General features: G+C 72.2%; 54 protein-coding genes, 1 other RNA gene, 1 pseudogene and 1 riboswitch (2 of these 57 running past the window's edge). Of the genes and pseudogenes, 20 read left to right on the forward strand and 36 right to left on the reverse strand.

Annotated elements, in window-relative coordinates; translation table 11 throughout:
* The 3 genes from ACXJMZ_RS08630 to ACXJMZ_RS08640 all read right to left on the reverse strand — a co-directional run.
* Positions 1-367, reverse strand: partial view of an SCO2322 family protein gene (locus ACXJMZ_RS08630; protein ID WP_457029380.1) — the 5' portion only. 311 nt of this gene lie to the left of the window's left edge; only the first 367 of its 678 coding nucleotides appear in the window; its start codon is at positions 365-367; its stop codon lies beyond the left edge, outside the window.
* A complete protein-coding gene (locus ACXJMZ_RS08635; protein WP_457029381.1) occupies positions 364-1695 on the reverse strand; it encodes a prenyltransferase/squalene oxidase repeat-containing protein in 1332 nt (443 codons plus the stop codon). The genes ACXJMZ_RS08630 and ACXJMZ_RS08635 overlap by 4 nt, the downstream gene beginning before the upstream one ends.
* A 95-nt stretch (positions 1696-1790) precedes the next feature.
* Positions 1791-1864: riboswitch (adenosylcobalamin-variant (AdoCbl-variant) riboswitch) on the reverse strand.
* Positions 1865-2082: 218 nt separating this feature from the next.
* Complete coding sequence (locus ACXJMZ_RS08640) at positions 2083-2673, reverse strand: TetR family transcriptional regulator (protein WP_457029382.1); 591 nt, start codon at positions 2671-2673, stop codon at positions 2083-2085.
* A 341-nt stretch (positions 2674-3014) separates the two neighbouring features.
* Between ACXJMZ_RS08640 and ACXJMZ_RS08645 the strand changes: the two genes are divergently transcribed.
* From ACXJMZ_RS08645 to ACXJMZ_RS08660, 4 genes are read left to right on the forward strand one after another with little or no spacing between them, the layout of a single operon-like run.
* A complete protein-coding gene (locus ACXJMZ_RS08645; RefSeq protein WP_457029383.1) occupies positions 3015-4334 on the forward strand; it encodes a glycosyltransferase family 4 protein in 1320 nt (439 codons plus the stop codon).
* Positions 4335-4390: 56 nt separating this feature from the next.
* On the forward strand, positions 4391-5125 hold the full coding sequence (locus ACXJMZ_RS08650) for a class I SAM-dependent methyltransferase (protein ID WP_457029384.1): 735 nt from the start codon (positions 4391-4393) through the stop codon (positions 5123-5125).
* Positions 5122-6180 (forward strand): prenyltransferase, encoded by a 1059-nt coding sequence (locus ACXJMZ_RS08655; protein WP_457029385.1) that lies wholly within the window; start codon positions 5122-5124, stop codon positions 6178-6180. The genes ACXJMZ_RS08650 and ACXJMZ_RS08655 overlap by 4 nt, the downstream gene beginning before the upstream one ends.
* Positions 6181-6222: 42 nt before the next feature.
* On the forward strand, positions 6223-7116 hold the full coding sequence (locus ACXJMZ_RS08660; protein ID WP_457029386.1) for a hypothetical protein: 894 nt from the start codon (positions 6223-6225) through the stop codon (positions 7114-7116).
* Positions 7117-7255: 139 nt separating this feature from the next.
* Here ACXJMZ_RS08660 and ACXJMZ_RS08665 read toward each other — a convergent pair whose 3' ends face one another.
* The 3 genes from ACXJMZ_RS08665 to ACXJMZ_RS08675 form a co-directional block, all read right to left on the reverse strand.
* Positions 7256-8194, reverse strand: coding sequence for an N-acetylmuramoyl-L-alanine amidase (locus tag ACXJMZ_RS08665; RefSeq protein WP_457029387.1), 939 nt, complete (start codon positions 8192-8194; stop codon positions 7256-7258).
* Positions 8195-8201: 7 nt separating this feature from the next.
* Positions 8202-9443: a hypothetical protein gene (locus ACXJMZ_RS08670; protein ID WP_457029388.1), complete on the reverse strand. Its 1242-nt coding sequence runs from the start codon at positions 9441-9443 to the stop codon at positions 8202-8204.
* 197 nt (positions 9444-9640) lie between these two features.
* Complete coding sequence (locus tag ACXJMZ_RS08675; protein ID WP_457029389.1) at positions 9641-10276, reverse strand: class I SAM-dependent methyltransferase; 636 nt, start codon at positions 10274-10276, stop codon at positions 9641-9643.
* Between the two features lie 182 nt (positions 10277-10458).
* Here ACXJMZ_RS08675 and ACXJMZ_RS08680 point away from each other — a divergent pair, with 182 nt between their 5' ends.
* Positions 10459-11544, forward strand: coding sequence for a Zn-dependent alcohol dehydrogenase (locus ACXJMZ_RS08680; RefSeq protein WP_457029390.1), 1086 nt, complete (start codon positions 10459-10461; stop codon positions 11542-11544).
* A gap of 60 nt (positions 11545-11604) precedes the next feature.
* Here the strand turns inward: ACXJMZ_RS08680 and ACXJMZ_RS08685 are convergent, their stop codons facing one another.
* The 6 genes from ACXJMZ_RS08685 to lanL form a co-directional block, all read right to left on the reverse strand.
* Entirely contained in the window at positions 11605-11760 is a 156-nt protein-coding gene (locus tag ACXJMZ_RS08685; RefSeq protein WP_457029391.1) for a hypothetical protein, read from the reverse strand.
* 88 nt (positions 11761-11848) lie between these two features.
* On the reverse strand, positions 11849-13603 hold the full coding sequence (locus ACXJMZ_RS08690; RefSeq protein WP_457029392.1) for an ATP-binding cassette domain-containing protein: 1755 nt from the start codon (positions 13601-13603) through the stop codon (positions 11849-11851).
* Positions 13600-15213, reverse strand: a complete 1614-nt coding sequence (locus ACXJMZ_RS08695) for an ATP-binding cassette domain-containing protein (RefSeq protein ID WP_457029393.1) — start codon at positions 15211-15213, stop codon at positions 13600-13602. Before ACXJMZ_RS08695 ends, ACXJMZ_RS08690 begins: the two co-directional genes overlap by 4 nt.
* A gap of 58 nt (positions 15214-15271) precedes the next feature.
* Positions 15272-15406 carry a VenA family class IV lanthipeptide gene (locus ACXJMZ_RS08700; RefSeq protein WP_200948492.1) on the reverse strand — a complete coding sequence of 45 codons (135 nt, stop codon included), beginning with the start codon at positions 15404-15406 and terminating at the stop codon, positions 15272-15274.
* Between the two features lie 100 nt (positions 15407-15506).
* Positions 15507-17474 carry an alpha/beta hydrolase family protein gene (locus ACXJMZ_RS08705; protein WP_457029394.1) on the reverse strand — a complete coding sequence of 656 codons (1968 nt, stop codon included), beginning with the start codon at positions 17472-17474 and terminating at the stop codon, positions 15507-15509.
* A 63-nt stretch (positions 17475-17537) separates the two neighbouring features.
* Positions 17538-20234, reverse strand: coding sequence for a class IV lanthionine synthetase LanL (gene lanL / locus ACXJMZ_RS08710; protein ID WP_457029520.1), 2697 nt, complete (start codon positions 20232-20234; stop codon positions 17538-17540).
* A 399-nt stretch (positions 20235-20633) separates the two neighbouring features.
* Here lanL and ACXJMZ_RS08715 point away from each other — a divergent pair, with 399 nt between their 5' ends.
* From ACXJMZ_RS08715 to ACXJMZ_RS08725, 3 genes are read left to right on the forward strand one after another with little or no spacing between them, the layout of a single operon-like run.
* Positions 20634-21464: a Nif3-like dinuclear metal center hexameric protein gene (locus ACXJMZ_RS08715; RefSeq protein ID WP_457029395.1), complete on the forward strand. Its 831-nt coding sequence runs from the start codon at positions 20634-20636 to the stop codon at positions 21462-21464.
* Positions 21465-21524: 60 nt separating this feature from the next.
* The gene (locus ACXJMZ_RS08720; protein WP_457029396.1) at positions 21525-22268 is read left to right on the forward strand and encodes a zinc ribbon domain-containing protein; all 744 of its coding nucleotides are present in this window, start codon (positions 21525-21527) and stop codon (positions 22266-22268) included.
* Positions 22269-22272: 4 nt separating this feature from the next.
* Positions 22273-23412, forward strand: a complete 1140-nt coding sequence (locus ACXJMZ_RS08725) for a bifunctional RNase H/acid phosphatase (RefSeq protein WP_457029397.1) — start codon at positions 22273-22275, stop codon at positions 23410-23412.
* A gap of 33 nt (positions 23413-23445) precedes the next feature.
* Here ACXJMZ_RS08725 and ACXJMZ_RS08730 read toward each other — a convergent pair whose 3' ends face one another.
* Both ACXJMZ_RS08730 and yaaA read right to left on the reverse strand, forming a co-directional pair.
* On the reverse strand, positions 23446-23955 hold the full coding sequence (locus ACXJMZ_RS08730) for a DinB family protein (RefSeq protein ID WP_457029398.1): 510 nt from the start codon (positions 23953-23955) through the stop codon (positions 23446-23448).
* A 56-nt stretch (positions 23956-24011) separates the two neighbouring features.
* Positions 24012-24812: a peroxide stress protein YaaA gene (gene yaaA, locus ACXJMZ_RS08735; protein WP_457029399.1), complete on the reverse strand. Its 801-nt coding sequence runs from the start codon at positions 24810-24812 to the stop codon at positions 24012-24014.
* 105 nt (positions 24813-24917) lie between these two features.
* On the opposite strand from yaaA, the gene ACXJMZ_RS08740 reads away from it, so the two are divergent.
* Positions 24918-26369, forward strand: coding sequence for an RNB domain-containing ribonuclease (locus ACXJMZ_RS08740; protein ID WP_457029400.1), 1452 nt, complete (start codon positions 24918-24920; stop codon positions 26367-26369).
* The gene (locus ACXJMZ_RS08745; protein ID WP_457029401.1) at positions 26369-27871 is read left to right on the forward strand and encodes an MFS transporter; all 1503 of its coding nucleotides are present in this window, start codon (positions 26369-26371) and stop codon (positions 27869-27871) included. Before ACXJMZ_RS08740 ends, ACXJMZ_RS08745 begins: the two co-directional genes overlap by 1 nt.
* Here the strand turns inward: ACXJMZ_RS08745 and ACXJMZ_RS08750 are convergent.
* On the reverse strand, positions 27852-29072 hold the full coding sequence (locus tag ACXJMZ_RS08750) for a cytochrome P450 (protein WP_457029402.1): 1221 nt from the start codon (positions 29070-29072) through the stop codon (positions 27852-27854). The genes ACXJMZ_RS08745 and ACXJMZ_RS08750 overlap by 20 nt on opposite strands.
* 180 nt (positions 29073-29252) lie before the next feature.
* Here ACXJMZ_RS08750 and rnpB point away from each other — a divergent pair.
* An RNA gene (rnpB, locus tag ACXJMZ_RS08755) (RNase P RNA component class A) lies at positions 29253-29655 on the forward strand.
* A gap of 91 nt (positions 29656-29746) precedes the next feature.
* On the opposite strand, the gene ACXJMZ_RS08760 is transcribed toward rnpB, so the two are convergent.
* From ACXJMZ_RS08760 to cutA, 12 genes are all read right to left on the reverse strand, one after another.
* Positions 29747-30295, reverse strand: coding sequence for a GNAT family N-acetyltransferase (locus tag ACXJMZ_RS08760; RefSeq protein ID WP_457029403.1), 549 nt, complete (start codon positions 30293-30295; stop codon positions 29747-29749).
* A gap of 377 nt (positions 30296-30672) precedes the next feature.
* The gene (locus ACXJMZ_RS08765; RefSeq protein WP_457029404.1) at positions 30673-31368 is read right to left on the reverse strand and encodes a class I SAM-dependent methyltransferase; all 696 of its coding nucleotides are present in this window, start codon (positions 31366-31368) and stop codon (positions 30673-30675) included.
* 71 nt (positions 31369-31439) lie between these two features.
* On the reverse strand, positions 31440-31889 hold the full coding sequence (locus ACXJMZ_RS08770) for a glycine-rich domain-containing protein (RefSeq protein WP_457029521.1): 450 nt from the start codon (positions 31887-31889) through the stop codon (positions 31440-31442).
* 252 nt (positions 31890-32141) lie between these two features.
* A complete protein-coding gene (locus ACXJMZ_RS08775; protein WP_457029405.1) occupies positions 32142-32984 on the reverse strand; it encodes a helix-turn-helix domain-containing protein in 843 nt (280 codons plus the stop codon).
* Positions 32981-33484, reverse strand: a complete 504-nt coding sequence (locus ACXJMZ_RS08780; RefSeq protein ID WP_457029406.1) for a DUF6879 family protein — start codon at positions 33482-33484, stop codon at positions 32981-32983. The genes ACXJMZ_RS08775 and ACXJMZ_RS08780 overlap by 4 nt, the downstream gene beginning before the upstream one ends.
* Complete coding sequence (locus tag ACXJMZ_RS08785) at positions 33471-33701, reverse strand: hypothetical protein (protein WP_457029407.1); 231 nt, start codon at positions 33699-33701, stop codon at positions 33471-33473. The genes ACXJMZ_RS08780 and ACXJMZ_RS08785 overlap by 14 nt, the downstream gene beginning before the upstream one ends.
* Positions 33702-33896: 195 nt before the next feature.
* Complete coding sequence (locus ACXJMZ_RS08790) at positions 33897-35795, reverse strand: ABC transporter ATP-binding protein (RefSeq protein ID WP_457029522.1); 1899 nt, start codon at positions 35793-35795, stop codon at positions 33897-33899.
* Between the two features lie 54 nt (positions 35796-35849).
* The gene (locus tag ACXJMZ_RS08795; protein ID WP_457029408.1) at positions 35850-35993 is read right to left on the reverse strand and encodes a hypothetical protein; all 144 of its coding nucleotides are present in this window, start codon (positions 35991-35993) and stop codon (positions 35850-35852) included.
* Between the two features lie 515 nt (positions 35994-36508).
* Positions 36509-37213, reverse strand: a complete 705-nt coding sequence (locus ACXJMZ_RS08800; protein WP_457029409.1) for a tetratricopeptide repeat protein — start codon at positions 37211-37213, stop codon at positions 36509-36511.
* A 483-nt stretch (positions 37214-37696) separates the two neighbouring features.
* On the reverse strand, positions 37697-38032 hold the full coding sequence (locus ACXJMZ_RS08805) for a hypothetical protein (RefSeq protein ID WP_457029410.1): 336 nt from the start codon (positions 38030-38032) through the stop codon (positions 37697-37699).
* A gap of 113 nt (positions 38033-38145) precedes the next feature.
* Positions 38146-38859 (reverse strand): carbon-nitrogen hydrolase family protein, encoded by a 714-nt coding sequence (locus ACXJMZ_RS08810; protein WP_457029411.1) that lies wholly within the window; start codon positions 38857-38859, stop codon positions 38146-38148.
* A 151-nt stretch (positions 38860-39010) separates the two neighbouring features.
* Positions 39011-39334, reverse strand: coding sequence for a divalent-cation tolerance protein CutA (gene cutA, locus ACXJMZ_RS08815; protein WP_457029412.1), 324 nt, complete (start codon positions 39332-39334; stop codon positions 39011-39013).
* Positions 39335-39446: 112 nt separating this feature from the next.
* Here cutA and ACXJMZ_RS08820 point away from each other — a divergent pair, with 112 nt between their 5' ends.
* Positions 39447-40148, forward strand: coding sequence for a VC0807 family protein (locus ACXJMZ_RS08820; protein WP_457029413.1), 702 nt, complete (start codon positions 39447-39449; stop codon positions 40146-40148).
* A 92-nt stretch (positions 40149-40240) separates the two neighbouring features.
* On the opposite strand, the pseudogene ACXJMZ_RS08825 reads toward ACXJMZ_RS08820, so the two are convergent.
* Positions 40241-40324 (reverse strand): annotated as a pseudogene (locus ACXJMZ_RS08825) (TetR/AcrR family transcriptional regulator); the annotation flags it as partial.
* 61 nt (positions 40325-40385) lie between these two features.
* Between ACXJMZ_RS08825 and ACXJMZ_RS08830 the strand changes: the two are divergent.
* The 6 genes from ACXJMZ_RS08830 to ACXJMZ_RS08855 all read left to right on the forward strand — a co-directional run bounded on the left by ACXJMZ_RS08830 (position 40386) and on the right by ACXJMZ_RS08855 (position 49054).
* A complete protein-coding gene (locus ACXJMZ_RS08830) occupies positions 40386-41171 on the forward strand; it encodes a hypothetical protein (RefSeq protein WP_457029414.1) in 786 nt (261 codons plus the stop codon).
* A gap of 122 nt (positions 41172-41293) precedes the next feature.
* Complete coding sequence (locus tag ACXJMZ_RS08835; protein ID WP_457029415.1) at positions 41294-43060, forward strand: immunity 49 family protein; 1767 nt, start codon at positions 41294-41296, stop codon at positions 43058-43060.
* 148 nt (positions 43061-43208) lie between these two features.
* A complete protein-coding gene (locus ACXJMZ_RS08840) occupies positions 43209-44594 on the forward strand; it encodes an MATE family efflux transporter (RefSeq protein WP_457029416.1) in 1386 nt (461 codons plus the stop codon).
* 61 nt (positions 44595-44655) lie between these two features.
* On the forward strand, positions 44656-45108 hold the full coding sequence (locus ACXJMZ_RS08845; protein WP_457029417.1) for a hypothetical protein: 453 nt from the start codon (positions 44656-44658) through the stop codon (positions 45106-45108).
* Positions 45109-45264: 156 nt separating this feature from the next.
* Entirely contained in the window at positions 45265-47577 is a 2313-nt protein-coding gene (locus tag ACXJMZ_RS08850; RefSeq protein WP_457029418.1) for a glycosyl hydrolase family 18 protein, read from the forward strand.
* Positions 47578-47815: 238 nt separating this feature from the next.
* On the forward strand, positions 47816-49054 hold the full coding sequence (locus tag ACXJMZ_RS08855; protein ID WP_457029419.1) for a serine hydrolase domain-containing protein: 1239 nt from the start codon (positions 47816-47818) through the stop codon (positions 49052-49054).
* Here ACXJMZ_RS08855 and ACXJMZ_RS08860 read toward each other — a convergent pair.
* The 6 genes from ACXJMZ_RS08860 to ACXJMZ_RS08885 all read right to left on the reverse strand — a co-directional run bounded on the left by ACXJMZ_RS08860 (position 48937) and on the right by ACXJMZ_RS08885 (position 52076).
* Positions 48937-50148 (reverse strand): glycoside hydrolase family 19 protein, encoded by a 1212-nt coding sequence (locus ACXJMZ_RS08860; protein WP_457029420.1) that lies wholly within the window; start codon positions 50146-50148, stop codon positions 48937-48939. The two genes, ACXJMZ_RS08855 and ACXJMZ_RS08860, sit on opposite strands and share 118 nt — an antisense overlap.
* A 191-nt stretch (positions 50149-50339) precedes the next feature.
* A complete protein-coding gene (locus ACXJMZ_RS08865) occupies positions 50340-50549 on the reverse strand; it encodes a hypothetical protein (RefSeq protein ID WP_457029421.1) in 210 nt (69 codons plus the stop codon).
* Positions 50522-50974, reverse strand: coding sequence for a hypothetical protein (locus ACXJMZ_RS08870; RefSeq protein WP_457029422.1), 453 nt, complete (start codon positions 50972-50974; stop codon positions 50522-50524). Before ACXJMZ_RS08870 ends, ACXJMZ_RS08865 begins: the two co-directional genes overlap by 28 nt.
* Positions 50925-51320: an ACT domain-containing protein gene (locus tag ACXJMZ_RS08875; RefSeq protein WP_457029423.1), complete on the reverse strand. Its 396-nt coding sequence runs from the start codon at positions 51318-51320 to the stop codon at positions 50925-50927. The genes ACXJMZ_RS08870 and ACXJMZ_RS08875 overlap by 50 nt, the downstream gene beginning before the upstream one ends.
* Before the next feature lie 58 nt (positions 51321-51378).
* Positions 51379-51726, reverse strand: coding sequence for a DoxX family protein (locus tag ACXJMZ_RS08880; protein ID WP_457029424.1), 348 nt, complete (start codon positions 51724-51726; stop codon positions 51379-51381).
* Between the two features lie 134 nt (positions 51727-51860).
* Positions 51861-52076, reverse strand: a complete 216-nt coding sequence (locus ACXJMZ_RS08885; RefSeq protein ID WP_457029425.1) for a hypothetical protein — start codon at positions 52074-52076, stop codon at positions 51861-51863.
* Between the two features lie 404 nt (positions 52077-52480).
* Here ACXJMZ_RS08885 and ACXJMZ_RS08890 point away from each other — a divergent pair, with 404 nt between their 5' ends.
* The gene (locus tag ACXJMZ_RS08890) at positions 52481-53185 is read left to right on the forward strand and encodes a bifunctional DNA primase/polymerase (RefSeq protein ID WP_057239090.1); all 705 of its coding nucleotides are present in this window, start codon (positions 52481-52483) and stop codon (positions 53183-53185) included.
* A gap of 21 nt (positions 53186-53206) precedes the next feature.
* Here ACXJMZ_RS08890 and map read toward each other — a convergent pair whose 3' ends face one another.
* Complete coding sequence (gene map / locus ACXJMZ_RS08895; protein ID WP_057239092.1) at positions 53207-54052, reverse strand: type I methionyl aminopeptidase; 846 nt, start codon at positions 54050-54052, stop codon at positions 53207-53209.
* A gap of 64 nt (positions 54053-54116) precedes the next feature.
* Between map and ACXJMZ_RS08900 the strand changes: the two genes are divergently transcribed.
* Positions 54117-54347 carry a hypothetical protein gene (locus ACXJMZ_RS08900; protein ID WP_457029426.1) on the forward strand — a complete coding sequence of 77 codons (231 nt, stop codon included), beginning with the start codon at positions 54117-54119 and terminating at the stop codon, positions 54345-54347.
* Between the two features lie 7 nt (positions 54348-54354).
* Here ACXJMZ_RS08900 and ACXJMZ_RS08905 read toward each other — a convergent pair whose 3' ends face one another.
* Positions 54355-55581 carry the 3' portion of an MFS transporter gene (locus ACXJMZ_RS08905; protein WP_457029427.1) on the reverse strand. The gene runs 84 nt beyond the window's last position, so 1227 of the gene's 1311 nt are visible here — the last part of the coding sequence; the start codon falls outside the window, past its right edge; the stop codon is at positions 54355-54357.

Raw genomic sequence — 55581 nt, forward strand, 5'->3', positions numbered from 1 at the left:
TGGTGCCGAAGTCCAGCACCACGGCGATCCGCTTCTTCCCGGCCTGCGCCGGGGTGGTGGCGCAGACCGTGCCGAAGTCACCGGCGGCGGTGGGCCGGGCGGCGTCCTTGCCACCGTCGGGGCTGACCGCGAACCGCCAGCCGTCCACCGCGCCGTCCGGCGGGACGTACACCGCGGGGCCCTGCTGCTGGTACGCCCAGGCGCTGCCCGACCACTTCCAGAACGACCAGTAGCGGTAGCCGGTGGCGTGCGCGGGTGCGGCGAGCAGGAACGGCAGCAGCAGTGCCAGCAGCAGTGCCAGCAGCAGTGCCAGGACGGCGGCGACGGCCGGGGCCGCCACCGCCGTCCGGGAGTGAGGGGAGGTCACTTCTGCTTGTCACCTTCGGACTTGGTGTCCGCCTTGTCGCCCGCAGCCTTGCTGGGGGCACCGACGGTGTGGGTGCCGCGCTTGCGCTGGAGGCTGAGCAGCAGGCCGCCGCCGATGCCGACCAGCAGGCCGATACCGACCAGCCAGACCGGGGAGAAGCCGTTGTCGTCGTCGGCCTCGGTGCCCGCCGGGCCGGAGGCGGAGGTGGTGGCGGCCGGGAGGGACTTGGGCGCCGGGCCCGAGTCGATCAGCAGCTGGACCACATTGGTACCGCCGAAGTCGTACGGGTCGCGCTCGGCGGCCTGGGCGGTCAGCAGCAGCAGTGCGGCGGCCGAGGCGTCGGTGCCCGAGGCGCCCTTGGCGGCCCACGGGTAGCCGTTGCCGGCCAGCCAGTCGGCGGCCGGGGCGGCCTGCTGCGGGTGCCCGGACTGGACCAGGCCGAGCACCGTCCAGGCGGTCGCGGTGAAGTCGGGAGTGGCGGTGGCACCGGGCATGGTCTGCATCAGGTGCTGCCCGTTGGCGCCCAACTGGGCGACCAGGTAGGCCCCGGCCGCCTCGGCGGAGTCCGCGTGCGGCACGGTGGCCGGGGCGGCGGCGCAGTCCAGGGGCTTGGGCGCGGCGTCCACCCGGTTGGTGTTGACGACCGGCAGCTTGCCGCCGGCCGCGGCCAGCAGGGCCTGCGCGGAGGCCAGGTCGTTGGCCTTGAGCGCGCCGTCCGGGGCCGGCTGGTAGGCGAAGGCGCCGCGCTGCTCGGCGGGGGCGGCGCAGGCGAGCTGGAACAGCGCCAGGCCGTCGTAGCCGTTCTTGCCGCTCTTGGCGACGGCGGCCGGGTCGAGACCGGCGGCGATCAGCGCGTTGACGGCCAGTCCGGTGGAGTTGGCGTCACCCGGGTTGCCGGGGTTGAAGGCCCAGCTGCCGTCCGCGTTCTGAACGGTCTTCAGCCAGTCGGTGCCCCGGGTCACCGCGTCCTGGTGCCCGCCGAGCAGCTTGAGCGACTGGATCGCCATCGCGGTGGCGTTGCTGTCCTCGGTCTTGGCGTCGCAGGCCACGGCGGTGTCGGCCCGGAACGAGGCCCAGCCGCCGTCAGCGCACTGCTGACCGGTCAGCCAGCCCACGGCAGCGTCGGACGGGACGACCTTGACGGCGCCGAGCGCGGTGAGGGCCAGCGACTGCCGCCAGACGCCGTCGTACGTCGGGTCGCCCTTGCCGTAGAGCGCGGCCGGGGCGGCGGCGGGGGAGGGGGTGTCCGCGAGGGCGGGGGCGGCGGCGCCGATCAGCAGAGCGGCGGCGGCCAGCGCGGCGGCGCCCGTGCGGGCGGTGGTGAGCATGAGGGTCGACGTGCCTTTCGGTGAGCGGAGCAGCGGCCCGAGGCGGGCCGCCCGTAGACCTCGACGGAGCCGGGAAACCCGGCACTGCCGCTCGCTCCCCGGCGGGCATCCCGACTGTGACGGTTGCGTGGTCAGCGCCGGAGTCGCACCGGCTTCCCCCGCACGAGGAGCGGATGAAGTTGTTGATCCTGCGTCCAAGACTCTAACCGGCCGACCGGAGTGCCCCGAGCGGACAGGGTACGGACACAGCGGGCACCCCGAGGCTGGAACTGGTACCAGTTCTGTGCCCGCGAAAGGAGGAGGGCCGCCGGCCGAGGTCCTGACGCGGCGGCACCTGAGTGTTCTGGAAGCACCTGGCGGAGAAGGACGAGATCGACGGACGGAGCGTCAGAGGACGAGCAGCCGGGCCGCGGTGTGCAGGTCGCCGCGGACCTCGGCGAGCGAGGCGCGGCCGGAGAGCCAGGCGAGCAGGGTGGCGTGCCAGGTGTGGCCGATCACCCGCAGGGCGGCCTGCTGGGTCGGCGACGGGGTGGGGCCGAGCTGGGCGGCGTCCAGCACGATGGCCGAGGTGACGGCCGACACGGCGTCCACCTCGGCGCCGACCGAGCGGTCCGCGAAGGAGAGCGCGCGGACCATCGCCTCGGCGAGCCGGGGTTCGCGCTGGAGCGCGTGGAAGGCCTGGGTCAGGGTCTCGGCCACCCGTCCGGCCGGGTCGTCGCCGGCGGGCGGGTGGCGGCGGACCTGCTCGTGCAGCTGCTGGAGCTGCTCCTGCATCACCGCGACCAGCAGGTGCACCTTGGACGGGAAGTAGCGGTAGAGGGTGCCGAGCGCGACCTCGGCGCTCTCCGCCACCTCGCGCATCTGGACCGCCTCGTAGCCGCCCCGGGCCGCCAGCGKGGTGGCGGCCCGCAGGATCCGACGGCGGCGTTCGGCCTGCCGGGGGGTGAGGCCGGTACCGAGGGCGGCGGTGGTGGTCAAGGAGGCTCCCAGAGCGCGCGCGTGGGTGACCGGATCAAGGATCGAGGTGATTCAACCATGGGGTGGGAAGTGAGGATATGTCAGCGGCCGGGTGGTCCGAGAGTTATGTCACAGTGAACGCCGGGTGGGCGGGGTGCGCGGACGGGTCAGAATGGATGCCTCCGGTACTGACGTACCCGTCAGTAGCAATCCCCGGGGGCGAACTGCCGCCCTCGGGTGCGGGCCGGTATCGTCAAGGTCTCTCATTGTTCGATCAGCCCAATGACGAGCTCCACCATCATGAAACGTGATCTACTTTCCCGCCGCCGCGCAGGCCGGGGAGTAGGGGACAGGAGCCCCGGATGACCGCGCTGCCGCCGCGACCGCTGCGGATCGCCCTGCTGTCCTACCGGGGCGACCCGTACTGCGGCGGCCAGGGCGTCTACGTCCGGCACCTGTCCCGTGAGCTGGCCGGGCTCGGGCACCACGTGGACGTGATCGGGGCCCAGCCCTTCCCGGTGCTCGACCCGGTCGAGGGGCCCGGCAGTGTCCGGCTGGTGGAGCTGCCCAGCCTGGACCTGTACCGCGCCGACGACCCGTTCCGCACCCCGGCGCTCACCGAGTACCGGGGCCTGGTGGACGTGCTCGAGGTGGCCGGGATGCGGACCGGCGGCTTCCCCGAGCCGCTCACCTTCTCGCTCCGGGCCCGGCAGTACCTGGCCGCGCACAAGGGCCGCTACGACGTGGTGCACGACAACCAGACCCTCGGCTACGGCCTGCTCGGCCTGGAGCGGCACGGCTTCCCGCTGGTCACCACGGTGCACCACCCGATCACCGTGGACCGCCGACTGGAGCTGGCCGCCGCGCCGACCCGGCTGAAGCGGATCTCGCTGCGCCGCTGGTACGCCTTCACCCGGATGCAGCGCCGGGTGGCCGCCCGGCTGGAGCACGTGATCACCGTCTCCGGCAGCTCGAAGACCGAGATCGCCGAGCAGCTCGGCACCCCGCCCGGCAACATCGCGGTGGTCCCGATCGGCGCCGACACCCGGCTCTGGTCGCCCTCGGCAGAGATCGCCCAGGTACCCGGACGGATCGTCACCACCTCCAGCGCGGACGTACCGCTCAAGGGTCTTGTGCACCTGGTCGAGGCGCTGGCCAAGCTGCGCACCGAGCGGGACGCGCACCTGGTGGTGGTCGGCAAGCCGCAGCGGGGCGAGGGTCCGGTGGCCGAGGCGGTCCGCCGGTTCGGGCTGGAGCGCTGGATCGAGTTCCGTACCGGGCTGACCGACCAGGAGCTGGTGGACCTGTACCGCTCCGCCGAGGTGGCCTGCGTGCCCTCGCTGTACGAGGGCTTCTCGCTGCCTGCCGCCGAGGCGATGGCCACCGGCACCCCGCTGGTCGCCACCACCGGCGGCGCGATCCCCGAGGTGGCGGGCCCGGACGGCGAGACCTGCCTGGCGGTGCCGCCCGGCGACGCCGGTGCGCTGGCCGCCGCGCTCGGCCGGCTGCTGGACGACCCCGAGCTGCGGACCGAGCTCGGTGCGGCCGGCCGGGAGCGGGTGCTCGCCCGGTTCACCTGGCAGCGGGCCGCCGAACTGACCGTGGACCGCTACCGGGCGGCGATCGCCACCGGGGCCGGGCAGCGGGCCCGGGCCGGCGCGGGCTGGCGCTACGTCGCCTGACCGGTCTGACGGCCGGTCAACTTTTTTGCCGAGTACCAACGAATGGGAGCCCCGCAGTGCTGACCGTCGATTTCTCCCGCTTCCCGCTCGCCCCTGGCGACCGGGTGCTCGACCTGGGCTGTGGCGGGGGCCGGCACGCCTTCGAGTGTTACCGGCGTGGCGCGAACGTGGTCGCCCTGGACCAGAACGGCGAGGAGATCGCCGAGGTGCGCCGGTGGTTCGCCGCGATGGAGCAGGCCGGGGAGGCCCCGGCCGGCGCCTCGGCGGTCGCGATGGAGGGTGACGCGCTCAACCTGCCGTTCGACGACGACACCTTCGACAAGATCATCATCTCCGAGGTGATGGAGCACATCCCGGACGACAAGGGCGTGCTGGCCGAGATGGTCCGGGTGCTCAAGCCGGGCGGCCTGCTGGCCGTCACCGTGCCGCGCTACCTGCCGGAGAAGATCTGCTGGGCGCTCTCCGACGAGTACCACGAGGTCGAGGGCGGCCACATCCGGATCTACAAGGGCGACGAGCTGGTCGAGAAGGTCCGCGAGTCCGGCCTGGAGCCGTACGGCGAGCACCACGCGCACGCGCTGCACTCGCCGTACTGGTGGATCAAGTGCGCGGTCGGCGTCAACAACGACAAGGCGCTGCCGGTCCGCGCCTACCACCAGCTGCTGGTCTGGGACATCGTCGGCACCCCGGTGATCTCCAGGATCACCAAGGCGGCCGAGAAGGCGCTCAACCCGGTGCTCGGCAAGAGCTTCGTGGTGTACGCCAGCAAGCCCAGGCGGGCAGGCTCATGACGGCCGCCATCCCGGAGGCGCTGCTGCTGGACGGGGTGCTGGACGCCCGTCAGGCCGCCGACACGGTGCAGTCGATCCTGGCCGACCAGCAGCCCGACGGCGCCATCCCGTGGTTCGCCGGCGGCCACCTCGACCCCTGGGACCACACCGAGGCCGCGATGGCCCTGGACACGGCGGGCGAGCACGCGGCCGCCGAGGCGGCCTACCGCTGGTTGGCGGCCAATCAGAACGCCGACGGCTCCTGGTACGCGGCGTATGTGGACGGCGAGGTGACCAACCGCGCCAAGGAGACCAACTTCTGCGCCTACCTGGCGGTCGGCGTCTGGCACCACCACCTCTCCTCGGGCGACGACGCCTTCCTGGACTGGATCTGGCCGACGGTCCGCCGGGCGCTGGACTTCACGGTGGGTCTGCGGCTGCCGGGCGGCCCGATCGCCTGGCGGCAGGACGAGGACGGCAGCGCGCCGCAGGAGGCGCTGCTGACCGGCTCGTCCAGCATCCTGCACGCCCTGCGGTGCGGTCTCGCCATCGCGGACTACCTCGAAGAGCCGCAGCCGGACTGGGAGTTGGCGGCCGGGCGGCTCCGGCACGCGATCGCCCACCACCCGGAGCGGTTCCTCGACAAGGACCGCTACTCGATGGACTGGTACTACCCCGTGCTCGGCACCGCACTGCGCGGCCCCGAGGCGGTGGCCCGGATCGAACGCGACTGGGACCGCTTCGTGGTGCCGGGCCTGGGCGTGCGCTGCGTCAGTGACCGGCCCTGGGTGACCGGTGGGGAGAGCGCCGAACTGGCGCTCGCACTCTGGGCGGTGGGCCAGTCCGACCGCGCGGTGGAGATCCTGCGCTGGATCCAGCACCTGCGGCACCAGGACGGCTCGTACTGGACCGGGTACGTCTTCGAGGACGACGCGATCTGGCCCGAGGAGCGCACCACCTGGACGGCCGGGGCACTGCTGCTCGCGGTGGCGGCGCTGGGCGGCGACCACGCGACGGTGTCGGTCTTCGGCGGGGAGCAGCTGCCGGCCGGACTGGTCGTCAGCGACTGCTGCTGAGCGTACGGGAGCCGAGCGTACGGAAGAGGGCCCGGGGACGTGATGTCCCCGGGCCAGCGAGTTGCCGCGCTGCTCGACCGCCAGGTACCAGGTGCCGGGCACCAGTTCGCCGACCGGCGGGCCGACCGGGTTGTCCCTGGGCGCGAGCTGACGCGGGGACGGGACGGCGAACCAGAACGGCGCGAAGTCCGCGGCCGGAGCGGCCGGGCCCGGCATCGCGACGGCGGGCTGGACCTGGGTCGGCTCCTGGTGCGCGGGGGCGGGCTGGCCGACGGCCTGACCCGGCGTCGGGTAGCCGTAACCGTGCTGCTGCTCCGGCGGGGTGGCGTAGCCGGGCAGGCCGCCCTGGGCGGGCTGGGCCTGGCCCAGGCCCTGGTCGGCCGGGTAGCCGTACTGACCGGGCTGGCCGGGGGCGGGCTGGAAGCCGCCGACCGGGGCGCCGGCGTACGGGGCCTGGGTGACCGGGGGCTTGTCGGTCAGCAGCGGAGCCTTGAGCGCGGGCACCAGCGGACCGGCCGCGGAAGCACCGGCCAGCACCAGCAGGGCGAGCACGCCCAGGTAGGCACCGAAGCCGTGGCCGTAGCCGGTGGCGCTGCCACCGCCGGCCAGCGCCCAGAGGCCGGACCAGAGCGCGGCGACGGCCAGTGCGACGCCCCACTGGTCGAGCCGCAGGCCGAGCACCAGGCGACCGGCGACGGCCTCGCCCTGGAAGCGGTGCAGCAGGATCAGGGCCGCGGCGATCAGGCCGAGCAGGTAGACCGAGGGCAGCACCGGGAAGAGCGCGGTGGACCAGGCGCTCTGCGAGCTGGAGCTGCAGGCCTTCGAGGTGATGCAGTACTCGAAGGAGACGTACGGCAGGAAGGAAGAGATGAACAGCAGGACGGCCGCACCTGCGACGGCGGCGTCTCCCCTGGTGAGAGCGCGCAGATTCACTAACGTTCCCCTCGTCGGTGTATGTCGTGGACGGCAGTGTGGTTCGGACGGTGCAAAAGCCTAGGGCCAAGCGGTTCGGTCCTGCACGGCGGGCTCCCGAAACGGGGAGTGTCGTGGCAAATCACCCGTGTTCGGCCCCCGGTCAGTTCGCGGCTGTGGTGAGGTAGGCGGTCAGCGCGTCTGCAATGCCCTGGGCGGCCTGCTGGCGCCACTGAGGGTCCGTCATCCGCTTGGCATCGCCCGAGTTTCGCATGTTGCCGCACTCGATGAACACCTTCGGCACCTTGGAAAGGTTGAGGCCACCGAGGTCGCTGCGAGTGTCCAGACCCTGTTCACCGATGTAGTCGGCGTACGGTTCGCCGGTGGCCGCCTTGAAGTGCTCGCGCAGCAGCAGACCGAGCCGGCGGGACGGGGCGACGATCGCGCCGGTGTCCGCCTTTCCGGCCTTCACCTGGGCCGGCATGATCACGTGGAACCCCTGGCTGTTGGCCGGCGCTCCGTCACCGTGCACGGAGACCGCAGCGTCCACCTTGCCCTCGTTGCCGATCCCGGCCCGCTCGTCGATGCACGGCCCCCACGGGCGGTCGCCGTCCTGGGTGAACAGCACCTTGGCGCCGCGCTCCTCCAGTACGGTGCGGGCCCGCCGGGAGACGTCCAGCGAGTACTCGGCCTCGCTGTAGCCCGCATTGGTCGAGGTGCCGGTGGTGTCGCACTCCTTGCGGCCGTTGCCGATGTCCACCTGGCGGTTGATCTCGGTGGTGTGCTTGCCGTTGCCGGGGTTGTGCCCGGCGTCCAGCAGCACCGTACGGCCCGTCAGGGGGCGTGCGGCGGCGGCGCTCCCGGGGGTGGCGGACGGCGTGGCAGAGGTGGACGGCGCCGCGGTGGGCCAGAAGCTGGGCAGTACCGGCAGCTCCTCCGCCGAGGAGGCGGCGGCCGGGCGCGCAGCGGCGTCCGCGCCGGAGGATCCCGGCCCCGCGCAGCTCACTGCGCAGAGCGGCAGGGCGGCGCAGGCCAGCGCGGACAGACGGAGCAGCGGGGAGCGACGCGGGGCGCCGGGGCGCCGGTCGATGGTGCCGGTCACGGGTGGTTCAGATCCTGTCCCAGGTACGGGCCGTCAGGCCGAAGGTGTTGGCCAGTGAGTTCCACTTCGCCACGAAGTCCTTCTTCGCCTGGGTCGCCTGCGGGTTGAGCTCGTTGGCCCGCTTCAGGTCGGCGCCGCCGGGGGCGCTGCCGTTGCTGCAGCCCTGACTGCCGACGTTACGGGCCCAGGCCGCGTAGGCCCGGTCGACGTCGCCGGAGGTCTGCCAGGCGGTTTTCAGCAGCGCGACCGCCTCGACACCGGCGGGCAGGTCGCCGAAGTCCAGCTTGGCCAGGTCGGCCACCAGTTGGTCGCGCTGGGTCGCCCCGGTCTCGAAGACCTCGACGGCGCCGGTGATCTCGGCCTTGCCCGGGCAGCTGTTCACCTTCGCCACCGCGTTGCCGATCGGTGCCTTGGCGTCCTCGCCCCGGGCCAGCAGCGCGTCCAGCGCCTTGGCCTGGGCCTCCGCCTGCGGTCCGTTCGACGAACCGGCGGACGGGGAGGGCGAGTTGCCGCCCGAGGGCGGGGCGGCCGGGGTGCTCTGGGTCGGAGCCGGCTGCGGTGCGCCGGAGGGGGAGGCGGTGGCTCCGGTCGTGGCCTGGTTCGACGGTTCGTCACCGTTGCGGACCGCCCAGGCCACCCCGACGCCGACCACCACGACCAGCACCACGCCGATCGCGACCAGCAGCGGGACCCGGCGGCGCGGCTCGTGTTCGGGGACGTCCTCGTACTCGGGGTACGGCCGCTGCGGGGCGGGCGGCTGGTAGCCGGGGAAGGTGCCGGTCGGCTGCGGCTGCTGACCCGGGAAGGCGCCGGTCGGCTGCGGGCCGGGGAACGCGCCGGGCTGCTGATGCGGCAGCGGCGGCTGGGGCGGCTGTGCGCCGGGGAAGCCGCCGACCGGGGCGGGCGGCGGGAATCCGTACCCGGAGGGCGGAGCCGGGGGGCCGCCGAACGGCGGTGGCGGCGGGGCGGCCGGGCCGGGCTGCGGGAGGTACGGGCGGGCGCCGAGCGGCGGGCCGTGGTCGCCGACGGCGCCGGGCTGGGGCGGCTGCGGGTACCCCTGCTGGGCCTGCGGCGGGTACGCCTGCGGGGCCTGTGGCGGGGCGAGCGGGAAGATCTCGGTGTGCTGGTCGTCGCGGGCCGGCTGTGGTGCGGCCGGCTGCGGTGCGGGCGCCGGGCGGACCCAGCCACCGGCGCCCCCGCGCGCGGTCGGGTCCCACACCGCGGGTGCGGTGTTGTCCTGCTCGGTCATGCCTGGCCTCGCCCCCGCTGTGGTGTGGTGCGTCCTGGGTTCACGTCGCCCGGTCGTTCGGCGACACCGTACCGGCAGTTTCCGGGCGCACCAACGGCGGCCACCCGGTCGACCCGGCACGTGGGATGACGTTAGAGCATCCCGGAAGGTGCCCGCAGGACCATGACGATCTTCGGGTGTCGGCCGGGCGGCAGCCCTCAGCGGCGGCGCAGCACCCGCAGCGAGCCGGTGACCGAGACCTCTTCGAAGCCCTCGGCGAGCGCGCGCAGGTAGACCCGGTACGGGGCCTGGCCGCCGTCGGCGGGGTCGGGGAAGACGTCGTGGATCACCAGCAGGCCCTGCTCGGCCAGGTGCGGGGCCCAGCCCTGGTAGTCGCCGGTGGCGTGCTCGTCGGTGTGGCCACCGTCGATGAAGACCAACGCCAGCTGCCCGCCCCAGACGGCGGCGATCTGTGGCGAGCGGCCGACCAGGGCGACCACGTGGTCCTCCAGACCTGCCTGGAAGAGGGTGCGGCGGAAGGTCGGCAGGGTGTCCATCAGCCCGACCGCCGGGTCGACCAGCTCCGGGTCGTGGTACTCCCAGCCGGGCTGCTGCTCCTCGGAGCCGCGGTGGTGATCCACCGTCAGGGCGACCGTCCCGGTGGCCCGGGCCGCGTCGGCCAGCAGGATCGCCGAGCGTCCGCAGTAGCTGCCGATCTCCAGCAGCGGCAGGCCGGTGGCGGTGGCGGCCCGGTGCGCGGCGGCGTACAGGGCGAGACCCTCGTCCACCGGCATGAAGCCGGTTGCCGACTCGAAGGCCGTGAGCACCCCGGGGGCCGGGCGGGCGTCCGTCATCGTGCTGCTCCTGTTCGCGGGGCCGGTCTGTCTCTGGACCCTACTGGACGGTAGGAGGGGTTCCCGCAGGCCGGGGGATGGGGTATATCTGGACGCGTTTCTGGAACCCGTTCTAGATGAAGGCCCGCGGAGTGGTTCAGTAGGCTGCTCCGATCCACAGGCGAACCCCGGGAGCAAGCCACATGCGCGCAGCGATCCTGCACGAGATCGGCCAGGACACACTCGAGGTCCGCGACGACGTCGAGGCGGTCGGCTTCGGTCCCGGCAAGGTCCGGGTCCGGCTCCGGGCCGCCAGCCTGTGCCACTCGGACCTGTCCGCGATGAGCGGCGTGCTGCCGCAGCCCGCGCCGTTCGTGCCCGGCCACGAGGGTGCCGGCGACGTGGTCGAGACCGGCGAGGGCGTCACCGGTGTCGCGGTCGGCGACCGGGTGGTGCTCTGCTGGATGCCGCCCTGCGGCAGCTGCCCGCACTGCCGCCGTGGTCAGGGCCAGCTCTGCGTCGCCAGCCTGCGCCGGCTCGGCTCGGCCGGCTTCCGGCAGGGCGGGACCGACGGGACCGACGTCTTCGGGTTCTACAGCACCGGCACCTTCGCCGAGGAGCTGGTGGTGCCCGCCGACAGCGTGATCGTGCTGCCCGCCGACATGCCGTACGAGCTCGCCGCGCTGATCGGCTGCGGGGTGACCACCGGCCTCGGCGCGGCGATCAACACCGCCCGGGTGGAGCCCGGCAGTTCGGTCGCCGTGATCGGTGCGGGCGGGGTCGGCATCGCGGCCGTCCAGGGCGCCCGGATCTGCGGTGCGGCCCGGATCACCGTGGTCGACCCGGTGGAGTCCCGCCGGACCCGGGCGCTCGGCTTCGGCGCCACCGACGCGGTCGCCCCGGAGGGGCTGAAGGGTGCGGCGAAGAGCGTGGAGGGCGGCGGCTACGACTACGTCTTCGAGGCGGTCGGCCGCTCGGCCACCGTACGGGCGGCGTACGACGCGGCCCGGCGCGGTGGTGCGGTGGTGGTGATCGGCGCCGGTGCGCAGGACGACCTGGTGCAGTTCAGCATGGGCGAGCTGTTCTTCAACGAGAAGCGCCTGCTGCCCTCGATGTACGGCGGCGGGGACGTCCGGCGGACCACCGCCCGGGCGATCGAGCTCTGGCGGGCCGGGCGGCTGGACCTGGCGGGCATGATCACCCACCGGGTCGGGCTGGCCGAGGTGAACGAGGCGATCGCCCAGATGCGCAGCGGCGAGGCGCTGCGCACCGTCATCTCGCTGGGCTGACGGCTGACGGTCCGGTACACCCGCTGCCCGCGGGTGCCGGACCGTCAGCCGACGGACTGCTCAGCGGCGGTGACGGCCGTGCGGGTCCGCGTCCGGCCGGTCGTCGGGGGCGGTGTCGCCCCGGTGGCGGCCGTGCAGGGCGCTCTCGGACCGGTCCGTGTCGGAGGCGGGGCCGGTGCCGTCGTGCCGGGTGGTGTCGGTGCGGGTCTCGGACATGTCGTTACTTCTCCGTGCGAGGGTGCGATTCTCAAGGGATACGCGAGTCACCATATCCAGCGATTCGTGCGCTTACCCCTTGACACGATCACGGCCCGGGCACGATTGACAGTCCGTCCGGCTGCGGCAGTGTCGCGGCGAGCCAGTGGCCGACCAGCTCGCGGTAGAGCGGGGAGAGCACCTGGAGGTCGCCGTGACGGGCGGTCAGCCCCCGGCCCGCGTCGAGCAGGAGTACCCGGTCGGCCCGCAGGGCGGAGCCGATCCGGTGGGCGATCACCACCAGCGTGCCGGGGCGGGCGGCGAAGGCGGCCTCGGCCACCGCCTCGGCCTGGGCGTCCAGATGGCAGGTCGCCTCGTCCAGCACCACCACGGGCGCGGGGGAGAGATAGGTCCGGACCAGGGCGAGCAGTTGGCGCTCCCCGGCCGAGAGCGTGGCCGGGTCGGGTAGCTCGGCCGCCGGGCCGCCGAGCTGATCCAGCAGCTCCGAAGCGCCCAACAGCTCGGCAGTCTCGGTGAGTTGACGGTCGGTGGCGTCCGGGCGGAGCCAGCGCAGGTTCTCCCCGACGGTGCCGGTGAACAGGTACGCCTCCTGCGGGAGCAGTGCCACCAGCCCGGCTCTGGCCTGGTCCGGCAGGGTGTGCGGGGCGGTTCCGCCGACGGTCACGGTGCCCTGCTGGGGCGGGGCCAGCCCGGCCAGCAGGGCGGCCAGGGTGGACTTGCCCGCACCGCTCGGGCCGACCACGGCGAGGTGTTCGCCCGGCGCCAGGGCCAGGTCGAGGGCGCTGAACACGGGCTCGGCGGCCGCGCCGTGGGTGTGGTGCAGCCCGTGCACCCGGACTTGCCCGCCCGAGGGGGGCTCCTGCCCCGAGGCCGGCCGGTCGGGCGGGTCGGGCGGGTCGGGCAGCGAGGCCAGCCGGTCGAGCACCACGGCGAGCTCCAGCAGCCAGCTGCCGACCATGCCCGCCAGGCTGCGGACGGCCGGCTCGAGCTGCTGCACCAAGTAGGCGGCCACACCGAGCAGCTGACCAGTGGTCAGCTGCTGGTGGTCGACCAGCCAGGGTGCGGCCGCGACCACCAGCAGCAGCGGCAGCCGGCCGCCGACCGCCACCGTGAGGGTGCGGAGCGCGGCGGCCCGGCCGAGCGCGCGGACCGCCGCGCCCTGGGCCAGTACGGCGGCACCCACCGAATGCTCCACCCGGGCCTGCGCCCCGCAGGCGGTGATGTCCCGGACTCCCGCGAAGGCGAGCCCCGCCTCGGCGGCCACCCGTTCGTCGGCCAGCACCACCGCGCGCTGACGGTCCACCAGCGGGCCGAGCAGCCGGGCGAACAGCAGACCGCCGAGCAGCAGTGGCGGCAGCACCAGCGGCAGGGTGACCGGGGCGAGCACGGCGAGGCCGAGCACGGCCGCCAGTACGGTGATGCCCACGCTGCGCAGCGTACGCAGCAGGGTGGCCGTCAACTGCCGGGCGGACTCCACCTGTTCGGTCAGCCTGGCGACCTCGGCGGGGCCGTCGCCGGTCGGTTCGGCCCGGCCCAGGGCGCTGCGCACCACCCGGCGGACCAGTGCGTCCCGCAGGGGCTCCACCACCGCCGCCACGTACGGGAAGACGGCCCGGGCCGCGTACGCGCGGACCCCGACGGCGGCGGCGAAGGCGGCCAGCCAGGCGAAGCCGACGGCGGGGCGGCCGGCCAGGAAGCCCCGGTCGGTGGCGGCGGCGATCAGCAGGCCGGAGAGCAGCGAGGGCAGCGCCTCCACCGCCGACCAGACCAGCACCCGGACCAAGGCGGGCCTGGTGGTGGCGAGTTGGTCCCATAGCAGGATCCAGCCGGGCGAGCGGGTCACGAGGCGCTCCTCGGGGCGGGGACGGGAGCGGGGGCGGAGACGGCAGCCAGCGCGGCGCGGTAGTCCGGCTCCTTGACCAGGGTGGCGTGCGGGGCCAGCGCGCGCAGCCGGCCGCCGTCCAGCCAGGCGACCAGGTCGGCGCGGGCGGCGGCACCCGGGCGGTGGGCGACCACCAGCCTGGTCCGGCCCGCGGTGGCGCGGGCCAGGGCCTCGGTCACCTGGTGCTCGGTGGCCAGGTCCAGGCTGGAGGTGGCGTCGTCCAGGATCATTACCCGGGGCCGCTGGGCGAGCAGTCTGGCCAGCCCGAGTCGCTGCAACTCGCCGCCGGACAGTCGGAGTTCGGCGGTCGGAGTGCGCTCGCCGAGCGGCAGCCGGGCCAGGAAGCCGTCGGCCCGGGCCGCCCGGGTCTGCGTGGCGTCCGCACCCTCCAGCGCCTCGCCCACGGTGGCGCCGACCAGCACCGGGCGCTCGAAGGCGTACCCGACGGCCAGTCGCCGCTGCTCGGGGGTGAGTTCGGCGAGCGGAACGCCGTCGACCAGGACCAGTCCGCGGTCGGGAGCGCGGAGCCCGCCCGCGACGGCGGCGAGCAGCGACTTGCCGGAGCCGGACCGGCCGACCAGCGCGACCGTCCGGCCGCCCGGGACGGTGAGGTCCAGCGGGCCGAGCAGGCCCTCGACACTCACCCCGATCAGGGTCAACTCGCCCGGCCCGGCCGGGAGATCGCGACCGCCCGGCGGTGGTGCCGGGAGCGCGAGCAGCTCGGCCACCCGATCCCGCCCGGCCCGGGCGTGCGCCACCCCGGCCAGCGCCTCGACCTGCTCGAAGAAGCCAAGACCGAGCGCGGCCCAGCCGGCTGCAGCGGCCAGTTCGCCGGGGCGCAGCGTCCCGTTCGAGAGTTGCAGGCCCGTGGTGCTCAGCACGCTCAGTTCGACCAGTGCGACCAGCAGGGTGGCCTGCCAGACCGTCCGGCGCTGGGTCTGCCAGAGGGCGTGCCCGGCCTCGGCGAGCCGGGGGAGCGGGGCCAGCACCCGTGTGGTCTCGGCCTCCCGGGCCCCGGCGGCGTGGATGCTGCGCAGCCCGGCCAGTGCGCCGGTCAGCCGGGTCGCCAGCTCGGACTGCACCTGCTGGTAGCGGGTGAACGCCTGGGCCGCGTCGCGCAGGAACAGCCGGATCAGCACCACCCCGGGCAGCACCCCGGCGAAGAACGCGGCGGCCAGCCAGGGCGAGAGCAGCGCCAGGCCGAGCACGGCCCCCAGTGAGGTGAGCAGCGCGGTGGCGGCGGTGATCCGGGACGGCAGTGCGCCACCGGCGTCGGCGGCCGAGCCGACCAGCCGGGCGGTCAGGTCACCGGTGGCCGGTCCGCCAGGGACGGGGCCCCGGTCCAGCACCCGGCGGAGCAGGCGCAGCCGCAGGCCGACCGTGGTGTCGGCGGCCACCGCAGGGCCGGCCAGCGTGGCGAACGCCCCCGCCAGCGCGCCGACCAGCAGCACCGCGGCGAGCGGCAGAGCGGACCCGCCGTCGATCGCGCCGCCCACCGCGCCGGGCAGCGCGAGGGTCGCGGCCGCCTCGACCGGTACGGCCACCGAGAGCACGATCACCCAGCCGCGCATGGCACTGCCACCTCCTGTGGGGGTACGTACGGCCGGAGCCGTGCGAACTGCCGACCTACTAGCTGATGGTGAAGATCAGGCAGGTCAGGATCAGACAGGTGAACTGGCAGCCGCCGCCGTGTCCGCCCAGCTCGACGGCCTCGGTCTCCGGCAGGTCCTGCAGAGCGGCCAGGTCGGTCTCGAAGTTCTCCATGGTGGGTCCTCCCCTTGATGGTCCGTCACCCGCACCGTGCGGGTGACGTCGCCCCTGGCCCGGKCGGGCCAGGGAAGTCTGTGAGTGCCTCAGCGAGGCTCTAGGTGGGCCGGCCGGTGCGCAGGAAGGCGGCCAGCAGCTCGTGCAGCACGGCCGCGCCCTCCTCGGCGAGCACCTCGTGCCCGGCCCCGGCGGCCTCGACGTAGCGGAAGTCCGACCCCTCCGCCCGCCCCAGCCGCAGCAACTCGTGCCGTAGCGCCCGGGACTGACTGACCGGCACCACCTCGTCCCGGTCGCCGTGCAGGATCAGCAGCGGCGTGCCGATCCGGTGCGCCAGCTGGAGCACGTCCCGGGGGCCGCGCTGGTCGTCGATCGGATCGCCGCCGCCCAGCCGGGTGGTGAGCGCCCGGACCGGAGCGGCCGCCTCGGCCAGCAGCCGGGCACCGGACAGGAACGGGGCCACCACCGCACACCGGGTGACCTGCCCGGACGGCGCATGGGCGGCAGCCAGCAGAGCCAGGAAGGCGCCGTAGCTGACCCCGAACAGCGCGGGCGGCTCCAGCCCGAGCGCCGTCCGCTGGCCCGCCACACCCTCCAGCAGGTGCAGCACGTCGGCCAGGTCGGGACCACCCCAGGCACCCCGGACGGCCATCGCGTGCTCGGTCCCGTACCCGGTGGAGCCGCGCTGATTGGGTGCCAGCACCGCCAGGCCCTCGGCCGCCATCCGCTGCAGCGCCGGGTCGAACTCCAGCCGCCAGGCGTCGGCGGGGCCGCCGTGCAGCGCCAGCACCAGGTGCGGAGCGCTCAGCCAGGCGTCGCCGCCGTAGACCACCGCCTCGATCGGCCCGGCGGGACCGGCCAGTTCGAGACTCTGGGCGGAGTGCCAGCGGCCGCCGTCACCGGGGCCGGTGCTGCCGTCCAGCCGCCAGCCGGCCGGGCCACCGGTGGCCCAACTCGGCTGCGCAGGACGGTCGCTGCCACCGCCCAGCGGGGCCAGCTGCAGCGGTAGCGGTACGGCCGCCGCGTGGGCCGGCTGCCCGCGTTCCACCAGGACGTCCACATCGATGGTGGCCAGCGCGGCGGGGTGGTCGGGAGCGGAGTACGGCATCCGCAGGCCCGCCGCCGACCAGTGACCGACCGCGCCGAGTCGCCCGGGCGGTACGGGAAGCGCGGTGAGCCGACTGAGCTCCGGGTGCCAGAGCGTCAGAGCGGAGGAGACGCCGTGGTCGACCTGCAGGACCACCCGTCGGCCGTCAGGCCCCCCGGAGTGCCGGTCGAGCGCGATCGGTCGGAGGAAGACGCCGGGTACGTGCAGGCACTCGGGGAACCGCAGCGGCTCCCGTCCGCCGAGCAGACCCCAGCCGAGCCGGTCGGTGCCGGTGGCATCGCTGCGCACCATCGCGAACCGGGTGTCCGGGTCGTACAGCGCCAGCCGGTCGCTGCTCTGCTCGCCGATCTCCAACAGTGGTGTGACCTGGCCGAGTTCGAGATCGAGGACCACCGTACGGACCTTGCCCCGGTGCACCCGGTCCAGGGCCAGCAGCCGGCCGCTGTGGTCCAGCCAGACCCCGCCACCGTGCAGGCCGGGCAGCTCGGCGACCTCTATCGGCGCCGTGCCGTCGGCCGGGACCAGCCAGACCGTGGTCACCGGCTGGGTGTCGGTGCCGAGCGCGACCGCGACCGGGGCACCGGCCGGCCGGTSCCCGCCGGGCATCGCCAGCAGTCGCAGGCCGGGACGCCGGAGGGTGGCCAACTCCTGCTCGAAAGTGGGGTGTTCGGCGGTCGGTGCGGAGAGCAGCAGCAGGGTGTGCCGGTCCCCGTCGTGGCGGCAGACCAGCACCTGGCCGTTCGGCAGGCTGATCAGCTGTGAGTGCAGGCTCTCCGAGCGGTTCCCCGGCAGCGGGAGCGCGGTCGGCTCGGCCGGGCCCTCGGCGGGCAGGCGCCAGCTCTCGGCGTACCAGCCGCCGTCCGCTCCGGCGGCCAGGCAGGCCGCGTGCGAGCCGTCGAGGGCGAAGGTGAAGCTCAGACGGCGCAGCGCCTGGGCGGTGGTGCGGGTGGCGGTGTTCATCCGGGCTCACCTCCTCGGGTCGGGGTCGGTCGGGGTCGGTCGGTCGGGCCTGGGCGTGGTCGGTCAGTGTTGGGCGGCGAGCGGCAGCGGGTCGAGCCAGAGCCGGGGGCCGCCGTACTGCAGGCGGAGCAGGAAGGCGAGCGGGCCCGAAGTGCCCGTCCCGTACGCGGGGGTGGAGCTCAGCCCGGTCTCGTCGGGCAGCACCAGCCGCCCGTCCTGCCGCACCGCGCGGGCCGCGATCAGAGCGGCCAACTCCTCGGCCCCGGTACGGAACTGCTGTTCGCCGGTGGCCACGGCCAGATCGAGCAGGTACTCGCCGTTCCCGGCCAGGCCGTGACAGGCACTCACCCCGCTGTGCCAGCGGGCGTCCAGCACCGCCTGCCCGGCGGCCAGCGCCAGCCGGTACGCGGTCTCGTCCCCGGTGGCCCGCCAGTACCGGACCAGGAAGCTGCCCACTCCGGAGGACCCGCTGCACCAGTGCGCCAGCCGTACGTGCGGCGGGTCGCCCGCGCTCTGCGGCCACCAGGCGCCGGCGCCGTCCTGACGGACCGTCGCGGCCAGCGTCCGGACCGCCTCCGCCGCACCGTCGAGGGCCTGCCGATCCTCGGCCGCCTCGGCGGTGGCCAGCAGGAAGGCCCCCACCCCGGCCACCCCGTGGGCGTAGCCGAGCTGGCCGGTCCCGGCGAAGACCGAGTCGAAGCCCTTCGGCACCGGCCAGGTCAGCCCGTACGGCTCCCGCTCGGCCGCCGCCAGCAGGGTAGCGGCGCAGTCGGCCGCCCGGTCCAGGTAGGTGTCGTCGCCGGTCGCGCGGTGCAGCCGCAGCTGCAGGAAGCCGGCTCCCGCCGCACCGTGGCAGACATCGGGATTGGGCCAGCGGATCGGCACCTCGCGGGCCAGCCTGACGGCCCGTTCGGCCAGTGCGCCATCGCCCAGCGCCTCGGCGGCGTCGAGCAACGCCCAGGCGGTACCGGACCGCCCGAAGTGCAGCCCCGGCAACACGGTCGGCTCGGCCGCCACCCGCCGCTCGATCCAGCCGGCCGCCAACGCCGCCGTCCCACCCGCAGGCAGCCCGACCGCCGTGGCCCGAGCCAGGAACGCCAGCACCCCGGCGGCCCCGTGCTGCACATTGCACGGATCGGTCAACTGCCCCCCGGGCACCGTCGGCCACAACCGATCCAGCCGCTCCGGTGTCGCGGAAGCTGCCAAATGACCCACGCCATCTACCACCAGGGGCTCGGGGAACTGCGACGCCAACCTCGGAGGCGTTGCACCCTGAGTAGAGGTCAGGAACGGTTCTGTGGGCGGAAGTTGCCTACGCTCCGGATCCTCCGAGCGAAGTTCAAGGATCACCGCCCCCAACCGCCGAGCCGTCTCCCCCTCCCGCCCCGCAGCCGCCAGCCACCCCTCCAACGACCTTTCCCCCGGCGGCAGCAACGGATCGTGCCCCGTCGCCAACAGGAAGAACAGCCCACCCAGCGCGTACAGATCAGCAGCGAACCCGGCCTGACACACCGCCACTTCCTGCTCGGGCGCCCGATACCCCGGCGTCCCGGCCGTCCCCACCGTCGCGCCCGCCGCCGCAGCCAGCTCCAGATCGACCAGCCGCAACGACCCGTCCGGCCGCACCATCACATTCCCCGGCGACAGATCCCGCAGCACCAACCCCCGCGCATGCACCTGCGCCACCAGCGAGACCAGCCCGAGCGCGACCCCCCGCGCCTCGTCCCACGGCACGTCCGGACTCCCGTCCCGCCGTAGCCGCCCCGCCACCCACGCCCCGAGCGCCACCCCGGGCACCCGCTCCTGGACCAGGTAGACCGCGTCCCCCTGCTCGATCAGGTCGATCACCCCCGGGGCCAGCTCCGCCCCGGCCAGCAGGCCGAGCAGCTCGGCCTCGTGCCGCAGCGCCGCCCGGGCGTCCGTACCGGACCGGTCCACCTCGATGTGGGCCCGGGCCTGTTTCACCACCACGTCGCCGCCGCCCTCGGTGTCCCGCCCGAGGAAGACCCCGCCCTTGGTGCCGTGCCGGACCGCCGCCGTCAGCGCGTACCTGCCCCCCAGCAGGACGCCCCCTGCGCGCCGTTCACCCGTGGTCGCTGTCGTCGACCCCCTCCCCTCGACGGGGTCGACCAGCCAGGGCGGACATCGGTAGCTCGCGGCCCGGACGTCCTCGACCCGGGTGCCGTCCGGCGCGTGCAGCATCGAGCGGTAGGCCCCGTCGTTGCCCAGCTCGGCGCGGCGGGTGAAGACCCCGTACCGGTAGTGCACCCGGCTGCCGGGGGCGTACGGACGGTCGGAGAGCACCGAGGGGCCGGGGAATTCGGCCGTGGCCAGGTGTAATTCGGCGGCCAGCCGACGGAACTGCTCGTCGTCCGCCGGATAGACCGTGATGAATTTCCCGGCCGAGCCGCGTTCGCTGTTCCGGGAATTGACCTGGTGGAGCTTTTCCAGGTCGCCGGCGAACTTGAACACACAGGCGTCCCCGGCGATCACCCCGGCCACTGCGGCGAGCACCGCCGAGGCCGCTTCGCCCGCCGCGCTGATGTGCAGCTTCCACCCCTGCTCGGGAGTGGTCACCCCGGCCGGCCGGGCCGTGCACCAGAGCGCCTCGGCGGTGAACTCCCAGTCACCGCCGCCTCCCCGGCGCCCGGTGCCGGCCACGGCGGCCCGGGCCACCTCCGCCAGCGAGCCGTCGACAGCCGGCCCGACGTCGACCGACGTCGTCCCCCCGGCCGTGCGCAGTGGTGTGCCCGCCCCCATCTGCTCCACACCCCTTCTCTCTCGCAGCATCGGTTTTCACGGACGTCCGGAAATTCACCCCGACCGCACCGCCGGTGCAATTCGACGGTGCGCCCACAAGCCCCGGTCGGGGTAACTCCCGTTCGCAACACCGAAGTTACTTTCGGTGGCCGACCGACTCAACGTGGAACGGGTCACTTCACTCGTAAGGGTGATCTCGAATCGTTTTCGAATGCGGGCGACCGGGGCGATGTGACCAGCACCCGCCCGCCGAGGGCGGCTCGTTCCGCTCCCGTTCACCTCGCACTGCCTCCGCACGCCGGTTGACGGGCAGCAGTACGGTCGGCCCGGCCCCGCTCCCACGGTTGGCCCGCAGCGCCCGGGGCCGGGGGAGCCGCCCGCGCGCGGTAGTCTCGACAGGTGCCGAAACTGTCCGACGTCATCAACGCGCTCGAAGAGCTGTACCCACCGAGGTGGGCCGAGTCCTGGGATGCCGTGGGCCTGGTGTGCGGCGATCCCGAGGCCGAGGTCGGCCGGGTGCTGTTCGCCGTCGACCCGGTGCAGACCGTGGTGGACGAGGCCGTCGAGTGGGGTGCGGACCTGGTGGTCACCCACCACCCCCTCTATCTGCGCGGGGTCACCAGCGTCGCGGCCACCGGCTTCAAGGGCCGGGTGGTGCACGAGCTGATCCGGGCCGGGATCGGGCTGCACGTCGCGCACACCAACGCCGACCATGCCGACCCGGGCGTCTCCGACGCCCTCGCCGAGGCCGTCGGCCTGCGGGTGCTCGGGCCGCTGATCGCCGACCCGACCGACCCGGCGGGCCGCCGGGGCACCGGCCGGATCGGCCTGCTCGAACCGCCGCTCACCCTCACCGCCTTCGCCGCCCGGGTGGCCGCCGGGCTGCCCGCCACGGCCACCGGGGTCCGGGTGGCCGGGGACGGCGACCGGGTGATCACCCGGGTCGCGGTCTGCGGCGGCTCGGGCGACAGCTTCCTCGCCGAGGTCCGGGCCGCCGGGGTGGACGCCTACGTCACCGCCGACCTGCGGCACCACCCGGCCTCGGAGGCCACCGAGGCCGGAACGGTCGCGCTGCTGGACGCCGCGCACTGGGCCACCGAGTGGCCCTGGCTGCGGCTGGCCGAGCGCGGCCTGACCGAGGCGGCCGCCGCGCACGGCTGGCAGCTGGAGACCAAGGTCTCGCACCGGGTCACCGACCCGTGGACCGCGCACGCCCCGATGAACCCCTAGCTTCGCCAGAAGCCACCGCCGACCGACTTGCTGACAGACAAAAAAACAGGAGCCCCCGCCTTGAACGCCGCGCCCGCCGACCAGATCCGCCTGCTCGACCTCCAGGCCCTCGACTCCCGCCTCGACCAGCTGGCCCACCGGCGCCGCAGCCTGCCCGAGCACGCCGAGATCGACAAGGCCACCGCCGACCACACCGCCCTCAAGGACCTGGTGATCGCCGCCCAGGCCCAGCTCGGCGACACCGAGCGCGAGCTGACCAAGGCCGAGGGCGACGTCGAGCAGGTCCGTGCCAGGACCGCCCGCAACCAGCAGCGGCTGGACTCCGGCGCCGTCGGCTCGCCGCGTGACCTGGAGAACCTCCAGCACGAGGTCGGCTCGCTGGCGAAGCGTCAGTCCGACCTGGAGGACGTCGTCCTGGAGGTCATGGAGCGGCTCGAGTCCGCGCAGACCCGGGTGACCGAACTGTCGGCCCGTCTCGATCACTCCACCGTGGTGCTCAAGGAGGCCGAGGAGCGCCGGGACGCCTCCTTCGCCGAGATCGACGCCGACGCGGAGAAGGTCAAGCGGGACCGCGAGGCCGTCGCCACCGTGCTGCCGGCCGACCTGATCAAGCTCTACACCCGGCTGCGCGAGCAGCAGGGCGGCGTCGGCGCGGCCCGGCTGTTCCAGCGCCGCTGCGAGGGCTGCCGGGTCGAGTTCGCCGCCGCCGACCTGAACAGCATCAAGGCCGAGGCCAAGGACGCCGTGGTCCGCTGCGAGAACTGCGGCCGGATCCTGGTGCGTACCGCCGAGTCGGGCGTCTGATCCGATGGCCGGGCGGAGGTTCATCGTCGAGGCGGACGGGGGCTCCCGGGGCAACCCGGGCCCGGCCGGCTACGGCGCGGTGGTCCGGGACGGGGACACCGGCCAGATCATCGCCGAGGCGGCCGAGTTCATCGGGCGCGCGACCAACAACGTGGCCGAGTACAAGGGCCTGATCGCGGGCCTGCGGGCGGCGCACGGACTGGACCCCGACGCCCGGGTGGACGTCCGGATGGACTCCAAGCTGGTGGTCGAGCAGATGTCGGGGCGCTGGAAGATCAAGCACCCCGACATGCAGCCGCTGGCCGCCGAGGCGGCCACCGTGCTGCCGCGCTCCCAGGTGAAGTACAGCTGGATCCCGCGCGAGCAGAACAAGGACGCGGACCGGCTGGCCAACGAGGCGATGGACGCGGGCAAGGCCGGCCGCCAGTGGGAGCCCAAGGTCCGTCCGGTCGCCCCGGTGGACGAGCCGCTGCCCGCACCCGCCGCACCGAAGGCGGGCTGGGCGGGCCCGGCCGACCTCGGTACGCCGACCACCTTCGTGCTGCTCCGGCACGGCGAGACCCACCTCACCCCGGAGAAGCGTTTCTCCGGCAGCGGCGGCTCCGACCCTGCGCTCTCCGAGAAGGGCCTCTGGCAGGCCGCCCGGGCCGCCGAGTCACTGGCCGCCCGGGGCACCGTCCAAGCCATCGTCAGTTCGCCGATGCAGCGCACCCGGCAGACCGCCGAAGCGGTCGCCGTCCGGCTCGGCCTGGAGGTCCGGTTCGAGGAGGGCCTGCGCGAGCTGGACTTCGGCGACTGGGAGGGGCTGACCTTCGCCGAGGTGCAGGAGCGCCACCCCGACGACCTGGCGGCCTGGCTCGGCTCGGCCAAGGCCAAGCCGACCGGCAGCACCGAGAGCTTCACCACCCTCACCCACCGGGCGGGGGTGGCCCGGGACAAGATCCTGGCCAGGCACTCGGGCAAGACGGTCCTGGTGGTCTCGCACGTCAGCCCGATCAAGACCCTGGTCCGGCTCGCCCTCGGGGCCCCGCCGGACTCGCTCTACCGGATGGAGCTCTCGGCGGCCTCGTTCTGCGCGGTGCAGTACTACGCGGACGGCAACGCCTCGCTCCGGCTGCTGAACGACACCTCGCACCTGCGCTGACGCCCTCCCGGGTAGCACGCTCCCCGGGAGCCGCTACTCCCCGGTGCTGCCGTCGATCAGCTCCCGGAGCAGGTCGGCGTGGCCGTTGTGCCGGGCGTACTCCTCGATCATGTGGGTGAGCACGTAGCGCAGCGAGTACGGCTGCCCATCCTCGGCGTACGTCGCGGTGTCCAGCGACCCGACCCCGGCCACCACCGCGCGGGCCTGCTCGCAGACCTCCCGCCAGACCGCGAAGGCCCGCTCCGGGTCGGCCTCCGCCACCTCGAACTCGGCGTGCGAGCCGTCCGGCAGGCGCCCCCAGTAACTCCGTACGCCCTGGTCGGCGACCACGTTGAGGAACCAGCTGCGCTCCACGTCGGCCAGGTGCCTGACCAGCCCGAGCAGCGACATCGCCGACGGCGGCACGGCCCGGGTGCGCAGCTGATCGGGTGTCAGACCCGCGCACTTCATCATCAGGGTCTGCCGCTGGTAGTCCAGGAACTCGGTCAGCGAGGCGCGCTCGTCGGCCACCCGGGACGGTTCGGTCCTGCTCTGCTCATCCATCGGATGATCATCCCAGCACCGCCCCGGCCCGGTGCGGGTATTCCGACCTGCGGACTTCAGTGGATCTCGGTTACCACCACGTCGAGCTGCCACGCCTTGCGCGCGGACCCCTCGGCGGAGACCTCGACCCGGTAGCCGAGCCCGGCCAGCGCATCCACCAGCTCGCCCGGCGAGCCGGGCTCGAGACCGGCGTTCAGCAGGTCGCGGACCAGTCGGCCCTTGGTCGCCTTGTTGAAGTGGCTCACCACCGAGCGCTTCAGCTCGCCGTCCACCTCGCGCTCCTGGAGCACCCGCACGGTCGCGGTCCGGGCCGCGGTCTCGCCGGCCGGCTTCCAGGCCGCCGCGTACGCGGCACTCCGCAGGTCCAGCACCAGCCCTCGGCCCGCCACCGCCGGCAGCACCTCGGCCATCTCGCGCCGCCAGTACGCCCCGAGCGCCCCGAGCGGAGGAAGTTTCACGCCCATCGAGCACCGGTACGGCGGGATCCGGTCACCGACCCGCACCGCCCCCCACAGCCCGGAGAAGACCAGCAGCGAGCGTTCGGCCAGCGCGTACGCGGCCTCGTCCAGCTTCGCCAGCCCGAGCGCGTCGAACAGCACCCCGGTGTACACCTCGCCCGCAGGCAGCGCCCCGGCCGTCCGCAGCCCGGCGTTCTTCGCCACCTCGCCGCGCAGCCCCTCGCTCAGCCCGAGCACCCCGCGCGCCGTCTCCGCGTCCCCGGCACAGAGCCCGACCAGCGCCTCGAACACCGCCCGCCGCCCCGCCGTCAGCCCCGGCAGCGACAGCTCCTCCAGCGCCAGCGGCTCCCCGGCCTCCGCAGCAGCCTTCCCCTCCGACGGCGGCAACAGCACCAGCACGACGACACCCCTTCAACTTCAACACTCTGTGGCAACGAACGCTCCCACTGTACGTGCCGCCCGGTCCGACGGGCCGTCAGCTCCCGGCGGCCGTACGCTGCCAGCATGCCGCGTCAACAGCTGAGGATCAGGGCCGCCGACACCGCTCGGATCAACCGCGAGCTGGTGGAGTTGCGGGAGGGGCTCGGGCTTCGGACCGACTGGCCCGCCGAGGTCTCGGCCGAGGCGGAGCGGACGGCCGGGGTGCCGAGACTGCCGGAGTTCGACGCCACCGACCTGGCCCTGTTCACCCTGGACCCGCCAGGTTCGACGGACCTGGACCAGGCGATGAGCCTCAGCCGCCGGGGGAGCGGCTACCGGGTGCACTACGCGATCGCCGACGTGGCCGCCTTCGTCCAGCCGGACGGGGCGATCGACACCGAGGCCCGGCGCCGGGTGCAGACCCTCTACTTCCCCGACACCCGGATCCCGCTGCACCCGCCCCGGCTCTCCGAGGCCGCCGCCAGCCTGCTGCCCGGTGAGCTGCGCCCCTCGCTGCTCTGGCAGCTCGACCTGGACGCCGACGGTTCGGTCCTGCTGGCCGACGTCCGCCGGGCGCTGGTCCGGTCCCGCCGCAGGCTCGACTACGAGGGCGTGCAGGGCGCGATCGACTCCGGCGGGGCCGACGAACAGCTCCGGCTGCTGGCCGAGATCGGCCGACTGCGGGAGGCCAGGGAGGCGGACCGAGGGGGCGTCAGCCTGCCGATCCCCGAGCAGGAGGTGGAACCGGCGGACGGCGGCTACCGGCTGGCGTACCGGGCACCGCGCCCCGCCGACGGCTGGAACGCCCAGATCTCGCTGCTCACCGGCATGGCCGCCGCCGAGCTGATGCTGGACGCCGGGGTCGGCCTGCTGCGCACCCTGCCCGCCGCCCCCTCGGCGGCGTACGACCGCCTCCGGCGCAGCGCGATGGCGCTGGAGGTGGACTGGCCGCAGGGCACCCCGTACCCCGAGCTGATCCGCTCGCTCGACCCGGGCCGCTCCAACCACGCCGCCTTCCTGAAGGAGTGCGCCGGGCTGCTGCGCGGCGCCGGGTACCACGCGTTCGACACCGCCCAGGGGGTCGCGCCGCCGGCCGACCCGGGGCACGCCGCGCTGGCGGCCCCGTACGCGCACTGCACCGCGCCGCTGCGCCGGCTGGCCGACCGGTACGCGCAGGAGATCTGCGTGGCGATCGCGGGCGGCACCGACATCCCGCACTGGGTGAGCGAGCAACTGCTCGGCGTCCCGGCCCTGATGGCGACCGGCGACCGCCGGGCCCACGAGGTGGAACGGGCCTGCGTCGACCTGGTCGAGGCCGAGCTGCTGCGCGGCCGGGAGGGCGAACGGTTCGACGCGGTGGTGATCGACGTCGACGAACGGCGGCCCGCCGCCGGCACCGTCCAGCTCAGGGAGCCGGCCGTGGTCGCCAGGTGCGAGGCGGACGGGGGCGCCCCGCTGCCGCTCGGCGAGCGGATCAAGGTCAGACTCACCCTCGCCGATCCGGGCACCCGGACCGTCCGCTTCGCCCTCGCCTGATGGGCACTCAGGGGGAGCTGGACCGCCGGGGGCGGTTGCTGGTGCTGGGCATCTGCTGCCTGAGCCTGTTCATCGTCGGGCTGGACAACACGGTGGTGAACATCGCGCTGCCCGCCATCCAGAGCGAGTTCGACGCGTCCGCCTCCGGTCTCCAGTGGATCATCGACGCCTACACCCTGGTGCTCGCCTCGCTGCTGATGCTCTCCGGCTCGGTCGCCGACCGGATCGGGCGGCGCCGGGTGTTCCGGGCCGGGCTGCTGGTCTTCGTGCTCGGCTCGCTGCTGTGCAGCCTGGCGCCCTCGCTGGGGTGGCTGGTGGCATTCCGCGCGGTCCAGGCGGTGGGCGGCTCGATGCTCAACCCGGTGGCCATGTCGATCATCACCAACACCTTCACCGACCCGCGCGAACGGGCCCAGGCGATCGGCGTCTGGGGCGGAGTGGTCGGCATCAGCATGGCGCTCGGCCCGCTGATCGGCGGCTTCCTGGTGGACAGCGCGGGCTGGCAGTCGATCTTCCTGATCAACGTCCCGATCGGCCTGATCGCCTGTCTGCTGACCTTCCGTCACGTCCCCGAGTCCCGGGCGCCGAAGCCCCGGCGGCTGGACCCGATCGGGCAGCTGCTGATGGTGCTGCTGCTCGGTGCCGGCACTGCCGTGATCATCGAGGGCCCGGGGCAGGGCTGGACCTCGCCGCTGATCCTCACCCTGGCGGCCGTCGCCCTCGTCGCCCTGCTCGCACTGCCCTGGTGGGAGCGGCGGGTGCCCGAGCCGCTGATCGACCTGCGGTTCTTCCGCAGCGCCCCGTTCACCGGCGCCACCGTCACGGCGGTCTGCGCGTTCGCCGCGCTCGGCGGCTTCCTCTTCGTCAACACCCTCTACCTGCAGAACGTCCGTGGCTACAGCCCGGTCGAGGCCGGGCTCTGGACCCTCCCGATGGCCGGACTGACCCTGGTCGCCGCCCCGTTCTCCGGCCGGATCGTCGGGCGGTACGGGCCCCGGTACCCGCTGCTCGGCGCGGGCGCGGCGCTGGCCGCCAGCGGGCTGCTGCTCACCCGGCTCGAAGCCGACTCGTCCGCCGGTCTGCTGCTCACCGCGTACGCGCTGTTCGGTCTCGGCTTCGGCCTGGTCAACGCCCCGATCACGAACGCCGCCGTCTCCGGCATGCCGCTCGCCCAGGCCGGGGTGGCCGCCGCCGTCGCCTCGACCAGCCGTCAGATCGGGCAGTCGCTCGGCGTCGCGGTGATCGGCACCGTGGTGACCAGCGCCGTCACCGCCACCGTCGGCCTCCCGGCCGCCAGCCACGCGGGCTGGTGGATCGTCACAGGCCTCGGCCTGACCATCCTGCTGCTCGGCTGGGTCACCACCACCCCGTGGGCGGTCGGCACCGCCACCCGGGTGGGGGGGGCGGCAGGACTACGGTGCGGTCGGGGTGAAGCGCACCGGCAGGACTACGGTGCGGTCGGGGTGAAGCGCACCGGCAGGACTACGGTGCCGTCGGCGTGAAGTGCACCGGCAGGGCGGCCGGGCCCCGGGTGAACACGCCCTGCTCGGGCGGGAGTTCGACGTCCCGCAGTTCGAGGTCGGGCAGGGCGTCAAGCAGCAGGTTGGCGCCCACCTCCACCTCGGCCCTGGCCAGCAGTGCCCCGACGCAGAAGTGCCGGCCGAGCGCGAAGGAGAGGTGGTCGGCGGCGGCCGAGAAGGCGGTGGTCGCCGAGAGGTCGGTCCGGAACACGTCGAAGGTGTCGGGGTCGGCGAACCGCCGGTCGTCCCGGTTGGCGGAGGCGAGCAGCGCGGTCACCACACTGCCCGCCGGGATGGTCCCGCCCGCGATGGCCACGTCCTCGGTCGGGGTCCGCATGATCATGTGGACCGGCGGGGTGAACCGCAGCGTCTCCGCGAGGGCCATCGGGATCAGGTCACGGTCCGCCCCGACTGCGGCGAACTGCTCCGGGTGGGCCAGCAGGTTGCGGAACATGCCGCCGATCGCCTTGTCGGTGGTCTCGCCGCCGGCGGTCAGCAGCAGACTGCAGAACGCCTTGACTTCCTCGTCGGTCATCCGGGTGCCGTCGACCTCCGCCTCGCAGAGCGTGGACAGCAGGTCGTCGCCGGGGTGGGCCCGGCGCTCCTGGATGATCGGGATCAGGTAGGCGGCGAGCTCGTCGTGCGCCCGCAGCCCGGCGGCGGCCACCTCCGGGTCCTGGCTCAGATTGGCGGCGAAGGCGACGAAGGTGCTGTACCAGGCGTGGAAGCGGTCGTGCTCCTGCTTGTCCAGGCCGAGCATCTCCACGATGACGTTCACCGGGAAGTGGGTGGCGAAGTCGTGCACCAGATCGGCCGAACCGGCCTGGCGGAACCCGTCGACCAGTTCGCGGGCGTTCCGCTCGATCATCGGCATGAACCTGTCCCGCAGCGAGTTGCCCCGGAAGGCGGGCACCACCAGCGCGCGGTGCACCGCGTGCTCGCGGCCGCTCATCTGGAGGATCGTCCGGCCGTGCACCGGCTCGGCCTGCCAGATGTAGTTGTCACTGCTGAACACCGGTTCGCGGACGGCTCGTTGGACGTCCTGGTGGCGGGAGAGCAGATAGCTCCCGGTGCCCTCGTGCCAGAGCAGCGGGTAGTCGTCGCGCAGGACGCGATAGGTGGCGTACGGGTCCCGAGCGAAGTCGGGCGAGAGTATGTCGGGGGCCTGTCCGGATCTGGTCATGACGCTCCGTCCGTGGCAGTACGGTGACGGGCTGGCTCGGCAGGGTGCCCACGCTAGCGAGGGTGCGCCGCCGGGCGGTCGGCGCCCGGAGGGGAGCACCGGTGCACCCGACGGCGCGTGGACGTACTGAGCCTGTCCCGAGCGCGGTCCCCGACCGGCTACGATGACCAGTACGGCGGACGAGCCGGCCGGGCGGCCGCGTCGGGTCCTTTCGGGGGCTCGCCGAGGAACGTCCGGGCTCCACAGAGCAGGGTGGTGGGTAACGCCCACCCGGGGTGACCCGCGGGACAGTGCCACAGAGAACAGACCGCCTCCGGCCTCGGCCGGAGGTAAGGGTGAAACGGTGGTGTAAGAGACCACCAGCGACCGAGGTGACTCGGCCGGCTTGGTAAACCCCACCTGGAGCAAGGTCAAGATCGGCGCCTTCGGGCGCCGTGCGCGGATGCATGAGGGCTGCTCGCCCGAGTCCGCGGGTAGACCGCACGAGGCTGTCGGCAACGGCAGCCCTAGATGGATGGCCGCCTCCCCGGGCCGCGCAAGCACCCCGGGAGACAGAACCCGGCGTACAGGCCGAGCTCGTCCGTCGCTTGGCCAGGGAAAGCCCCCTGATCAGCATTCTTGCTGGTCGGGGGGCTTTTCGGTGGCCCTGCGGGTCCGCGCTGTCGAGCTCGAGCTCAACGGGACGGCGTGGCCGAGGACCGCACACCCATCCACTGCTCGGCGCCCCACTTCTCGAACAGCTTCACTTCGGTGAACCCCAGCTTCGCCGCGAGTCGCATCGAGCGGTCGTTGGCGGTCTGGGTGTAAAGCACCACCGGCTCGCCGGGAAGCGCCTCGGCGAACCAGTCGAGCGCCGCCGCGCACGCCTCGGCGGCGTACCCGCGTCCCCATGCCTGCGGCAGGAAGAGGTAGCCGAGCTCGGCCTTCCCAGCCTCCGGATCGACCTGACCCCGACGCTCCGGGTCGCGATGGTTGAGCTCGATGGTGCCGATCATCGCCCCGTCGAGCTCGATCACGAACAGGCCGGGGCGCTTCTCGGGTGTCTCAGGCAACGCGCGTTCGAGCTCATCCCGCGCCCGAGGGCCGCCCAGATAGGCGTGCACCTCCGGCGAGGCGAACAGGTCGATGCAGGCCGCTCGGTCCCGAGCCTCGGGCTCGCGGAGCACGAGCCGCTCGGTCCTGATCGGGGCAGGTGGCCAGACGACGGGTCCGAGTTCGGTCACGGCGGGCAGTTCCTCTCGACGGCAGCGACACCAGGAGACGGTGCCGCAGAGAGGGACGCGTCTGACGAGAGATCCAGTTCCGGTGGCACCGGTGACGAGGTCGCGCCGGGCGTCGAGAGCCGGACGAGGAGCGGCCTCAACTGCCTGTCTGTCACATGTTCTTGACGACTGCGGCTGCCCACCCCGGACGGTCCGCAGCACCCGTCTCGCCGACCACGGCGACCCCACCCGGTTGCCACAGTCCTGAAGGCGCGGCCAGTGGTGCGGCCGCTCGAGAGGCCTTCGATTCGCTCCCGGACGGATCTCGCCGAGTCCAGCAGCTCGTACCGCAGATGCGGGTGAGCTTGCTCCGCTTCGGGTCTGTACAGCTAGAGGCTTTAGCTGTACAGACCCGACGGCTGGCGCTTGCCGGTCACGAGTAAAGTACCGATCCGGCGCTTCCCTTGAGGCGGGGCGGGGAGAACGGTGGCTGCCACGTCCTCGAAGCCGTAGCCGGTGAGCATCGCCGTCCACGTCTCCGGCGGGTAGTCCCACCTCTTGACCACCGCAGGGTCCTCGTCAGAACCACGCGGGATGAACGACGCCTGGCAGCCATAGCAGCCTTCCACGGCCGGATGCTGCGACATGGCGAACACCCCGCCCGAAGTAAGCCGAGCGAGGACGGCGGGCAACATCAGATCCGGGTCGGTGAAGTACGCCGCCCCGAACACCGAATACACGGCATCGAACATCCCGGCCGTCTCTGTCAGGAAGGCCAGGGCATCGCCCTGGTGCAGTTCCATCCCCGCCACGTCCTGCCAGCGACCACGGGCCTTGGTGAGCTGAGCAACCGAGAGGTCCACACCGACTGCCCTCATGCCGAGCGTGGCCAGGTGGGCGAGGTTCCCGCCCGAACCGCAACCGAGTTCGAGCACGGTGTCACCAGTGCTGATAGCCAGCAGCTCCGCGCCGGGTCCGTAGTCCGGGTGCTGAGTCCAGTTGAACCACGTGCTCTCACCCTTGGCATTCGTCAGCCGCCGCTGCGGCTTGCTCTCTGAGTACGCGTCCCATGCGGCACTGCGACTGTCCGGCACTGTCTTCCGTCCTTGTCCAAGAGAGGAGCGCAGCGGCCCGACGCAGAGGCCGGGCTGCTGCTCAGGGCTCTCTACCCACCCACGGGGCCGTCGGTGCATCCGGCGTGGCACTGGTTGCAGTCGGCCGCACCCATGCCGGGCCAGAACTCCGGGTCGGTCTGGAACCCGGCCGACTCGATCGCGGCCACAGTCTGCGCCATGGCGGCACGGCCCTTGGCGGGGTCGACCGTTCCGGCCTCGTCGGGCACGTGGTGGATGAACCCGACCCGGAGCGCGGCGCAGAACTCCGCGTACGGCTGCGTGCGGAGGATGAACCGGTGCCAGAACTCATCGACCCGCAGGGGCGGCGTCAGCACCTCCGAGGTGCGGGTGCTGGTGACCAGGAAGGCCACCATCTGGTTCACGCCGCGCTCTCCCAAGTCGTCGGTGAGGTCGGGCCACCCCTTCCGCACGTCCTCGACGAGCTGGGCTCCGAGGCCGGAGCCGATCAAGTCCCGGACCTTCTCCGGGAGTTCGTTCATGGTCTTCACGTCGTTGCCTTCCTGTCGGATGGTGCGTGAATGTCCGGGCCCAAGGTGGGGCCGATCTGACTGCAGGTCTGCCGTACCGCGCGGTCTGGAGTCTGAGCGGTCCACGGGACGTCGCCGGTGCGTCACGCTCTCTCAATCGACACGGTGACGGCTCCGGCCGTCGCCCTGGTCAGCAGGTTCACAAACGCCCCCTCGCCGGTCGGTGGTTGAGCGACCAAACTAGGGCTGGGGCCGGACCGGTTCCTAGGAGCTTTCCTGTTCTCGCAAGTACTCCTCCCGGGTGCTCTCGACCATGGCTCGCATCTCATTCCCGTGGATGGCCACGGCGTCGAACTTCGCGAACGTCGAAAGATAGACCTCGATGTCCCTCGGATCTCGGGTGGTTACCTCTGAGTGGAACGTCTCCACGATCACCAGCCGGTCATCGTGTGCGCTGAAGCAGGTCATCGGAAAGTCCGGCATCCTGCGGTCGAGTGGCACAACTCCGATGGTGACGTTGGGAAGTCGGGACAGAGAGACAAGCCTGTCCATCTGAGTGGCCATCAGTGCCGGTTGCCCGATGCGCCACCGCAGCACGTGCTCACAGACCAGGAAATGGAACGACCGGTCAAGGTCGTACAGCGCAGCCTGCCGCTCAAGTCGCGCGGCAATCGTCTTGGCCCTCGACTCCTCGGACAGCTCTGGGCTGAGAGCGAAGATGGCTGCGACGTACTCGGCGCTCTGGAGTAGGCCGGGGATCAGCTGTCCCTGAAACAGCCTGAGAAGGGCCGTCTGGGATTCGATGGCCCGGATGGCTTGCTGATGCTTCCAGTGGCCCATACGGCGCAGCTCACGCCATGCCGTGGCCTCGGTGACTGCTGCCCGCGCTTGCTCCAGGAACTCAGCCTTGGCGGCCTCGGAGACGCCAAGGGCCGACAGGATCAACTCCACGTCTCGCACTGTCGGCAGGACGTGACCGTTCTCGATCTTCGACAGCTTGCCCGCAGACATGGAAGCCCTACGGGCGACGGTCTCGGCAGTCTTGTCCGAGGCGATCCGAAGCGCCCGCAGGGCGGTGCCCAGTCCGTGGTGCTGACGCTCGCTCAACCGGCCGAGTACTCCGCGAACGACATGGCGTGAGCCAGGGCGATATCCCGATACTGGCGGTACTCGTTCAGCCGGTAGTCCGGCAGCAGTTCACCGCCGATGAACTGTCCGGCTTCTGTGTAGTGCATCCGGTAGACCTTGGCGTCATCGAACAACCAGAAGTCGTGATCCGGCAGTCCTGTGACGTTCTGCCGTGTCGTGTCGATGATGCCGATGGACTCTCCGGCCGCGATGTTGCCGGGGTACCAAGCCAGTTCGTACCGCAGGTAGTCGGAGAGCGGTGAGCTGAGCACGTGGACCCGCGTGACCTGCTTGCCAAGGTCCGTCATGGAACGGACCCATGGGTTGTCTGCGCTCTCCGGCGGCAGCGGTTTGCCGGCGAGGAAGTCGGCGAACTCCTCCTGCTCGTCCTCCACGTCGTACACGGCCAGCGTTTCGAGTCGGAACGCCGTCTGCTCGAACGTCTCGAAGAGTCGGCCGAAGTCCTCATCCTTGAGCACTGACGTACGCCTCCAAGCGTGAGCGGAAGTAGCTCTCCAGCACCTCGGACGGCACCACGACCGCCGACTCGCCAGCAGGCAGGTTCAGCTCCGCCAGCCTCTCGGGGGCGGTGATCATGTACCCCTGCACTACGTAGTCGCCGTTCTCGGTACCCCACAGGGTCGGGCAGGTCCCGTTCTTGCAGGACCCGTCCCCGGACAGCCAGCGCAACATCATGTGCCCCCTTGCGTCACCGGTGGTCGTGTCCCGTTCGATGTTCCAGGGGCGTCCGGACCTTGGTCAAGAACAGAGGCTTTCCAAGACGGGAAAGTCGGGACCGAGTGCCCCGGCGACGCCATCACGGGAGCCGGCACGAATCCAGCAATCCAGGCGCTTCCGGTCCGAGGCGGGACCGTCGGGCCGGCGTTCGAGCTACTCTTCCGCCTCCAGGTATGCCGCTTCGCCGACGCGCTGGGTGGGAACGCCGGCCCGGTCGTTCTGCAACTCCCACAACTCGCGGAGCCGGCCGGGTTGGTTGACCAGCTCGGTGAAGGTGCCGTGCTGGATGATCCGACCGCGTTCGAGGACAACGATTCGGTCGGCGACGGAGACGTTCGCCAGGCGGTGGGTGACCAGGACGACGGCCCGGTCCTGGGCGAGCCGGCGCAGGTTGGCGAAGATGCGGTGCCCGGCGCGGGGGTCGAGGGCGGAGGTGGGTTCGTCCAGGATCAGCAGTCCGGCCGGCCGGTAGAAGGCGCGGGCGAGGGCGATGCGCTGCCACTGGCCCCCGGAGAGCGCCTCACCTCCGGCCCAGTCCCGCGTCAGCAATGTGTCGAGCCCCGACCGCAGGCCGTCCACGACCTCGTCGGCGCCGGATGCTTCGCAGGCGGCCCGGATCGCGTCGTCGCCACCGGCGGCATGTCCCTGGGTGATGTTCTGGCGGGCGGTGAACGGCCAGCGAGCGAACTCCTGCGGGACGACGGCGGTTTGCTTCCACGCAGCGAAGGGGTTCAGCTCGCGGGTGTCGATGCCGTCCCAGGTGACTGCGCCCGAGGTGGGCAGGTAGAGCGCGGCGATGAGCCTGGACAAGGTGGTCTTGCCGGAGCCGTTCTCGCCCACCAGCGCGACCACCTCGCCGCGTCGTACCGACAGCGAGACACCGTCCAGTGCGTTGCGCTCCGCTCCGTCGTACCGGTACGTGAGGTTCTCGACCCGAACCTCGATGACCTCCTTCGGTTCGATGTCCCCCCGGTCGATGCGATACCCGCCGGCTTCCGTGAGGAAGTCGAGCCAGTCCTGGAAGTACAGCCCGTTGCGGAACATCCGGGCGCCGCCGCCGATCAGGCCGTGGGTGCCGGAGGCGACCGTGCGCAGGGCGAAGGCTGCAGCGCCGCCGGACGCCGCCGACATCCGGCCCGTGGCGAGCAGCCACACCAACGCCGCCCACACGATGCCGGAGGCGAGACCGCCGAACGCCGCGCCGACGAGTGCGATCCGTGACCCGGCGTCAGCGGCCTCACGCTGGGAGCGGTTCATCCGATCGGCGACGGAGCGGAAACGGCCCATCAGGAACGGTGCCATCGTGCCGGTACGGATCTGGTCGGCGGTGTCCTTGTCGGCGAGGAACCAGCGCAGCGTGTAGCGCATCCGGCTGTGGCTCATCATCTGGGTCCAGGCCGTACGGCTGATGCGTGCCGCCCGGACCTGGGCCCACCCCTGGGGAAGGCTCGCGAGCACCAGCAGCGGCAGGAGGACGGGATGGAACGAGGCCAGAACCAGGGCGCCGGCCGTCAGTGAAGCCGCCGACGCGATGAGGTTCTGCCCCTCGGCGAACAGGTCACCGGCCCACTCGGCGCCGCGTTCGGCAGCGTCCTTGCGGTCCTTGAACCCGGTGTTGTCGTAGGCCGAGAGCTCGACGTTCACGGCCGCCTCCAGGAACATCACCTCGGCTTCCTGCTTGACCACGGGGAGAAGCCGGGACGACAGCCAGCCCGTCACGATCCCCAGCACGGCGCGCAGTCCGGCCGCGCCCGCGAGGACGAGCACCGACGGCCACGAGGTCGCCAGCCGGTCCAGGACGTCCCCCGAGGAGAACAGCGCGCCGATCGCGCCGGTCAGCGCGAGCAGGCCCAACGCCTCCGCGATTCCGGAGACCAGCTGGCAGCCGAGAAGTCCGAGCATCGACCGGCGGTCCACCTTCCACGCCAGCCGGACCGAGCTGGACGTGAGCTGCGGGAGCCTGCGCGCCATCTGCCGGAACGTCAGCGACTTCAACTGCTCGGTGTACTCGTCGCCTTCCTCGACGATCGCCAGGCCGTCATCCTCCGGCAGCTTCTCCAAGGGGCTTCTCCTTCGCTCAGGTCGGGCTCGCTTGAACGGGGGACGTCAGAGGTGCAGGGAAACGCCGCGACTGGCGGTGAACCCGTCGAAGGTCTCCATCGAGAGGGTGGCGGTCACCGCACCCGGGGTGTGGCCGGAGGGGTTCAGGAAGGACAAGGCGTCCTGCTGATGGTCGGTGACGAGCACCAAGTGGCCTCGCGGTACGGGCGCCGGGTCAGCCGTCGGGGCGTCAGGTCGGTGATCCCCTTCAACTCGACCGGGCCGCAGAGGGATTCCGCCGCCTTCACCGCTTCATCGGGGCAGGCAGTGCACTCGTCCACACTCGAACCTCCTTCGGTAGGCGCGGGGACAGTACCAATCGAGGCGGTATCGGCCGGATTTCCTGCCGCGAAAGCACTCGAACGAGCGACGGCCTCAGCCGGAGTGCGGGGCCGTCGCCGGGGTTCAGGTCTTCCGGCCTCAGCGCGGGACGGGTGGGAGGTGGGTGACCATACGCGGAGCCTGATCACGCGCGCGGAACCCGAAACCGATGAGGATGACGCTCTCTCCGGCACCGGCGTCAGCGCTCCGTCGAACACGGCACAGTCTCCCGGTACGAGATCGCATTCCAGGTAACCGTCGGCGCCGATGAAGACGGTAGAACTCGCAGTAGCGGATGCGGCGAGGCGATCGTGCTTGAGGCACAGGGTGAGGTTGGCCCTGCTCTACTGCGCCGCTTCTGCGGTGCCGGCCGCCGACGCGGCCGGGCCAGAGCTCGCCTGGCCGATCGACAGCTCAACGCGGTCGAGTGCGGCCTGAGTGGATTCGATCAGCCCGGTGTCGCCCTTGGCGAGCCGCAGCTGCTGAGCTTCCCGCAGGTGGGCGCGGGCCGGTGCGAAGTCGCCTTGTTCCATGAGGTGTTTGGCGAGGTGCTGGAGGGCGAAGTCCACGAGTTCCGGGTGCCGGCGTCGGGCGGTGTCCAGGGCCCTGCGGTAGAACGCGTCAGCGGCCCCTACTTCACCGGCGTAGCGGTACGCGTCGCCGAGGTTGAGCTCGGTGGCGATGACGGCCCGAGTGTCGCCGCTGGCTGTGGCCAGATCGAGCGCCTGCCGCAGGAACGCGCGCCCATCGTGGTAGTTGCCCAGGACCACCGAGCCGATGCCGATCCACCGGGCCAGGACCCGCGTCCGGGCGGCGTCCGTACCTGCGGGGAGCGCCCGCAGATCCTCGCGGATTTCCTCGACGGCGATGGTCAACTGGTCGCGGTCGGTGGGGACCATGCGTAGGTCCGCGCCTTGTGTGATGAGGTGCTGGAGCACTCGCCCCTCCCTTGTCCGATTCCCGACCTGGTCGGTCTGGTGCCGTAGGTCGGCCAGCAGTTCCCTGCCGTGCACGGTGAAGTGTTCACCCAGGAGTTCGAGCTGGTCCATGAGGTAGCGGACGGCTGACGTGCCCTCGTCGTAGGTGGCTCAGCAACTCGCACGCTCGTCGGTGGTCAGGAGCTTTGTCAGCAGCGGGAGTGCACGGGGGAGATCCGCGAGCGCGAGCTGTACAAGGCTGAGCACGAGACCTCCGAGGCGTTCGTTCTCACCGAGTGGGGTTCACCCCGGAGCGCGCCAACCAGCAGAGTGCCCCACGGTCGAACGTCGGAGCCGCTGATCATCAGCCCGAAGACCGCTTGCCAGCACAGTGCGAAGACCGCCACCAGTTGGCCGCAGCCGTAGAGGCGAGGGCTGCGGACGTGACGCCGGTTCATGGGGAGTACCCAGCTGCGGGTGACCGCCGCCGCGCCGGATGCAGTGAAGAGCAGCGCCATCAGGACGATCGGTATGCCGGTCCGCCGGGACGGTCTCCGGGTGCCCTGCCCACCCGCGCGGAGCGGCGACCACCATGAACAGCTCGCCGAACGCCCTTCAGCCCTTCGCGCCATTCATCTCAGTGACCTGCTCTTCGGGCCGAAAGCGCATCAGACACCGGGGGCAGTACAACACCTGCGCCCAGCCCGTCCACCGCGCCTGTCGCACCGCCCGCACGGCGCGGACCGCGACCAGCACCGCTCCCGCGAGCAGCAGTGCCCCCACCACGGGTTGTGCCTGGGTCAGCATGGTCGCACCCCAGACCGCGAGGGCGGCGGTGGCGAACATCCGGGCTCCGCCGGCCGGGTGCACCAGGGATCTGCGGTGCTCCTCGAAGACCCCCAGCTGGGTGGTGTCCTCGCACTTTGGGCAGGCCGGTTCCCGGAGTTCCATGCCCACACGGTAGACGATCAACTCCCGCGCCAGGTAGTACGCTTCCAGGCCCGACCGCCCAGCGGGGGAGCAGGGGCGTTCCGACGAACCGGTCATCCGCAACAACCGCCGGTTCAGCCGACCTCGGCGAGCACGTGGCCCGGTACCTCGGTGCCCGCGTCGGCGATCCGTTCGCCGTCCGGGCCCCAGGCGCCGGCGGCGCCGCAGCCCACGCCGTCCTCGTTGTTGCCGAGGACGTTGCCGAGCACCACGTGGAGACCGAACTCCCGGGCCCGCACCGGATAGACCTTCTCGAACGAGTCGTTGTCGGCGGAGAGTACCGAGCTCGCCAGATAGACCGTGCAGCCGTCGGCGGCGGCCCGCTCGGCGAGCTCCGGGAAGCGGTTGTCGTAGCACGTGGCCAGCGCGAACCGGGTGCCCTCCAGCTCGAAGCGGCCGTCCCGGCCGCCCGCTGCGAAGACCTCCTGCTCGATGCCGTACAGGTGCTGCTTGTCGTACCGGGCGAGGAGTCCGCCATCCGGACCGATGACGAGCGAGGTGACCGTGGGCCGGCCCTCCGCCGTGTACACGGGACCGTTGACGACCGCCGCTGCCGAGACGGCGCGGCACGCCTCCCGTACGGGTTCGAGGCGGGCGTCGTCCTCGGTGAGGACGAGGCCGGGGATGTCCCGGATCAGCGTCGGCTCGTAGCCGGTCACGGCGAGCTCGGCGAAGACGACCAGGCGGGCGCCGTCGGCCGCGGCGGCCCGGATCAGCCCGGCGATGGTACGGACGTTGGCGTCGATGTCCCCGGCGACCGGGGCGAACTGGGTGGCTGCAACGATCATGGCCTTCATCATCGCCGCCGACCGGGCCGCGGGAAACCCCGGGGCCCCACAGTGCGGGAACCCGCTGGAGATCGCGGAAAGTCACTACCGTGCTCAGCAGCACCGACAACTCGCGACAGTTGAGTACGCGATCCCACCAGTACCGAGGTCGTCAGTCGGTGGTCTCGGCGTTCACCCAGTCCAGGTACGCCGTGCTGCCGGTGACCACCGGGACGGTGATGACCTCCGGGGTGTCGTAACTGTGGTGTTCGGTGATGAATGCGGCAAGTCGGGTGGAGAGATCGGCGCGGGTCTTGAAGTCGATGCGCCACTCGGCGGTGGACTGTACCTTGCCGTTCCACCAGTAGACCGAGCTGATCGGGTAGACCTGGGCGCAGGCGGCGAGGCGCTCGCGGACCGCTGCGGTGGCCAGCTCACGGGCCTTGGCCTCTTCGTCGTGGGTGGTGGTCACCACGGCGAGGTCACGGTTCGTCATGTGGGGAACGGTACCTGGCTGTTGCAGGGTGGCCTGGTGAATCGCTGGCGTGCCTGACAGCTTGTCAGCTAGGGTCCGTCCGGCACATTGGGAAGATCGTTTGGGGGAGACCGTGTCGGAGCAAGTTCCTGCCCGAAAGGGTGGGTCGGGCGCTGTTGGTTGGGCGCTGACCATCGGGTTCAACATCGTCGCGCCGATCATCACGTACAACCAGCTGGTCGAGCACGGCTACAGCGAGGTGACCGCCGTGCTGCTGTCGGCGCTGTGGCCGGTTGTCGACATGGCGATATACCTGGCCTGGCACCGTCGGGTCGACGAGTTCGCCGCGATCTCGCTGATCTTCCTGGGGCTCACCGCGCTGGTGGCGGTGGTCGGGCCGCAGTCGGCTCAACTGCTGTTGGTGAAGGAGTCGTTGGTCACCGGTCTGTTCGGGGTGGTCTGTCTGGTGACGCTCGCCGCGCCGCGTCCGCTGATGTTCTACTTCGGCCGCAAGTTCGGCACCGACGGGACGACGGAGGGCGTCGAGCGCTGGAACGCGCTCTGGGCCCTGCCCGGCTTCCGGAAGGTCCAGCGCAACCTGACCATCGGCTGGGGTGTCGTCTACGTCGTCGAGGCGGCCGTCCGGGTCGCGCTGTCGTACGTGCTCAGCACCGGCGCGATGGTGACGCTCAACTCCGTGCTCTCCTATGCGGTCACGGCTGCACTGGTCACCTGGACCCTGCTCTACGCCAAGCGCGCCCGGGCCCGTGGCCAGGCAGCGGCAGCGGCGGCAGGCGCGGCGGCTGAAGCCGGAGCGGTGCCGGCCGCGGTGTGACGACAGCCCCTGGGAGGGCCGGGCAGTGGCGGCCCTCCCAGGGGGTTCACGCGCAGTTGCCGATATTCGGGATCGATCCGGATCGGGGTCTGGGTCGCCAGGTCGAGCCCGACCTCGTCCGCCAGTTCGGCGCCTGCGAGCGTCACCCGGTCCGCCGTGAGCCCTGCCCGCGCCATCTGCTCTCCTCGTGAAACCTAGGATCGGATAGCCTCCGGCGGACGGTGGCCGATGGGGAGGGTGCAGGTCGTGAAGGTGGGACGGCGAAGACTGGTTGCCGCAGGCGTGGCGGTGGCGGTGGGCGGGGCCCTGTTGTGCGGATGCGGGCCGCTCGGCGCGAGTGGTGCGAACGGTGTGCGCGGGCGATCGGCCGACTCGGTGTCCGCGGCTGCGAGCGCCCTGATCGCCGAGATGTCGCTGTCCTTCCGCTATGTGGGGCGGTCCGATGAGGAACAGACGATGAATCAGCAGCTGCTGATCACGAACGGATCCCGGGGTTCGCTGGCGCCGGTCCTGGCCTACACGGCTCTGGACAAGAACGGCCGGGCAATGCCTCAGGTCACGGTGGGCACGGTGTACGGAAGCGACCGGGGCAACCTGGTGGTGCCGTACGGAACGAGCGTCGACATCCTGCGGTTCTCCGGCGTCGGCGAGCATGAGGTGGCGGATGTCCGCGTGACGGTGCAGAGTGCGGATGCCGCCCGGATACCGTCCGGAGAGCACGAAGTGAAAACTCAGGCCTTGGACGGCCAGGGCCATGAGATCAGTAAGTACAAGAGCTTCTCGGCAGTCCGGCTCACCAATGAGGATGCCTTCCCGGTCACCGTGCGGATCGCCTACATCCTCTGGGACCAGCCGCCCGACGGCGTGACCCAGCAGGCCGTCGAGGTCACGCCGGTCGGCGGCCTGACGGAGGTGCCGGCGCACGGCACTGCCGTCGTACAGGTGGCCGGGGACGCGGCGGCGGCGGTGGCACGCAATTCCGGCGGCTCGGCGGTGAGTATCAAGGCTTACAACTCGCAGTAGCTGCGAGCCGGAGTGTCCGTCAAGGCAACGGCGGTTGTCCTGGGGCGGGCTGACGTTCAATCAGTTCGTCTGCCTATGCTGGGGGAGGCCCGACCGACGGGGCACGGCATGGGGGTGGGACGGTGCGGATCGAGCGTCACCGGATTGGCGAGGCTGCGGTGAGCAGCGTGGTGGAGAACTTCGCCGAGCGGGTCGGGGGTGAGGTGTACCGGATGCAGAGTGACGAATCTCCGGCCTGGGGCTGGGAGTTGGTGGCCGAATCGTTCCTGGACTACCTCGGCGCGCGATCGGTCGGCAATCCGGACCTGGCAGGCAAGGATGCTCGGATCGCCTGCGAGTCGGCGGCGGCTGCTGCGGTGGGTGCGCTGGCGCTGAGCGCCGGCCGGGCCGGTCATCCGCATGTGTTCATCGAGTACACCGGCACCGGGGTCCCGTACGGCGAGGGCCGGCCGGCGGAGCATCCGGACGGGGTGGCCGCGCAGTCCTGGCTGGGCCCGTTCTACCTGGCCTTCGTGGCCAAACTGTCGGACGAATACGGCGAGTTGTTCGTCGCGACGGCCCCACGGCTGCGGGGCCAGGAGCGGCGGGCGGACGTGGTGCTGGTGCACGCGCTGCTGGCGTACGTCTACGGCGAGGCCGAGCAGCAGGCCGGGAACGGTCGGACGGCGGTGATTGACGCGCTGATAGCGGGCTTGGGAGACGGAACGGACCAGCCCGCCCACCGGGCTGCCCTGGCCACGCTGCGGGCGGTGGCGGCCAACGACCGGGCGGGCTTCGAGCGGGCGCTGGCTGGGCAGTTGGAGCTGCACCGGCAGTGGTACGCGGGACCGGCCGACGGCGATCCGGCGCCGCGCACGCTGCTCCCGTTCGGGGCGATCGCCCTCGCGGCGATGGCCGAGCGGTGGAACAGGTGGCCGGCGGTGGTCGAGTCGGACTATCTGCCGGCAGCGCTGGTGGAGGGGTTCCGGCAGCCCGGTCCGCGGGTGCTCGGGTTCGGGCAGCAGAAGCGGGTCGAGGCGATGGTGGCCCTGGCGGCCGGGCCGGTGGTGGTGGAGCGGCCAGTCCATCCGTACGTCGGTGAGGCCGATCGGCTGGTCCAGGAAGCTTGTGCGGAGCACGAGTTGGCGAAATTCCGGGATCCGGAGCAGAAGCCGTTGCATGTGATGCGGGCGCTGACGAGTCTGATGCGTGAGCAGGTGACGGGCTTTCTGGAACGGTCCGCGCTGGATCCGAGTGGACAGGATCCCCGGCAGTGGGAGGCGCTGCGGATCGGCGCCGAGGCGGGCAGCGCGGCGTTCCGGCTGGCGCGCGGGGTGCCCGGTACGGACTACGAGGTGACGGTGGCCGGTAGCACCCGGGCGCTGCCGGCCTGCGCCGGTACATACGGTCCGGGCGTGGGGCACTGGAAGCAGGCGGTGGCCCTGGCGCTGGTCACGGGGGATCGGCAGCAGCTGGCGGACTGCGTGCTGGTGACGCCCCAATTCTTCACCGTGGGCTGTTACTTCGGGCCGGTCGACGCCTACGGTGCGGCGCTGCACGACTACCTGCGCGGGGTGGATCCGGTGCCTGCCGTGACCAAGGCGTTCACGGTCTGCGCGGAGCACGAGCGCGGCCTGTACCTCGCCCCGCCGGTGGTGCTGCTCTCGCAGCTGGTGGAGGGCGACCGGGAGGGCTTCGCGCTCGCGCTGGCCGATGCGTTGGAGGCGCACCGCGAGCACTACACGGTGGGCGAGTTGCCCGCCGAGCCGGACGCCCTGGTCGATCTCGACATCCTGGCGCTGGCCTGTCACGCGCACCGGATGGGCTGGCCGGTGCCGGTCCGCTCGCCGTACCTGCCGGAGGGCCTGTTCGGCCGACCGGTCAGGTCGAGGGCGACGTGTGACGTGTGACAGGTGCAACGGATTGCCAAGTCCGGCACCCGTGCGCACTTTCGATCTTGTGCTTTCGTACCTTGGTCGCTCCCGCCCGCCACCGATACCTCTAGTGAATGTGCCCTCGTCAGAGGCACATTGACGATGTTTCGGGGGAACAAAAATCGTGCGGGGACATGTGTCGCGGCTGGCCGGGCTCGCCTGGCCGGTCTACGTCGAGCTGCTGTCGGGCGTGATCGCGTCGATCATCACAACGTTCTGGGTGGCCCGCCTCGGCGGTCCTGCGGTGGCCGCGGTCACGCTGGCCACCGGCCTCGAGCACCTGCTGCTCGGACTGGTCCTGGTCGTCAGCTCCGGCACCAGCCTCCAACTGTCCCGGGCCCGCGGCGCGGAGGACACCGCCGAGGCCGGCCGGGTCACCACGACCGCCTGGTGGCTGTGCGGCCTGGGCTCGGCCGTCCTGGCCGTCCCGGGGATGCTGTACCGCGAGCCCGTGGCCCGGCTCTTCCTCGACGGACCGGCGGCCGAACTCGCCGCCGGCTACCTGGCCGTCGCGTTCCCGGGCCTGGTGGTGTTCTTCGCCCAGAAGGTGGCGGACGACCTCTTCAAGGGATCGGGCGACACCCGGACGCCGATGCGGACGGCACTGCTCGGCAACCTGCTGCTGTTCGCGCTCGACCCGTTGCTCATCTTCGGGGTCGGACCACTGCCCGAACTCGGTGTGACGGGCGCCGCGCTGGCGTTGGTCGTCTCGCGCGCCGTGGCACTGGCCGTCGCTCTGGCGCTGCACCGGAAGGTTCGAGCGTCCGGTCGGCTCTCGGTCCGGACGGCGCGTCAGATCCTGGCCGCAGGCGTCTCGTTCGGTGTCGACTTCACGGCCCGGATGGCGGTCGGCATGGTGCAGCTGGGCCTGGTGGCCTCGTTTGGCGTCGCGGCGGTGGCGGGGTACGGCATCGGCTACCGGATCCTGCTGGTGGCGACCATGGCGTTCTACGCCGTCCGGCAGGTCGCCGGGATCGAGGCCGCCCGCCGCGCGGGGGCCGGCCGGGCCGGCCAACTGCCCGCGCTGGCCCAGGACACGGCCATCCTGGCCGCCCTGGCGGGCACGGTGGCCACCGTCCTGTGCGCCGCCGTCGGCGGGCCGCTCACCGAGCTCTTCACCGGGGATGCGGCGGTGGCGGCGCAGTCCCTCGCGTTCCTCCGCCTGATGTGCTGCTACCTGCTCCCGTACGCGCTGGTGGTCGGCCTCGGCGGCGTACTCCAGGCGGCAGGGCGCGGCCGGGCCCTGGTGCTGGCCACCGCACTGGGCTTCGCGGTCCAACTCCCGGCCGGATACGGGCTTTCCCGCCTGATCGGCGTCAACGGCGTGTGGCTGGCGATGGCCGTCGGGGCGCTCACCCAGCTCGCCGCGTACCACCTGCTGCGGATCGTCCCACGCAAGGCCCCGGGCGCCCACCGCCGCCCGCGCTCACCTCAGCCGCGCTCACCCGAAACGGCCCGGCCAGGGGGTGACGACATGTCCATCATGACAGGTCAGACGGCCTTTTCGTAGGACCAAGGGCACAGCTCAACGATCTTGTCTGGCCTGCCCGGTGACCCGCAGACTCGCCGTCATGAATCACAACGGGAACGTCGACCGGGATGCGGTTCTCCGAGCACAGGTGCTGCTGCTCGGGTCCGGCATCGGAATCCACCAGGAGATCGCGGCGTACCGGATACTTGCGGAGATCAGTCCGCTGACCTACCTGGCCCGGCTGGCCAGGGCACTGCTGACGCTCGGTCAGGAACAGCTCGGGGGCCGGCCGGAACTTCACCTGTCGGTCGTGCTGGACGCGGCCGACGCGGTCCGGCGGCTGGCCGAGGTGGAGCCGCACCGGGACCAGCTGCTGATCGACGCGTTGGGCGAGCAGCACCGCCTGCTGGACGTGCTGGGGCGGCTCGATGAGGCGTCGGCGGCGCGGGAGGAACTGGCCGAGGTCGGCCGCAGGGGCTTCGCGGCGGGCCGGCTGGTGAGTCCGACGGGCGATCCGCGTCCCTTCGGGCGCAGGGGTGCGACCGGCCGCTGAGGCAGGGTGCCAGGGGTGGCCGCCGCGAAAGGATGGAAACTTTCTTTACCGCCCAGGTACGACCCCGAGGGCTCCCCATCCCCCACCGGGCGCCCCGTCTCCCCAGCCGGGTCGCTGCACCGCCGGAAACCCCACTCCTCCGGAGGAACGTCACCCATGCTCGAACGAGCCCTGCCCGAGCGCCCTGTCGCGCCCCGGGCCACTTCGCGGCGGAGAGCGGGCGCTCTCGCGCTCGCCGCCGCGCTCTCCACCGGCAGCGTCGCCGTGGTCGCTTCACTGGACTCGGCCGCCGCCGCCACCGTCAACCTGCTGTCCAACGCCGACTTCGAGACCGGCTCGCTGACCGGCTGGAGCTGTGCGGGCGGCAGCGGGTCGGTGATCGGCAACCCCGTGCACGGCGGCTCGTACGCGCTGAGCGCGGCGGCCACCGCCAGTGCCACCGCGCAGTGCCAGCAGACCGTCACCGTCCAGCCCAACACCACGTACACGCTGGCCGGTTGGGTACAGGGCAGCTACGTCTACCTGGGTGCCACCGGCACCGGGGTGAACGCGCAGACCTGGACCCCCTCGGCCACCGGCTGGAGCCAGCTCTCCACCAGCTTCAAGACCGGCGCGAGCACCACCTCGGTGACCGTCTTCACGCACGGCTGGTACGGCCAGGGCACCTACCGGGCCGACGACCTGACGCTGACCGGCCCGGCCGGGTCCAGCCCGTCGCCGAGTGTCAGCGTCACACCGTCCAACAGCACCAGCCCCACCGCGAGTTCAAGCCCGAGCGCGAGCGCGAGCCCGAGTGCCAGTACCAGCCCGAGCGCCAGCGCCAGCCCGAGCCCGTCGGGCAGTCCGACCGGCCCGGTCGGCGACGGCAAGGTGAGCACGCCCACCGGCCTCAAGGTGGAGCGGACCACGCACAACGCGGTGGTGCTCTCCTGGCAGCCCAGCACCGACCAGACCGACAACGTCCCGGCCTACAAGGTGTACCGCCAGGGCCAGTTGGTGGCCACTTCGATGGGCACCAAGGTCACCGTCAGCTCGCTGCTGCCCGCCACCACCGCGAGCTTCAGCGTGCAGGGCTACGACGCGGCGGGCCACGCCTCCGGCCAGTCCGTGCCGGTCACCGTGACCACGGCGGCGGCCCCGGCCACCAGCCCGTACCGCTCGGCCTACTTCGACCAGTGGGGTGTGTACGAGAACACCTACTTCGCGAAGAACGTCGACACCAGCGGCTCGGCCGCCAAGCTGGACGTGATCACCTACGCGTTCGCCAACATCCACCCCACCTCGCACACCTGCTTCGAGGCCGTGAAGGCCTCCGACGCGGCGCACGAGGACAACCCCAACGCCGGTGACGGCGCGGGCGACGCGTACGCCGACTACCAGATGGACTACACCTCGGCGACCAGCGTGGACGGCTCCACCGACGTCTACGAGCAGCCGATCAAGGGCAACTTCAACCAGCTCCGCCAGCTCAAGGCCAAGTACCCGAACCTTCGGCTGACCATCTCGATCGGCGGCTGGACCTACTCGAAGTACTTCTCCGACGCGGCCTCCACGGACGCCAAGCGGAAGGCCTTCGTCTCCTCCTGCCTGGCCATGTTCCTCAAGGGCGACCTGCCGAAGAACGTCGCGGGCGACCCGTCCGGCGGCGTCGCGTCGGCGGCCGGCCTGTTCGACGGCATCGACCTCGACTGGGAGTACCCGGGCTCGGCCGGCGGCCACGTGGGCAACCACACCTCGACCGCCGACAAGCAGAACTTCACGCTGCTGCTCAAGGAGTTCCGCGAGCAGCTGGACGCGTACGGCGCCCCGCTCGGCAAGCGGTTCCTGCTGACCGCTGCGCTGCCGGCCGGGCAGGACAAGATCCAGTACCTGGAGACCGACAAGCTCGGCGCCTACCTGGACTACGCCGACGTGATGACCTACGACATGCACGGTGCCTGGGACGCCAAGGGCCCGACCAACCTGCAGGACCCGCTGCACGACAGCCCAGCCGACCCGGCCACGCCGATCACCCCGGGCAGCCGCAAGTACAACGTGGACACCGCGCTCACCGCGTACACCACCGGCCTGCCGGAGTACGGCATCCCGGGCGGCTTCCCGACCGACAAGCTGGTGCTCGGCATCCCGTTCTACTGGCGGGGCTGGACCGGTGTGCCGGCCGGTGCCGACTTCGGGCTCTACCAGACCGCGACCGGCCCGACCCCGGCCAAGCCGCTCAGCCAGGAGGCCGGACTGGCCGCCTGGCGGGAGCTCACCCCGACCGCGGCCAACACCCACTGGGACCCGGTGACCGAGAGCTCCTGGATCTACGACGGCACCAACTTCTGGACCGGTGACACCCCGCAGGCCGTCCAGGCCCGCGGCGCGTACGCCAAGTCCAAGGGGCTGGCCGGAATGTTCGCCTTCGCCCTGGAGAACGACGACAACGCCGGCAGCCTGCTGAGCGCCATGTCGAGCAGTCTGAACTGAACCTGATCGGCCGCGGCCCGCACCTCCYCCCCGGGGKGCGGGCCGTCGGCGTCCCTGATCGGTTTTCGGCCAGCACCCTCAGGCGAGTAGGGGGTGGCGCCCCCCGGCAGGGGGAGAGCAGGTTCGGCCTCCGGGACGAGAGCGGGTGGACCTGCGGTGGACGCGCCCGACCGGCCCCGGCTGTGAGAGTGGATCAGCCGGAAGGGACTCCGGCCGAACTACCGAGGGGAACTGAGTGATGGTCAAGGGACGTGGACGGACGGGTCTTCGGGTGGCTGCGGTGGCCCTCGCCGCCGCGACGGTGGTGGGCGTGCTGGCGCCGGTCGCGGGGGCCGCCGGAGCACCCCCGGCGGCCGGGGCGCCGGAGCAGGCGCTGACCGTGACGGCGGGCGTGCCCACCGACCGGGCGGCGCTGGACCGCGCGCTGCGGGACGTGGTCGAGATCGGCGGCACCAGCGCCGCGCTGGGCCGGGTGGTGCAGGACGGCCGGACGGTCTGGCAGGGCGCGGCGGGCAAGGCCGACCTGGACAGCGGCGCGGCGGCCCGGGCGGACGGCCGGTTCCGGATCGGCAGCACCACCAAGACCTTTGTCGCCACCGTGGTGCTCCAGCTGGTCGCCGAGCGGAAGGTGCAGCTGGACGCGCCGATCGAGCGCTACCTGCCGGGCGCGGTGCCGAACGGCGCGAACATCACGGTGCGTCAGATCCTCAACCACACCAGCGGCCTGTTCAGCTACACCGGCGACCCGAGGCTCGGCCTGAGCGAGGAGGGGCTGCCGCAGTGGGTGGCCAGCGGCCGCTGGACCGGCTACCGGGCGCAGGATCTGCTGGCGATCGCCAACGAGCACCAGCCGGAGTTCGCGCCCGGCACCGACTGGTCCTACTCCAACACCAACTACATCGTGGCCGGGCTGCTGATCGAGAAGGTCACCGGCCGCAGCTGGGCGCAGGAGGTGGAGCGGCGGATCATCCGGCCGCTCGGCCTGCGGGACACCTCGATGCCGGAGACCTCGACCGCCGTCCCCGGACCGCACGCCAAGGGCTACCTGATGCTCGGCGACACCCGGGTCGACGTGACCCGGCTGAACCCGTCGATGGCGGGCGCGGCGGGTGCGGGAATCTCCACCACGGCCGACCTGACCAGGTTCAACGCGGCGCTGCTGGGCGGCCGGCTGCTCCGCCCGGCGGAGCTGGCGGAGATGAAGACCCCCTCGCCGCAGGCGCTCGGGCGCGGGATCGGGTACGGCCTCGGGCTGTATCGGGCCACGTTCCCGTGCGGTGAGTTCTGGGGCCACGACGGCGGCATCCCCGGGTACTCCACCGTGTTGATGGGTGATGTGACGGGTCGTCGGCAGATCAGCTACTCGGTCAACCCGCTGAACTCCTCGGCCGAGACCGGCCGGACCGCCGAGGCGCTGACCGCGACGATGGCCTGCGGTCCGGGCGCCCAGGGCGGCCCGAGCGCCAAGCTCGGCTGAGGTGCCGGGGAGGGCGGGGGGGTCCCACGGGGGGGCGCACCCCCCCTCGTGGGGAAGCTCTGGTACGAGTTGATCCGGCTCTGCACCTGGGCGGGGTTGCCGCCGTTGCACTCGAGCGAGCCGTTGATGCTGCGGATCGTCTCACCGAAGCCGTAACCGTTGACCATCGCGTTGTGCGGGGTCATCGTGCCGGGGCCGCTCTGGGTGTTCCAGTACCAGAGCGCGGTCTTCCAGGCGACTGCCGCGTCGGTCTGCACAAGGTTGGGGTTGTTCAGCAGGTTGATGCCGAGCGCGTCGCCGGCCGCCTTGTAGTTGAAGTTCCAGCTGAGCTGGATCGGACCGCGACCGTAGTACGCGGCCTGGCCGGCCGGGCAGCCGTACGACTGCGAAGTGTCGCAGTAGTGCGGGTAGTTGGCGGTGTTCTGCTCGACCACGTAGACCAGGCCGCCGGTCTCGTGGCTGACGTTGGCCAGGAAGGCGGCGGCCTCCTGCTTGCGGACGGTGTCGCTGCCGGTGGCCGCGAACGCCGGGTAGGCGCTGAGTGCGGCGGTCAGCCCGCTGTAGGTGTAGAACGAGTTCCGGCTCGGGAACATCTGGTTGAACTGGGCCTCGCTGACCGGGAATCCGCCCGGGGTCGCGGTCGCGGTCGGCGTGGGGGTGCCGCCGCCGGTGCAGCTGTACGGGTCCCAGTACCAGGTGCTGATCACCGGGTCGTAGCCCGGGTTGTCGTGCTCGGCGACGTAGTACCTGCCGTCGGTGTACTTGACGATGCTGCCGGTGGTGTAGGTCTGACCGGCCACCCAGGCAGGGTAGTTGCAGCTGCCGGAGGTGGGGGTCGGGGTCGGCGTGGTGCCGCCGCAGACGCCCTGGTCGGCCCAGACGCCCGAGCTGCCGCCCGGGGTCTCGTTCTGGGTCCACCACTTGGCGGACCAGTTGTGGCCGTTGTACGAGGCGGTGTTACCGCCCACGTAGACGGCGGAGGAGCTCCAGGCGGTGGTGCAGCTCGCGGCCGAGGCGGCGGCGGGCAGCAGGAAGGCCAGGCCGACCGCGACGACCATCGCGGCGAGCAGGGCCAGGAGTCGTTTTGTCGACACTTCATCACCCCTACGTGCGGTGGGGGCCGCACGATCGACTACAGATACGTCCGGTGTGGGGGGCCCGCCGGGAAGCGGGGCCGGTACGGGACTGTGTGAGGGGACTCAACCGCAGTGGTCTACACCTGTCAAGGGCTCGCGGGTGATTCGCGCACGCCCTGACGCCTGGTGCTGACGGATCGTCAGACTGCTTACTGTCGCAGGACGGCGGGTGATTCGGCCGCGCGGACCAACAGTGCGGCGGTACCCGAACCGTCGGCGGGCGTGGCCCAGACCTCGGGATTCCCGCCGCTGTCCCGGACGGTGTAGGCGAGCGTACGGTCGTCCAGCCAGGCCGCCTGGTCGTCGACGCTCCGGGTCTCCGCCGTGGCGGTCACCTTGAGCGAGGCCAGGTCGAGCACCGCCAGCCGCCAGCCCTTGCCCGGCCGCTGGCGGAGACCCGGGCCCGGCTCGGCAGGCCGGGGATCGGGATGCTCTTCTGCTGCTTCGACTCCCGGTCCAGCACCAGGATCCGGTACGACCACTGGGTGTCGGGGTGGGCGCAGACCGTGGTGCCGCCGGCCGTGTAGGACCGGACGCACTCCACCTCGCCCACCTCCCGGGCGCCGTCGGGATCGGCGAGCGCGACGGTGTTCAATCGGCGGTCGCCGACCAGCAACAGCCGGCCGCCGTCGGCGCTCAGGGTCAACGGCCCGGTGCCCGACGGGTGGGCGGTCGCGGTGGTCCGGTCGGCGGCCGGCGTGGCGTAGGCGATCGCGACGTCGGCGCTCCCGCGCTCAGTGCTCTGCGGCCAGCTTCTCCAGTGCGGCGACGGCCCGTTCGGCATCGGCGACCGCGACGAACAGGTGGTCGTGGTGGAAACCGGCCACCACGTTGCAGCTGATGCCCTCCTCGGCCAGCCGGCCGGCCACCGCCGCCGTCAGGCCGACCGCCTCCAGTGCCGAGTGGATCCGCAGCGTGATCCAGGCGGCCACGTAGTCGTACGGCAGGCCGAGCGCGTCCGCCTCCTCCTGCGCCACCACCACGGTGGGGCCCTCGGGTTCGGCCACCGTGACGATCGGCTGCAGCCCGACCGGCACCCGGGTCGCGAGCGTGCAGTACACGTACCGCCCGGGGTTGAGCTCCGGGCGCATCCCGCTCAGCAGCTTCCGCAGATCACTCTCACCAGCCATGGCTGCCACGGTAGCCGGTGCGGGTGGCCCGGGTGCCGGACGACACGGACCGTCCCGTTCAGGCGGCGAGGCCGAGGCCGTAGGCGACGACGGCCGGAGCCAGGTACACCAGCGGGAACGCGGCGTGGGCGTACGAGCCGGCCCGGATGCAGGTGATCGCGGCGCCGAGGTAGTAGAGCACCAGACCGATGGTGGCGGCGATCCCGATGAACGGGATGAACAGACCGACCAGCAGCCCGAGCGCCCCGGCGGCCTTGGCCAGGCCGAGCGGGGTCCACCAGCTCCGCGGGACCTGGTACTGGACCATCGACTGGACGACGAAGTCGGCCCGGCTCAGCAGGGAGTAGGCCGAGAAGCCGGTCATGGCGGCGGCGAGCACGGTGACGAGGACGTAGGCGGTGTTCATCAGGAGGTCTCCTCAGCGGGCGGCGTCCGGAGCGGGCTTGCTCCGGCGCGTCTCACTGCACTGACCCGGCGGGGTGGACGAGTGTGACAGGGCTGGGAAAAAACTTTTCCGGGCCGCCCGGGGCTGAGGGGGCGTCAGCTTTCGGGGGCGTACTCGTAGCGCCAGCGCCAGCGTCCCTTGGGGTCGTACTCCTTGGCCCGGTGGTAGACCAGCGTGGTGGCGGGGGTCTCACCGTGGGCCGGGACCGGGACCCGGTAGGTCTTGGGGACGTTGTTGAACGGGGTCAGCGCGACGGGCAGCACCCGCCCGTCCAGCGGTCCGCCGTGGAATTCGGTGTCCGTGCTTCTCACGGCTCCACCCTACGGGGCGGCCGAGGTGGACATGGTGGGCCCGGGGCGTGAAGAAGATCGGGAGCCGGTGTGACCAGCGCAGCACCGCCCCCGGTCGGAACGGCCCCCCCGGCACCCTTATCCTGCTCTGTACGCCCCCGGGGTTTCCCGGGTCGGCGGGCCCTCGTACGGGCCGGGTGGGGTGCGCACGGTGCGCCTGCCCGCCGAGCCTCAACTCTCGTGTCCGTACCGTGCCCCCGGGCGTTCGGCCGTCCGGCAACCCCGGCTCCGGCCTTCGGCAATGCTGCCGGATCAACCCGCGTCCCCGGGAAGTAACGGGGTGGGTTCCGGCGTTGCGTCGGATGTTGCGTCGGTCGCTGTGTCACACCAGGCACGGCAGCTACAGCAGGTGCGGAAGGGGCCCGATGGAAGCCAGCAGCAGCAGGTGGACCAGTTGGTGGCAGCGGCGAGAGCGCGAGCGTGCCACCGTCGCGACCGGGGTGGACGCGGCGGGTCGACTGGATCTGCTGCTCGGTGCGGTGCGCGCGGGCTTCCCGCTGGCGCCGGCCGCGCACCCGGCGGGGCACCGTTGTTCGTGTGACCGGGTCGGCTGTCCGGCGCCGGCCCAGCACCCCGTCTCGTTCGCCTGGCAGTCCCAGGCCACCGTCGATCCGGAGCAGCTGGCCCGTTGGCTGTCCCGCGATCCGCAGGCCAACTTCATCACCGCCACCGGCCGCGCCCACGACGTGCTGGACGTCCCGGCCGAGGCCGGGCGGCTGGCGCTGGAGCGGCTCGACGCGCTCGGCGTGCACGGCCCGGTGGCCGCCGTCGGCGAGGACCGCTACCTCTTCTTCACCGCGACCCGGGGCACCCCGGTGGACGAGGACGAGTGGTGGCCGAGCGTGCTGGACAGCACGCCCGACACCATGTCCGAGCACCCTGGTCTGCGCTGGCACTGCCGTGGCTCGTACACCCTGCTGCCGCCGGCCTCGCTGCCGGACGGCTCCGAGGTGCGCTGGCTGCGCGGCCCCGAGTACGCCCTGCCGGACGCGCTCCGGGTGCTCGACGTGCTGACCGACGCCTGCACCGAGGTGGGCGCGGTCGCCGAGGAGCAGTGGCTGATCGGCTGACCGCGCCCACCGGGCGGCGAACTAAGGCAGCGTCAGGATCTCGGCGCCGTCGGCGGTGACCAGCAGGGTGTGCTCGAACTGCGCGGTGCGCTTGCGGTCCTTGGTGACCACGGTCCAGCCGTCGGCCCAGATGTCGTAGTCGTACGTGCCCAGGGTGAGCATCGGCTCGATGGTGAAGGTCATCCCGGTCTTGATCACCTCGGTGGCCCGCTCGCTGTCGTAGTGCGGGACGATCAGGCCGGAGTGGAACGACGTGTTGATCCCGTGGCCGGTGAAGTCACGGACCACGCCGTAGTCGAACCGCTTGGCGTAGGACTCGATCACCCGGCCGATCACGTTGATCTGACGACCCGGCTTGACGGCCTTGATCGCCCGGTCCAGGGACTCCCGGGTGCGCTCGACCAGCAGCCGGGACTCCTCGTCCACGTCGCCGCAGAGGTAGGTGGCGTTCAGGTCGCCGTGCACGCCGTGGATGAAGGCGGTGGCGTCGATGTTGACGATGTCGCCGTCCTGAAGCACCGTCGAGTCCGGGATGCCGTGGCAGATCACCTCGTTGATCGAGGTGCAGACTGACTTGGGGAAACCCCGGTAGCCGAGGTCCGACGGGTAGGCGTCGTGGTCGCACATGTACTCGTGGGCGACCGCGTCGAGTTCGTCGGTGGTCACGCCGGGGGCGATCAGCTTGGCGGCCTCCGCCATCGCCTGCGCCGCGATCCGCCCGGCGATCCGCATCTTCTCGATGGTCTCCGCGGTCTGCACCTCGGGCCCGGTGTACGGGGTCGGCTTGGGCTTGCCGACGTACTCCGGGCGCGGGATGTGCGCGGGGACCTTGCGGATGGGGGACTGGATGCCGGGTACGAGAGCCATGACCGCGAGTCTATCGGCCGGGTCGTGGGGCATGATCGGCACAGGACGACGGAGGGAGCAGTCGATGGTGTTCGGCAGGAGCAAGCCGACCGGCAAGCCCGGTGAGTGGTTCTACTGCATCAAGCACGCCAAGGTCGAGGAGGGCCCGGAGTGCCCGGCCAAGGACCGGCTCGGCCCGTACGCCAGCCGGGAGGAGGCCGCCCACGCGCTGGAGACCGCCGCCGAGCGCAACCGCGAGTGGCGCAACGATCCCCGGTGGAACAACGGCTCCACCGAGGACGAACCCGACAGCTGACCGGGCGTCAGGCGGCCACCGCCGCCTCGCGGGTGGCCGCCTCGGCCTCGTGCTGGGCCCGGACCAGGGCGACGTTCTCGTCCGTCCGGTCGTCGTAGCGCAGCAGCCGGGGCACCGCGGCGGCCAGCCCGAGCACGCCCACCACGCAGGCCAGTCCGCCCATCCAGACCGAGCCGCGGACGCCGACCAGACCGGCCATCCCGCCCGCCCTGACCTGGCCGAGCTGCGGGCCGACCGAGTAGCTGAGCAGCTCCACCCCGGCGAGCCGGCCGCGCAGCTGGTCCGGGATCGACTGGTTCCAGATGGTCGACCTGGCCACCCCGCTGATCTGGTCGGCGCCACCGGCGACGGCCAGGCAGAGCAGCACCAGCCAGATGTTGCCGACCAGCCCGGCCAGCGTGATCGCGACACCCCAGCCGAGCGCCGCCAGCACCAGCATCCGGCCGTGCCGGTGGATCTCCGAGGTCCACCCGCTGGTCGCCGAGACCACCAGCGCACCGGCCGCGGTCGCGCCGTACATCAGCCCGAGCGCCCAGTCGGCGCGCAGGTCCGAGGCCCAGAAGGCGTAGATCGCCACCGGGTAGGCGAACAGCATCGCGACGGTGTCGATGACGTACGTGTTCAGCAGGTCGCGCCGGCCCCAGGCGTACTTGATGCCGGTGACGATCGCGCTCAGCGAGGGCTTCTCGGCGCCGGTCGACGGCGGGACGGCCCGCATCCGGGCGAGCAGCAGCAGTGAGACGCCGAAGGTGAGCACATCCAGCCCGTACGCGGTCTGCACCCCCGCCACCGCGACGATCACACCGGCCAGCGCCGGGCCCGCCACCGAGGCGGCGTTGCGGTAGAGCGAGGTGAGCGCGAAAGCAGCGGTCAGCTGGTCGTGCGCGACGATCCGCGGGGTGAGCGAGTCCAGCGCCGGGCGCTGCAGGCCGTCCAGCGCGGCGACCAGCCCGGCCACCAGGTAGACCGGCCAGAGCACCGGGGTCGGCAGCAGCGCGTTCAGCAGCAGCAGGCCGGAGAGCAGCAGCAGCCCGACCTCCGACCGGAGCACCAGCTTGCGCCGGTCCAGCGCGTCGGCGAGCGCGCCGCCCCAGAGGCCGAAGACGATCAGCGGGACGAGCTCGACCGCTCCGACCAGGCCGACCGCGAACGTGGAGTTGGTGAGGTCCTTGATCTGCAGCGGCACCGCGACATAGGTGAGGAAGCTGCCGAAGGACGAGACGCAGCCCGCGCT

This window comes from Kitasatospora sp. P5_F3 (genome assembly GCF_054049135.1).

Coding starts and splice junctions, on each gene's coding strand:
- ACXJMZ_RS08745 (WP_457029401.1), top strand. CDS start 26,369: ATGGGCACTCAGGGGGAGCTGGACCGCCGGGGGCGGTTGCTGGTGCTG.
- ACXJMZ_RS08700 (WP_200948492.1), bottom strand. CDS start 15,406: ATGGAGAACTTCGAGACCGACCTGGCCGCTCTGCAGGACCTGCCGGAG.
- lanL (WP_457029520.1), bottom strand. CDS start 20,234: ATGGGGGCGGGCACACCACTGCGCACGGCCGGGGGGACGACGTCGGTC.
- ACXJMZ_RS08730 (WP_457029398.1), bottom strand. CDS start 23,955: ATGGATGAGCAGAGCAGGACCGAACCGTCCCGGGTGGCCGACGAGCGC.
- ACXJMZ_RS08740 (WP_457029400.1), top strand. CDS start 24,918: ATGCCGCGTCAACAGCTGAGGATCAGGGCCGCCGACACCGCTCGGATC.
- cutA (WP_457029412.1), bottom strand. CDS start 39,334: ATGACGAACCGTGACCTCGCCGTGGTGACCACCACCCACGACGAAGAG.
- ACXJMZ_RS08750 (WP_457029402.1), bottom strand. CDS start 29,072: ATGACCAGATCCGGACAGGCCCCCGACATACTCTCGCCCGACTTCGCT.
- ACXJMZ_RS08855 (WP_457029419.1), top strand. CDS start 47,816: ATGGTCAAGGGACGTGGACGGACGGGTCTTCGGGTGGCTGCGGTGGCC.
- ACXJMZ_RS08675 (WP_457029389.1), bottom strand. CDS start 10,276: ATGACGGACGCCCGCCCGGCCCCCGGGGTGCTCACGGCCTTCGAGTCG.
- map (WP_057239092.1), bottom strand. CDS start 54,052: ATGGCTCTCGTACCCGGCATCCAGTCCCCCATCCGCAAGGTCCCCGCG.
- ACXJMZ_RS08685 (WP_457029391.1), bottom strand. CDS start 11,760: ATGTCCGAGACCCGCACCGACACCACCCGGCACGACGGCACCGGCCCC.
- ACXJMZ_RS08880 (WP_457029424.1), bottom strand. CDS start 51,726: ATGAACACCGCCTACGTCCTCGTCACCGTGCTCGCCGCCGCCATGACC.
- ACXJMZ_RS08900 (WP_457029426.1), top strand. CDS start 54,117: ATGGTGTTCGGCAGGAGCAAGCCGACCGGCAAGCCCGGTGAGTGGTTC.
- ACXJMZ_RS08655 (WP_457029385.1), top strand. CDS start 5,122: ATGACGGCCGCCATCCCGGAGGCGCTGCTGCTGGACGGGGTGCTGGAC.
- ACXJMZ_RS08645 (WP_457029383.1), top strand. CDS start 3,015: ATGACCGCGCTGCCGCCGCGACCGCTGCGGATCGCCCTGCTGTCCTAC.
- ACXJMZ_RS08810 (WP_457029411.1), bottom strand. CDS start 38,859: ATGATCGTTGCAGCCACCCAGTTCGCCCCGGTCGCCGGGGACATCGAC.
- ACXJMZ_RS08725 (WP_457029397.1), top strand. CDS start 22,273: ATGGCCGGGCGGAGGTTCATCGTCGAGGCGGACGGGGGCTCCCGGGGC.
- ACXJMZ_RS08890 (WP_057239090.1), top strand. CDS start 52,481: ATGGAAGCCAGCAGCAGCAGGTGGACCAGTTGGTGGCAGCGGCGAGAG.
- ACXJMZ_RS08670 (WP_457029388.1), bottom strand. CDS start 9,443: ATGACCGAGCAGGACAACACCGCACCCGCGGTGTGGGACCCGACCGCG.
- ACXJMZ_RS08850 (WP_457029418.1), top strand. CDS start 45,265: ATGCTCGAACGAGCCCTGCCCGAGCGCCCTGTCGCGCCCCGGGCCACT.
- ACXJMZ_RS08845 (WP_457029417.1), top strand. CDS start 44,656: ATGAATCACAACGGGAACGTCGACCGGGATGCGGTTCTCCGAGCACAG.
- ACXJMZ_RS08695 (WP_457029393.1), bottom strand. CDS start 15,213: ATGCGCGGCTGGGTGATCGTGCTCTCGGTGGCCGTACCGGTCGAGGCG.
- ACXJMZ_RS08875 (WP_457029423.1), bottom strand. CDS start 51,320: ATGGCTGGTGAGAGTGATCTGCGGAAGCTGCTGAGCGGGATGCGCCCG.
- ACXJMZ_RS08805 (WP_457029410.1), bottom strand. CDS start 38,032: ATGGAACTCCGGGAACCGGCCTGCCCAAAGTGCGAGGACACCACCCAG.
- ACXJMZ_RS08800 (WP_457029409.1), bottom strand. CDS start 37,213: ATGGACCAGCTCGAACTCCTGGGTGAACACTTCACCGTGCACGGCAGG.
- ACXJMZ_RS08870 (WP_457029422.1), bottom strand. CDS start 50,974: ATGCCGAACGGGCCGTCGCCGCACTGGAGAAGCTGGCCGCAGAGCACT.
- ACXJMZ_RS08635 (WP_457029381.1), bottom strand. CDS start 1,695: ATGCTCACCACCGCCCGCACGGGCGCCGCCGCGCTGGCCGCCGCCGCT.
- ACXJMZ_RS08660 (WP_457029386.1), top strand. CDS start 6,223: ATGTCCCCGGGCCAGCGAGTTGCCGCGCTGCTCGACCGCCAGGTACCA.
- ACXJMZ_RS08770 (WP_457029521.1), bottom strand. CDS start 31,889: ATGAACGAACTCCCGGAGAAGGTCCGGGACTTGATCGGCTCCGGCCTC.
- ACXJMZ_RS08680 (WP_457029390.1), top strand. CDS start 10,459: ATGCGCGCAGCGATCCTGCACGAGATCGGCCAGGACACACTCGAGGTC.
- ACXJMZ_RS08785 (WP_457029407.1), bottom strand. CDS start 33,701: ATGATGTTGCGCTGGCTGTCCGGGGACGGGTCCTGCAAGAACGGGACC.